The organism is Clostridium sp. CS001, assembly GCF_020443565.1.
Classification (GTDB): domain Bacteria; phylum Bacillota; class Clostridia; order Clostridiales; family Clostridiaceae; genus Clostridium_AD.
On the sequence record NZ_JAIZZN010000002.1, the window covers coordinates 173,014 to 230,684 of the forward strand.

The following is a 57,671-nucleotide window of genomic DNA, read 5'->3' on the forward strand; positions in this document are numbered from 1 at the left end:
GAGATGTTTATGATATAGTTCCAATGCTCACTGAGCAATTGGATAATGTGGACGAATTAATAAAAAGGATAAATGCATAAATATAAGGAGCATTGACTGCCAGTTGTATAAGACTCGAAATTTTTTATTTCCAATAAACTGTTTAATAGTAAGAGGAGGAAAATAAAAATGAAATTGATTATGTTTAGTGCAAGGGAAGAAGAAGTTACTGCCGCTAATATTTGGGGTAAACAGCGTGAAGTTGAAATTGCAAATGTTTCAGAACCTTTATCTCTAGAAAACATTCATTTGGTAAAAGGGTTTGATGGGGTTTGCCTCTGTCAAACAAAAAAAATGGAGAATGAAATTTATAAAGAATTAAAAAATAAAGGAATAAAACAGATTGCATCACGTACAGCTGGTGTTGATATGTTTGATATGGAAGAAGCAAGAAAACATGGATTGTCAATTACAAATGTACCGATATATTCACCTAATGCAATTGCCGAATATGCTGTAACTGCAGCGCTCAATATTGTACGAAATGTAAATCATATTAAGGTGGCAATGAAGGAGCAAGATTATCGTTGGAGAAAAGAGATAATATCAAAAGAAATAAGGTCTATGACTGTTGCAATTATTGGAACGGGTAGAATTGGACGCATAACTGCACAGATTTTCAAAGGGTTTGGTGCAAAGGTTATTGGATATGATTTATACCCTTGTGAAGAGGCTAAAGAGTATATGGAATACAAGGAAACTATGGAAGAGGCAATTAGTCAAGCAGATTTAATTTCATTGCATATACCAGCTACGAAAGACAACTTCCATTTATTTAACAAAGAAATTTTTGAAAAGATGAAACAGGGCGTATTTTTCGTTAATACAGCTAGGGGAACAATTGTTGACACCAAAGCGTTAATAGAAGCATTAGATAGCGGTAAAATTACTGCGGCAGCTTTAGATACCTATGAAAATGAATTTAATTACTTTACAAAAGATTTCACAGGAAAAGAAGTTGATGATGAAATGTTAAAAGAATTAACTCACCGTAACGATGTATTGCTAACACCGCATATAGCATTTTATACTGAAACAGCTGTTAAAAACTTAGTTGAAGGCGGATTAGAAGGAGCTTATGACATTCTTAAGAATGGTACTAGTGATTATATAGTGAACTAAGTTTTATTATTTAAATATTGGAAACTACCGAAATTTATATTGTTGTATAATTCTGAATTTGAATATATAATATAAATATTCTACAAAATATAAATGTGAGTGTTTATTGTGTTATTTATTTTTGAATAACATAATAAACACTTTTTATAACTAAGGGGGATTAAAACTATAAATTTACTTACACGTTCGGATTTTGATGGTTTAGCTTGTGGGGTACTTTTAAAAAAATTAGGAATTATAGATTCCTTCACGTTTGTTCATCCAAAAGATTTACAAGATGGATTAATTAAAGTTACAGAAAATGATGTTTTAGCTAATGTACCTTTTGTTCAAGGTTGTGGTTTATGGTTTGATCATCATTCCAGTGAACACGAGAGATTAGAATTAGGAACACAATACAAAGGTAAGAGTTGGTTAGCTCCAAGCGCTGCTAGAGTAATATATGAATACTACGGTGGATTTTGCTAGGATTTATTATGGATCCAAGAACAGGTCTTGGAAGATTTAGAGATTTTAGAATTAGCAATTATCAACTTATGGAAAATTTAATTGGCTTTTGTGGATCTATGGAAATAGATGAGGTTCTTAATTTGCCAGATGTAAAAGAAAGGAGTTCATTTTTCTTTGAGCAAAATGAACTTTTTAAAACTATGATAAATACTTATACTAAAACGGATGAAAATCTTATTATTACTGATTTAAGAGGTGTTGATAAGATTTATACTGGGAATAGATTCTTAATATACAGTATATATCCTCAGCAAAATATATCTATTTGGATTGTTGACGGAAAAAATAAACAAAATTGTTCTTTTGCTGTTGGTCACAGTATTATAAATAGAACTTCAAAAACAAATGTTGGTTCACTGATGCTGAGATATAATGGTGGTGGACATGCTAAAGTTGGTACTTGCCAAGTAGCTTATGAAGAAGCTGACAAAACTTTGTCTGAAATAATTGAAATTATAAAAAGTGATGAAAAATAGAGCCTACAGGTAGAGTAAATATAGATTTATCTATAATTTACATAAAACTAAAAAATGGATTATTAACAGAATATGATGCATTGCCGGAAAATCTTTGATGGCATATGCAGGGGTTATAGATAGTTTCTAAAAAACTATAACCAAAGAGGGAGTTATGGATTGTGATAGTAAAAGGTGGCATATATATTCTGCCGCCTTTTACTATCTTTATCTTTATTCTTATAAAACTTTCCTAAGCTGTCCTGCCTCATATTCTTTTATTAATCTATTCTTCGCAAGATCAATTACAATCAATTTAACCTTATTAGTATCAATTTTAAATACTTTTCGCTTTTGCTTTGTATCAAGAATATTTACTTATGTATATTCTATTTATTGTAAATATCTTCCTATTATTAATTTTATTTTTATTCTTTATTTGCAATGAATAGATTACAAAAGGTATATAAATTTAAAAACTAAAAGGAATTTTAAAATTAAGCGTAACAAAAATTATATGAATTTATTAAGACTTAATGGGTTATTATAACTGTAACTAAAGAAACTGGAGGTATTTAAATGTCAAAGCTATTTTCTAATTATAAACTTAAGAACATTGAACTTAAAAATAGAGTGGTAATGGCTCCAATGTGTATGGATAGTGCAGATGAACTAGGTAATGTAAACTCTTGGCACTATCTTCATTATGCCAGCAGGGCAGTTGGTGGAGTGGGACTTATTATAATAGAAGCTACTGCGGTGGAAAGTAAGGGACGAATAACAGCAATGGATCTTGGAATATGGAGTGATTCACATATTGATGGCTTTAAAAATATTGTGGAAGAATGCAAAAAACATGGAGCCAAGATGGGAATACAGCTTTCTCATGCAGGTAGAAAATGTGAGGTAACTACAGAGGAGATTATTGCTCCAAGTGATATAGCTTTTAATGAAAAGTATAAAACACCAAGAGAAATGAGCAAAAAGGACATAAAAGAAGTAATTAATGCTTTCAAAGAAGGAGCTAGAAGAGCTAAACAATCGGGTTTTGATGTTATAGAAATACATGGTGCTCATGGTTATTTAATCAACCAGTTTATGTCTCCCTTAACTAATAAAAGAGAAGATGAATATGGTGGAAGTGCAGAAAATAGGGCAAGATTTTTAAAGGAAGTTGTAAAGACAGTTAGGGAAGTATGGACAGAAGAACTTCCATTAATACTTAGGGTTTCCGCTGAAGAATATGCTGAAGGTGGAAATAATCCAGTAGACACAGCAGAAATCATAAATATAGCAAAAGATGCTGGAATTGATATGATTGATGTAAGTTCTGGAGGAGTTGTTCAAGCGCACATAGATACTTATCCAGGATATCAAATTAGCTTTGCCGAAACAATAAGAGCTATTACAAAATTGCCTGTTATAGGTGGAGGGCTAGTCACTAATTCACAATTAGCTGAAGAAATCGTGCATAATCATAGGAGTGATTTAGTGTTTTTCGGTCGTGAGCTTCTAAGAAATCCATTTTGGTCACTAAATGCAGCAAAAGAACTTCAAGAGGATATAGAATGGCCAGTTCAATATTTGAGGAGTAAGGAAGTAAGAAAGGGTGGATTCTAATTTGATATAGTGTCAAAGATACCTGTGGCTTATAATAATTTTAAAATTAAAAGGAATTTCAAAATCTTTGTAGAAAATATATTTAGGGTATCTAATTAATTTTCTAACCTTTTTTAGAATTTTAATTGGTCTAAACATATGAAGTTGCGGGGTGGATAAGAGTGGAATTTCTTAATAAATACATAAAAAAATATTGGAAGCCTTTTTTACTTGCAGTTTTTTGTTTAACTGTAGAGGCTGTATGTGACCTTTTGCAACCAACTATTATGGCTAAAATAGTTGACGTAGGTGTAAAAAATAAAGATTTAAGTTTTGTATTAAAAATGAGTTATGTAATGCTTGGGGTTACAGCACTGGGAGCCTTAGGGGCAGTTAGCCGTAACATCTTAGCAAGTATTGTATCACAAAAGTTTGGCAGCGAACTTAGATCTGATCTTTTTACCAAAGTTCAAGGCTTTTCATTTGAAAGTATAGATAAATACGACGGAGCATCTTTGCTAACAAGGCTTACTAATGATGTAACTATGGTACAAAACTTTACAAATGGTCTTATGAGGATATTTGTAAAGGCGCCTCTTTTATGCATAGGAAGTTTTATAATGGCTGTGAGGCTTAATGCTAAGATGGCAATGATTTTTGTAGTAGTAATTCCAATAGTAGTATTGCTTATAGTTATGAATATGAAGATTGGGTATCCTTTCTTTAGAAAAATTCAAAAGGCTTTAGATAATGTAAATAGTGTAATGAGAGAATACTTATCAGGAGTTAGGGTAGTTAAAGCTTTTAATAGATTTAGTTATGAAACAAATCGTTTTAAGAAGTCAAATAAAAATTTATCAGACATATCTACCAATGCAATGCGTATAATGGCTATATTTCCCCCAGGAATTACCCTTATAGTGAATTTAGGAATCGTTGCAACTATTTGGATAGGTGGAGTTAAGGTAAATAGCGGTAATATGCAAGTGGGAGAGATTATTGCCTTTATAAATTATATGACACAAATACTATTTTCCTTAATGATGATTTCTAATGTATTTACTATGTTCGTACGGGCAAAGGCATCTGCTGAGAGAATAGGTGAAGTTTTTAATGAAGAGAAAACTTTAAAAAACTTACCAGAACTTTCAGGGGCTAGTGTTACAAACTTTTTAAAAGATAATGGTAAAGATTCAGAAGTCAAAGGTAGAATAGATTTTGAAAATGTAAGTTTTTCTTATCCAGGAACTACGGGTGAACCTGTTCTTAAAAATCTTACTTTTTCCTGTTCTCAAGGAGAGACTATTGGAATTATTGGCTCTACAGGTTCTGGTAAAACCTCTATGGTGAGTTTAATTACAAGGTTTTATGATGTTAACAAGGGAAAAATAAAAATAAATAACATTGATATTAGAGATATGGATGTCAAAAATCTTAGAGAGAAAATAGCCATAGTGCCTCAGAAAATAGTGCTTTTCTCAGGAAGTATTATGGACAATATACGATGGGGAAAGGAAGCTGCAACTGTAGATGAAATAAAAGTAGCAGCAGAAGCTGCGCAGGCACATGAATTTATAAGTTTACTTCCAGAAGGTTATAACACAGTTCTTGGACAAGGTGGAGTAAACATATCTGGTGGACAAAAGCAACGAATATCTATTGCTAGGGCCTTAATTAAACAGTCAGAAATACTTATTTTAGACGATTGTACCAGTGCAGTTGATGTGACTACAGAAGCTAAAATAAGAGATGCAATAAAAACATACTCTGGGAAACTCACTTGCCTTATAATTGCCCAACGTATTACATCAGTTATCAATGCAGATAAGATATTAGTTCTTGAGAATGGAGAATTGGTTGGGAAGGGAAACCATGGAGAACTCATGGAAACTTGTGAGGTCTACAAGGATATATTTAGGTCTCAAATAGGCAAGGAGGTGGTGCAAAGTGGAAAAGAGGAATAAGAATACTGAAACTCCCATGGCAACCAACCTCGGTAGTGTAAGAGGTTTTGGCGGAAGGGGACCTATGGGAATAGTAGTAAAGCCCAAGGATTTTAAAGGCACCATTTTAAGGCTTTGGAAGTATTTTGGCGGAGAACGAAAATTGTTATTTATCATACTTATTTTTATTGTACTAAGTTCAGCTATTGGACTTGCAGTGCCATATTTAATTGGACGTGCAATAGATGCTATGACAATAAGCGGTAAGTCAGTAGACTTTGGTGTACTAAAGATAGTAGTTGTAATTTTGATCACTAGCTACGTTATTGATGGAGTAATACACTTTTTTCAAGAATGGCTTATGGCAGGGGTGGCACAGAGAATAGTTAGGAAGCTAAGGGATACTATTTTTGAAAAGCTTCAAAAACTGCCTATAGCATTTTTCGATCTTCGCACCCACGGGGAGATTATGAGTAGATTATCTAATGATATTGAAAATGTGAACACTACAATTTCACAGTCTACAATTCAATTAATGTCAGGGATAATTGTCATAATAGGATCTTTGGCAATGATGCTTTATTTAAGTCCACTGCTTACTTTAGCTAGTGTTGTAACTATACCCTTAGTATTTTTACTTACAAGAACTGTGGCTAAAAGAACTAAAGTTTTATTTAAAACACAGCAAGTAGAACTTGGTAAACTAAATGGCCATATGGAAGAAGCTATATCGGGAATTTTAGTAGTTAAAGCCTTTAATCATGAGAAGAAAGCCGTTAAAGAATTTAATGAAATAAACACGAGGCTTTGTAATGTGGGGATAAAGGCTCAAATTCTATCTGGGTATATTATGCCTTTGATGAATGTAATTAACAATATTGGATTCACGGTAGTTGCAGGTGTAGGTGGTGCACTAGCAGTTAAAGGCACCATTACCATAGGAATTATAGCTAGTTTTTTGAGTTATTCTAGGCAATTTTCAAGACCTTTAAATGATTTGGCAAATATATTTAACACTCTTCAATCTGCAATAGCTGGAGCTGAAAGAGTTTTTGAGGTTTTAGATGAAATAGAGGAACCAGGGGATACATTAGGAGCAGTAGAACTTATAAAACCGGAAGGTCATGTAGTCTTTGAAAATGTTTCCTTTGGCTACCGTGCAGATGTGCCTATACTAAAGAATGTTAGTTTTAATGCGAAGAAGGGAAGTAATATCGCACTAGTTGGGCCAACAGGAGCTGGGAAAACCACAATTGTAAATTTGCTGGCAAGATTTTATGATGTTACTGGTGGGGAAATACTAATTGATGGTGTTGATATAAGGCAGTATACAAGAGACAGCCTAAGGAAATGCTTTGGAATAGTACTTCAAGATACTTACCTTTTTGCTGGCACTATCAGAGATAATATAAGGTATGGAAGGATTGGAGCCATTGATAAGGAAGTAGAAGAAGCTGCAGTCATGGCAAATGCAGATATTTTCATTAGAAGGTTACCAAAAGGCTACGAAACAATTCTTTCTGAAAGTGGAAGTAACTTAAGCCAGGGTCAAAAACAACTTCTAGCTATTGCAAGGGCGATTTTATCTAATCCATCTATACTGATACTAGATGAGGCTACTAGCAGCGTAGATACCCGTACAGAGCTAAATATACAAGAAGCAATGTTAAAGCTGATGAGTGGAAGAACAAGTTTTATTATTGCCCATAGACTAAGCACCATTCGTGATGCGGATACTATAATGGTAATCGATAATGGAGAAATAGTAGAAAGTGGCACTCATGAGGAGCTCTTACAATGCGAGGGATTTTATTATAATATGTACATTAGGCAATTTTCAAAATCAGAAGAAGAATAAAATATTAACAGTATTTTATATCTCCAGGAAACCGAAAATAAGTATGTATGTAGTAAATAGAAAGAAGAGAATTTCCAAGTTAACCTAATTTGGAAATCCTCTTCTTTTATGTCACTATGCCTTGACTGCAAAGCGTAATTTAGCAGAACGTGCACGACTATTTACATTACATTCTTCTGATGATGGGCGAATAGGCTCTGTTGATATTTCAGAATATATCCCTTCACGTAAAAACCGTTGAAAAGATTTTTTAACACGACGGTCCTCCCCAGAATGGAATGTAAGTATAGCAACACGTCCACCCTTAGCCAGTACTCCTGGAAGTTTTTCTAAAAACTCATCTAGCACTTCAAACTCATGATTTACATTAATTCTAAGTGCTTGGAAAGTTCGCTGACAGGATTTTTTTATATCTTCATCTTTGACTTTTGGAACATATTTTAAAGCATCTCTTATGATATTACGAAGTCCAGTTGTTGTAATTATATCGATTCCGTTTTTAATGCTAGAGAGAATTGCGCGAGCTATTACTGCAGCATGAGGCTCGTCAGAATTTTCTATAAGCATATCTTCTATTTCATACAGTGTCATGTCCTTTAAAAGTTCTGCTGCAGAAATACCCGTGTTTGGGTTAAGTCTTAAGTCTAGTGGTCCTTCGGCCTTAAAGGTAAAGCCTCTTTCAGGATTGTCTATTTGCATTGAAGAAACACCTAAATCTGCCAATATAAAATTCAAAGATTCAGGTTCTTCTGTAACTTCATCTATTTTTGAAAAGTTCATTTGCTTTAGTTCTAAAATTTCACTGCCATAACCTAAACGTTCTAAACGCTCTTTGGTACGCGGAAGTTCAATAGGGTCTACATCAAGTGCATATAAACGTCCCTTTGAATCTAAACATTTAAGCATCTCTAAAGTATGACCACCATAACCTAGAGTTGCATCAAGTCCTGTTTGTCCTGGTGTAATTTGTAGTATTTCTAATATTTCTTTAACACAAATTGAAATATGCATACCGGCTGGAGTATTACCCTTTTGGATGATCTTTGCAATATCATCGGCATATTGATCTGGATTTAGTTCCTTGTATTTTTCCTTAAAATTCTTAGGGTGAGTACCTTTATATCTAGGTCGCCTTTTATGACCAGTTTCGTTCTCATTTAATATGTTATCTTCACTCATTTTATTACCTCATTTTAATAATATTTTTTTGTATTTTGTTACAAGTTATATGATATCAGATACAATTTGTTAAAGCAATATTTTGCATTGTAAGTCAAAACCCAAAATACAAAATTTTTATGTTACAATTAGATAAATACTTTAAAAAAAGAACTTAATGGAGAATATAATTTATGAAATGACAGTAACTACAGCATATAGTATAATATTTGTTATGCTATAAAAGCAGTTTAGTGGAGGAAGATAAAATATGACAAAAGAATTAGAAAAATACTACAATAAGTTTTGTGAAGATAAAAGATTGATGAGGAAGTACGGGCAAGTAGAATATATTACTTCAATGAAGTATATCCATGAGTATTTAGAGAACAACAAAAGTAAAAAAGTACTAGATGTTGGTGCGGGGACAGGTAGATATTCTGTACAACTATCAAATGAGGGATATGATGTTACTGCCATTGAACTTGTAAAGCACAATCTAGGTATTTTAAAGTCTAAGGGTAGTGCTGTAAAAGCAATGCAGGGAACAGCATTAGATTTATCAAGATTTTCTGAAAATACTTTTGATATGACTTTGGTATTTGGACCAATGTATCATCTATATAAATTTGAGGATAAAGTAAAAGTGCTGCAAGAGGCTAAAAGAGTAACAAAACCTGATGGTATTATCTTGGTTGCATATTGCATGAATGAATTTAGTGTAATAACCTATGGCTTTAAAGAAAATAATGTTCGTGCGTGTATTGATAATGGAAAGCTTACTGCTGATTTTCATGTTGTATCGGAGCCAGAGGATTTATATGATTATGTAAGAACTGAAGATATTAACAAGTTGAATATGGAGGCGAAACTAAAAAGGGTAAAATTAATTGCAGCAGATGGCCCAGCAAATTATATGCGATCTGTTATAAATGATATGGATGAAGATACATTCGGGCTTTTTCTTGATTATCATTTTTCTACCTGTGAAAGACCAGATTTGCTAGGAGCAAGTGGGCATACAGTAGATATACTAAGAAAGGAAAAAGAGGACTAAAAGATTATCTAGGTTATTTAGTAATTGGTAGAAAATATAAGATTCCCGTTACAATTAAGACTTTAAGAGTTTTAATTTGTAACGGGAAGTTATTTATCACTACTTTTTTAATATTAGTAGTTGCTGTGCTCCTCGGCTTCTGCAATAGCTTTAGTTGCATGTACTGTACCAAAAGGATGGTTAGGTGGTGCATAGATTGAATATAACTTAATAGGTTTATTACCAGTGTTAATTAAGTTATGCCATTTACCAGCAGGTATCAGAATCACAAAGTCATCATGAACATTTCTTTGGAAATCTAAGTTATTTTCACTATCTCCCATCTTAACAATACCTTCACCTTCTTCAATTCTTATAAATTGGTCAACAGTAGGATGAACCTCTAAACCTATGTCGCTGCCAACCTCTATGCTCATCAAAGTAAGTTGCAAGTGATTACCAGTCCATAAGGCTGTGCGGTAAGTATTATTTTGCTTAGTAGCATCTTCAATATTAATTACAAAGGGTTCTGGCCCATAATCCTTTAATGTAATTAAAGGATCATTATCTACTTCATTATTTAAAGGAATATACCGACTAGGATACTGGCTTAAAAGGTCAGAGTTATTGTACATCGGTATGTTAGTGTTGTACGGACATTGATGTATTTCACAGGAACTACATATGCTAGCTCTGCTATACATTTGTGTGTTATCGTAATAAGGGTATGGATACATTTCATTCACATGGATCATTCCTTTCATGGATTATAAAATTATCATATGTTCCATGTATGGAGAATGTGCATGGGTTTGCGCTTGATATTCTCCGAAAGCATCTTGTTCATAAAATGATCTTAATTGAATACCAAGTTTTTGCTTTATTGGCTATGCTGTAGATAATTTGGTGGAAGGCATCATCTAATTCTAGAAATGGACTATTCATGATTATTGAATAATAAATCATAATTATTCAATAATAAGCTTATAGCTAATTGTTAAAATATTTGATATGATGTATTATTATAGGGAAATATAGGGGAGGAGTGAACAAAAATGAACAATCTAAAGATAAAATCAAAGCTGATACTTTTTTCGATAGTAGCATTATTACTTATCAGTATGATGAGTGGAGTAGGCTATTATCATACAGCAAAGGCAAATAAGGGTATGGGGGTTATGTATACAGACAATTTATTAACAGTTCAATGGTTAAATGACAACAGAAATCAAGCAAGGGGTATACAAGGGAATTTGTATTATATACTATTAGCTATAGGATATAAGGATATACAAGATGAAAAATTAAAGGATATTGAAAATAGAGAAAAAATATTTTTAGAAAACTGGGATAATTATAAAAAAACTAATCTGGATAAATATGAAGAAGAAAGAATTTCTATTGTGGAAAGCAGTCATGCAAAACTTAAGAAAGGAAGAGATGTGGCTATTAAACTGGCCATGGACGGAAAACATAAGGAAGCCATGGAAGCAGGAACCGCTATTGAAAAGGAGCAAGAAGAATTTCAAAATGTATTAAAAGAACTGTCAGTATATAACACAGAACAAGCCAATAATTTAAACCTTCAAAATAATAAAGACTTTAATTCTGCAACAAGTCAAATACTTACAATATTTTTATTGGCCATAGCTGTTTGTATAGGGTTCACCTTAATCATCTCAAAGTCTATTTCAAATCCATTAATTTTAGCTGTAAAGCATTTGGGGCTTGTAGCTACCGGTGATTTTACTATGGATGCTTCTAAAGAGTTTAAAAAGAGAAAGGATGAAATAGGGGATATTACAAATACTATAGTTAAAATGCAAGATTCATTAAAACTTTTGATTAACAATGTAAGTGAGGAGTCTATTAGTATTAAATCAGTCGTAGATATTATTTCAGAAAATATGAGTATTTTGAATAACAATATAGAAGATGTATCTGCAACCACAGAGGAATTATCCGCAGGGATGGAAGAAACAGCAGCTTCATCGGAAGAAATGAATGCAACCGCAGATGAGATAGAAAAAGCAGTTCAGTCTATGGCAAGAAAGGCTGAAGAAGGCGCTATAGAGGCCCAAGAAATAAATAAAAGAGCAATGATTACTAAAGATAATGTTACAAAATCACAAGAAAAGGCATTGGAAATATTCTCAAAAACCAAGGATAAATTACAAATTGCTATGGAAAACTCAAAGGTAGTAGAACAAATCAATGTGCTATCTCAAGGAATTATGCAGATATCCGCGCAAACCAATCTTTTGGCATTAAATGCAGCTATTGAGGCGGCTAGAGCTGGTGAGGCTGGAAAAGGTTTTGCAGTGGTAGCTAATGAAATAAAAAATCTTGCAGAAGACTCTAAGAATACAGTGATTGAGATACAAAGAGTAACTGAAAAAGTTACTAATTCAGTTAGTGATTTATCTGCCAGTTCAAAGGAATTATTGGATTTTGTATCAGAAGATGTACAAAATGATTATAATATAATGCTAAATGTGGCAGGTAAATATAGTCAAGATGCAGAGTTTGTAAATGACCTGGTTCTGAATTTTAGTTCAACCTCGGAGGAGCTTTTGGCTTCACTTCATGAGGTAATAAAGACAATAGAACAGGTAGCTATGGCGTCTAACCAAGGTGCACAAGGTACAATAGATATTGCAGAAAAGGTATCGGATATAACCCATATATCTAATGAAATAATTGGAAAAGTAAAAAAATCCAAGACTAGTGCGGAACAATTAAATGAAGAAGTAGGTAAGTTCAAAATTTAATTGGCTATATATGAACAAGAAAAATGAATGCGTATAATGAAAGCTTTAAAAATAAGTTACTTCCCTAAATAAATTGTTCACAATTTATTCATGCTCCCCGGGAGGTTTTATGCGCGAAGCAATTTTGGTACTCCAGATATCAAGAAATCATATCTAGGTAGCTAATTTTGTTTGTAAGTAAGCGGTTAATAACTTGTCACATTGACAGCTATTAGCCGCTATTTTTAACAATATTTTAATATTGCAGCATCAAAGATGATGATTTAACCCTGCCATTTTCTAAAGTAACCACAGTGTCTCCAGAAATAATAGAAGATAAACGGTGAGATATAGACAATATTGTATGACCGTGGCTTGCTTTTTGAAGTACTGATATAAATTTTTCTTCTGTTATGGAATCGAGATTTGCAGTAACTTCGTCAAGTAGTAAAATAGGGGGATTAGTCACAATTGCTCTTGCAATAGCAAGGAGCTGTTTCTGGCCTTGTGAAAAAAGAGCATCACTGCTTACAGTTGTATTAATACCATTTTCCAAGGATAATATATAATCAGTTAGTCCCACAAAATCAAGAACGTTTTCAATTTGCTCCTTTGTAATGTTCTCATCTTTTAGACTAATTTGCTCAGCAACTGTGCCATTTGTCATATGAAAACTTTGCTCAACGTACCCAAATATTTTGCGTTTTTCGGAGTTTGGTATGGTATAAACATCAATTCCGTTTATAGTAATGCTCCCACTTGTGGGCTTTAAAAATCCCATTACCAGCTTAAATAATGTGGATTTTCCAACTCCTGTCCTACCTACAAAGCTAATTTTATCCAGTGGATTTAAATGAAGGCTAATATTTTGCAAAACATTGCTTCCTTGTTCATATTGAAATGTTACATCATTAAAAGATAGTCTTATATCTGCGCGGCTTGGAATAATCTCTCCTATATTAAGCTCATTATCTTTACAGTGGTCCTCTGGCTCACTATAAAAGTCATTCACCCTATGGATACCGGATACCGCCTGTTGTATATTTTGAAGCTCCATGCCCAGGTTTTCAATGGGTGAAAATAAGTTGGAGATTAATTCAATAGAGGCAGCAACCATACCTAGTGATATACCCAAATAATTTAGTTGTTTTGAGGATAGTATTACAATAAAGGCAATTACCAAAGCGCGAGTAAGCTGAATAATGGGAGAAAATATAGAATCATAGAAATTTACTTTCTCAATGGTTTTGTAGTTATCAAGTAAATAGGAACTATAGTTTTTTTCCATGTAACTTTCTTTGCTATAGGTTTTTATCATCTGTATATTTTTTAAGCTTTCTGAAATATGATTATTTACCTTAGAAACTAAAATTCGATTTGCAATTTGAGCAGTAAGCATTTTCTTTTGAAAAAGCCTAGTAATTGCATAAATAATAGGTAATAGCAGTAAGGTAACACTTCCAAGTTTTGAACTAAATATCCAGATAGAAGCAACGATTCCTATAATTTTAAAGAAATCAACCATCATTCCAACGATACCACTTGTGAAAAGGGAGCTTAATGCATCCACGTCATTGGTAAATCTTGAAACAACAGTGCCTGTAGCATTTGAGGAAAAGAACATAACATTTATTTTTTTTAGTTTTTGCATCATTTCAAGGCGAACTTCTCTCGTGATTTTTTGACCTAAAATTGTAAGAATAGCCTCTTTCATAAAATCGAAGACACCAATTAAAAGTAGAAACACCATGTAAGCAAGCCCCAAGAGAAGTAGTCTATCACTGCTTTTTGGAACAAGGTTATGATCCACAATATATTTGAGTATTTGAGGAGGAATTAAGCTTGCTATAACAACACCAAAAACTGCAATGACAAGAAGTATATCAAATTTTTTATTTTTTTTAACTACAGCAATAATTGATTTTTTTACTAAGTTAGTCCTCATAGTCATCACCTCCATTACATTGCAAATTAAATAGTAAGCTATAATCTGCGCAGCTTTCCATTAGTTCATTATGCGTACCATAATCTACTGTTTTGTCTTTGTGCAGAAAAATGATCTTGTCGATTGCTCTGAAAATCCTTAAGCGGTGTGATATAAGTATAATTAAAGTATCTTTATAATTATTTTTAAGATTTTTAATGATATCTTCCTCTGTCTTCATATCAACTGCAGAAAAGGGGTCATCTAAAATTATAATTTTGCTTTTATTTAAAAGAGTTCTTGCTAGGGATATTCTTGCTTGTTGACCACCACTTAGGCGAGTTCCGCTATTGCCTACTAAAGTGTTTTCACCTTGAGGCATTTCCGAAAGTTCAGTATCAAAACAGACATCTTTCAAAACGGAAGTGATGTCCTGATGGTTTCCAAGAGTAATATTATTATAAATGCTGCCAGAAAGTAGTTGAGGATTATGACCTAGGTATGAAATCATCAGACTCCGCTCATATTCAGAGTAGCTTCGAAGCTCCTTACCATCTATCTTTACACTGCCTATGTATGGATATAATCCAAGTAGTGATAGGCCAAGTGTAGATTTCCCAGAGGCAATAGAGCCAGTGATGCCTATTATGTCGCCTTGATTTCCTTCAAAACTAATATTTTCGATTATGTTTTCATTGTTTGAAGAATAACAAAAGCTGAGGTTATCTAGCAAAAGCCTTGTACTATCCTTAGTAACACAGGAAATGTTAGCCTTACTTTGGTACTCTGTAAGATAAGGTTTAATGCGTTTCCAGGATACCTGTGATTTTTGCACAGAATTAAAAAGCTTGGCAGCTTTACTTGCCTTAATTCCCATTGCGGTAAACATAATGAGATATGTAGAAAAGGTACCTACAGTCCAGCCACCATTAATTACCTTTGAAGCTCCAAGGTAAATTACCGGGACTATTCCAAGCATTGCAATAACGTTATAAATTGGTTGCATGGAATTTTCTAAGATGCTAGCTTTAATTGCTTTGTTTTGTAAATCTGTAAGTTCACTACTATACTTTGCTATGTTTTGTTCTTCCATGCCGTTTGCCCGATAGATCATAACATTTTCAATGGCATCATAAGTAATGCTTGAAAGGTTACTACTTTTAATGCGAAAGGCAACGGTGTACTTATAAATGACAGTTTTTAATTTCTCGGCAAGAGCCATGGCTACGGGAATGAAAATACTAGAAAAAATAGTTATCTTCACATCATAAACAAGCATTGCTATGAAATAAGAGGCCATGAGTACTCCGGTATCAAATATCTCTGTGGTGAATTTTCGCATACCCTCAACACAAAGGTCCACATCAGAAATAGCCCTAGTCATTAGATTACCGGTATTTTCATTATCTAACTCTTCAGTGCTTTTATGCATTATGTTATTGTATATCATAAGTCTCATGGTAGCGCTTGTACTGTTTGCAAACCGTCTTATGTAAAAACGTTTAAAGTAGCGCATTAATTGAATCATTGCAATAAATGAAACAAAAGTAATGGCTAGTATCACAACAGAGGATAGGCTATTGCCGCTTACAATGGAATCAATAAGTTTGCCTTGATAAATCGGACCAAGAATTGTTGCACTATTAAAAGTTAATCCAAATATCACAATGCATATTACAACAAACTTTTCTTTTTTCCAATAGTTAATAATTTTATCTGGTTCATTTATGGGTTTAACCGTAAGCTTTGCCATGCTAATCCAACTCTCTTTTCTTTATATTTATAAACCGTTCCACACGTTCCTTTTTGCTTTTTGTATACAGTTCACTTAGCACCTTTAGGAATATTTCTTTTTCATCTTGATTAATATCTTCAAGAAGCCATTCATAGAAAAATGACTCTACAGATGAAGTCATATTTTTAATATCAACTGCCTTTTCTGTTGTAAAAAGCCTTTTGGCACGCTTATCATTTTCATCCTGCAGGCGATATAGATATCCCTTTTTTTCAAGGTTTGCAACCATACGGGCAACAGCAGCTTTGTCAACATTTAAAAAACTGCGTAGCTTTTCTTGACTCATACCATTATTTTTACGTATGTAATGAAGACATTCATACTCGGAGGTTCCAATATTAGTACCTTTTAAGCGTAAACCTGCGTATCTCTGTGCTGCGCGACAGATTTTTGTAATATACCTTTTCGTTACATCCATAACTTTACCTCACTATTCTAGTTGATGTATCAACTAATTTAAGAATAACACAATATTGTTGATGCATCAACTAAATTATTTTCCTTAATTCATAAGCATTGTTCCAATTTATTATGGTTATTTAAAGTGTATAACAGGACTGTTAATTGATAAGGTCTTAAACACATATCCTAATTCTTTTAAGTTTTTAATTATTATAGGCAAAGCCTCCACGGTAGTTGTCTTTGGAGTTGAATCGTGAAATAAAATCACAATAGATTCCATACCTTTGGCTCCTTTTAGAACATTTTCTAAAATAACATCCTTACTTTCTGTTATTTTATCTGAATCGCCCGATGTAATATTCCAATCAATATATTGATAGCCATTTGTTATTTGTTCTTTGGTTAATTTGTTCATTAAATCGTTGCCACCATAATTATTGCTTATTGTATTGTTTGACCCACCAGGAAATCGCATAAGTGTTGGCCTTGGAATCCCAATACCTTCTAAAAAAGAGTTCAATTTTTCTACATCTTCATTATAGGCAGAAACAGATGAATATATGGTTTTATAATCATGTGAATAAGTGTGATTACCTATAATGCTTCCTTGATTTATAATGCTTTTGTATACGTCATCATAACCAGAATGCCCATTAACGAAAAATGTTGCTGAAATATCATTATCCTTTAAAATTTTGAGAATCTTGGAGGTGTTCTCTGAAGGACCATCATCGAAGGTAAGATAGGCTTCCTTTTCACCTGGCTTTATTTGATTACTAGCTATAGGCTTGCTTTCTTTGGTTTTATCTACTAATATATCAATAGTTTTATTTAAATCAGCTATTTTTATTTCTAACTCAACAATTGATAATTTAAGATTGCTAGAGGTAGTATGTAATTCTTCATTTGTAATAATTTCATTATTAAGCGTGGTTTTAAGATTTTTTATTTCTACTTTTGAATTATATAAATTTAAACTTAATATGATTAAATAAACAAAAGGAATTAATATAATAACGACTTTTTTTATAATAACCGCCCCCATAAGTAAGAAAATAATATATACTATTGGATTTTAAAGCTTGATAAAGTTATTATATTCATAAATCCTTATTTATGTTCATAAAAGTTCTAGGATAAAAAGAGTATCTAGGCAATTTAATAAATGAAGATATTCTTGATGTAGCATACGCATACATTGGTATAAAATTAAATATTCACACATATGCTATAAAATGCAGGTTAATTCAGCACAATCCTGGTGCAATGTAGGAAATGAAAATAACCTTCTAATGTAAAGCAATTATAAATGGGAGAGACCTATGGATACTGAAATCACTCAAGCCATTATAGAGTTAAATCAGGCAGAGCAAAATTTCAATTATGCAGCTCCTGAATTTATTGACATTGCAATAATATATTTATTAGCTGCTAGAAAGAAAGTTGATATGTTGTTTAATTCAAGAAAGCAAACTGGACCAATTATGGAAGATTCTGAAACAGCCAGCCCTAGATAAATCCTATCTTAGGCTGGCTGTTTCAGGTACCCTCTAGGGCAAGTCTTATTCTTCATAACAAATAATTGGAGTTCCATCTTCTATATTATCAAAAATTGTTTTAGCTAAATGTACTGGGGCATTTATGCATCCATGGCTTCCTCTTCTCTTATATATATCTCCTCCAAAAGAATATCGCCAGCTTGCATCATGTAATCCTATATTTCCGAAAAAAGGCATCCAATAAGTTACTGGAACTTCATAACCAGGCCCAGTTAATGTTGCCCCCCTTTGTTTATAATTAAGCATGTAAGTTCCAAGGACAGTAGAATACCCTTTGCTAGGATTCCCTGTTACTACAGCACCTTGTGTTATAAGCTTTCCATTTTTATAAAACCATAAATACTGTCTTGTTATATTAACTTCTACATAGGTATTGCCTATTTCATTTTCTGACCTATATAGAGCCTTCTGAGTGTATATAGGTTCCTTTTCTAATACATTGCCAAGCTTTATATTTTCTAATAGTGCTTCTGTTTCAAGCTCACGATTAATTTTCCAACCATAAAGCCCACCGCTAACTTCTACTATTTTACCCAGTGAGGTCTTGAAGTTTCTTGCTATTCCAACGGTATCATATTTCTTACCTAATTGTTTAACATATTTCATAACGGCTATTTCGCTTATCACCACTTCTAAATTTTCATCAACACTAAGCCACTCACTTATTGTATTTCCATCTAAAATTTCATTTTCACTTCCAAATTTATAAGTGATTTTTGCTCTTACATATTTATTTAGTAAATTATTGGTTTCAAGGGTTTTATAGGAACTTAAAGTGTAACTTGGATTTAAATAACAAGGGATGTTATTTAAATCTAGGTTTCTTACTCCATTTAATATGCTCATTTCTATATTTTCATATAATTTATCTTTAATTATCTTATTTCCATATACTTCTTTAATGGCTTTATAGGAACCATTTGTATATATAAAACTTACATTTTGAGGCTCTACAATATATGTATTTAAACAATTTAGTCCATTTATCTTACTTTCTAAATTATCTTTATTATAAATAAATAAATCCTCAACATAATATTTTTGATCCTTTAGTAATGCAATTATCCATTTAAAGAGATTTTGATTTAAATAAATTTTATGAATACTATTTTTTTCATTGTATTTCATTCCTATGTCTCGCCCTAGTATTTCTTCCGATTCGCCGTTTCTTTCTACTAACTGTAGCTTATAATCCTTAACATAATTTCTAATTATAGCCTCTGTATCCTCCTGTGATTTTAAAGACACATCTACACCATTTATCACTGTATTGAAAAAGGAATGATTAGAAAAGTATAAGGAAATAAATAAATAGACTAATAAGATTGAAGCTATGAAAATAATAACATTTCCAGTACTATTACTTTTAAAAAGCTTTTTTATATAAGCATTCTTCATATCAATTTATACCTTTCGTCAAAAATTTAAACATTATAACTAGTTTATAATATGTTTGCATTTTCGATTTTAAAACTTAATATGTAGATAAGTTGTTTGTACTTTCAATATCAATAGTTACATAGCCTTCTTTAATAATTTCTCAGTGAATAATAGTCCTATAATGGACTATAGAAAGTCTAAAATTTCAATTGCATCCTTTATTGTCTTCTCCATAGCCTCTTTTCCATAGTCATCAACTAACTTTCTATCTTTAGCATCGTGAGTTAAGCAGGCGGCACCGCCTATACAACCATCGTTGCAGGCCATACCTTCAATAAAGTTTTCTTTTAAAACACCTTTGCTGACTTTTAACAAGGCAATTCTACATTCTTCAATACCGCTACAGGCAGTAGGGAAGACTTTAAAAGTTGTTACCTCTTGTTCTTTTAAGGCTTCGGCCACGGCATCGGACAGGCCACCACTTCTTGCAAAAATCCTTCCAAAGTAAGAGGCGTTATCTAGCACATCATCGGGTAAATCTGAAAGTGTAATGTCTCTACTATCAAATAGTGCTTGAAGCTCTTCAAAGGTTAACACCACATCTACATATTGTTTAACGGTTTCTTTTTTAGCTTCAGCTTTCTTTGCGGTACACGGACCAATAAATATCACTTTACTGTCTGGGTGAATCCTCTTAATGTATGTTGCTAGTTCAACCATTGGCGATAGATTATGAGAGATATGCTCCTTTAAGGTTGGAAAGTTTTTTTCAATGTAGGATACAAAAGCAGGGCAACAAGAACTAGTTAAGAATCCTTTTTCTACAAGCTCTTTAGCTTCTTTGTGAGCTACCATATCCGCACCGAGGGCAGCCTCTACGACATTGTAAAAACCTAGCTGTTTAAGTCCAGAAACTACTTGACCTATCTTAGCACTTTTAAATTGACCGGTAATAGATGGAGCAATAATTGCATAAACTTTTGTATCGCATTTTTTATCACGAAGAAGTTTTATAGCATCTAATATATAGGATTTATCCATAACAGCACCAAATGGACATTGATAAACACAAGCACCACAGGCAATACATTTGGACTCATCGATATGAGCTTTTTTATGTTCATCCATAGAAATAGCATTAGCTTTACAGGCATTTTCACATGGACGAACGTTTTTTATAATAGCACTATATTGGCAAGCATTTAAACACTTTCCACAATTAACACATTTCTTGTGATCTATAACTGCTTTATGAAGAACAAATGAGATAGCACCTCTTGGGCAAGCATTTTCGCATCTATGGGCGATACAGCCTCTGCAAGAAGGGCCAACAGAAAATTGAGTAACAGGGCACTCATCACAAGCAATATCTAAAACCTCAATTACATTGGGGTTATTTTTATTTCCACCCATGGCAAGCTTTACACGCTCATTCAAAATCGCACGTTCTTTATAAATGCAACAACGCATAGTAGCATCAGGGCCAGGTACGATTTTCTCAGGTATACTTAGTATCCCAGTTTGTAAATTATCCTCAAAAGCAAGTTTTGCAACTTCTTTTAATACCTCATATTTAAGCTCTTGAACATTAGTATCAAATAATCTCATGGTTGTACCTCCTAACATAAGCTTACCTTAATTTTTTTATCCATTTTCACTAAAAGGTTCTTAATTTCTCTTATATAACTCATTTTAATTGATGAGTTGATATTCATACCATCTAGTTCATGACCAGGATTTATTGCTTTACCAATAAAGAAATTTATATCAGTAGCTTCCTCAAATAGCAATTTTGCAAGGAGTGAAGCACCATCGGTTTTATTCTCTAAAGTCAGGGAAATTTTACTATCTTCTAAGTAGCTTCTACCTAGCTGCACTACTTTGCCAAGTGTAATAACGCCCTCAGTAACTAAATCCACGCCCTCTATATATGAAGTGGCAGGTATTTCTTCATCCTCAGAACTTCCAGTTGATTTTAGAGATTTGTTTAAATAGTTACTAACCATTTTTGAAGTGCTACCACCACATACAACTTTTTTGCCAGCCTTAGAAAAGAAGAGTTTTAGTATTATATTATCTTCTTCCTTTTTCTCAGGTGGCCCTATAATAAGGTTTACTACCTGCCTCTTTCTTATCTTAAACACTGCAACTGTTGAATCATCTGCAGGGGTACCAAGAGATAAATCCATGCTTGCCTCAGAAATTATAGAGGCCATTCGCTGAGGTGACATATTAGGGGTATACCATAGTTCTATAAATTTAATAATTTCATCACGGGACCAACCATTTATAGTGACTCGTCCAAGACCAGCACTGGTGATTCCATCTGTAAGCAAAATAATCATGTCCCCAGCTTGAAGGGTTATATTGCTTTCATAGATTTCTTTTTCACCAATAATTTTACAGGTGGAAGGGTAGGGATAATTTCTACCTTCCCTAATTAAAATGGCATTAGGGTTATCAAATTGAGCTAAATAAGCATTATTACCATAGTGAACCAATTGAAAAATTGTAAAAGTTGAATATGCAAGATTTCTAACCTTACATAAAGGCAAGGTCTTTGCTACTGTATAAACACTGTCTTCAATGGACATATTTTCAGCCATCATAGTGCTTAAAATTTTTGATGTTAAAGTAGCTAAAATGTTTGCTTTAATCCCACTGCCAAGACCATCAGATAGTACAACAGTGGTGGTATTCTCTTTTTTTACCATAGTATAATAATCTCCGCAAATTTTTTCGCCATGTTTACTTAGGCTTACAAATCCGCACTCCATAAATATGTTTTTCACTAATATTCATCCTCCTCAAACATGGTGTTTTTAAGCTCATTTAGTGCTATTTGAGTTTCCGCTGTAGTTTCGCCAAGCAGGGAAGCGATTTCGTGAACAATGCCTATTTGTTTTTCTAGTATTTTATCAGCAATATTTTTTGCATTATTTCTTGAAGCTAGAATTTTTTCTCTCTTTAAATGATTCTTGGTTATATCTTTCATTATGCAAATTACTACATGGCTAGTTTTATCATATAATAGTAACAGTTCTATATATTTTTCATACTCTGCCAAGTAAACCTTTTTAATTATTTTACCTTCCTCCTTAGAAATTACATTAACGAAGTCAAACTCGTCCATAATTCTTGAAACAGGTACACCTATAACATCTTCACTTTTGGAAATTCTAAAAATATTGCAGGCAGCTCTATTAATTTGTTGAATTCGGAGATCCATATCTACTGCTAAAATTGCATTTGGAGTTGCATTTATGATTTTATCTGAGAAGGATTCTGCTTTGCTCCTCATATAGGGAAGGCACATGGTTATTTCAGCTTTGCCAAAGTACACAGCAATGGCTTTTTCTCTACAGGTGTTATAGCCACAGGTACCACAATTAAGCTCATCACTTAGAGTATTTCTACCCATTTTTTTTAGTATTGCTGCAACATCACTTTTGCTAGGAGGCAAACAAATAATCTCTTCACTTTTAATTTCTTTGTATAGATCCATTTCTGTATTTAAATCATAATCACAGGGGATTTCTTTATTGAAAGCAAGCTCTTCAACCTTTATTTGTGCGTTTATAAGCTTAAATTTATTTTTACCCCTTGTAGGACCATTAATACAGCTACCTTTACAAGCACTCATTTCGATGAAGCAATTTTCAAAATCCCCGTTGTCTATTTCAGAAAGAGCCTGAATGCAGTTGTCAATGCCATCTATAGCAATATATTTATAGTCTGTATTTATGTTCATGGTTTTAATTATTCCACCAGCTACAGGAAAGAATCTAGATAAATATTTTGAGGAAGTTATGTCCTCCACATTAGTCAGATTAATTTGTTCTTCCTCAAGCCACTGATTTAGTTCATCAAAGGTTAACACCATGTCTACTGACCCTTGGCAACTTTCGATTTCACCTTTTTTAGAGATGCAAGGACCGATAAATACCACCTGTGAGTTTGGAAATTTATCCTTAAGCAGCTTTCCATGAGCTTCCATAGGGGATAGAACAGGAGCTAAATTTTCAAGTACACTTGGATGATACTTTTGAATTAATTTAACCACCGTGGGGCAACAGGAAGAAATTATTGTTTTTCCTGTATTTTTAGCTATGAGCTTTTCATATTCACTCTTTACTAAAAAAGCACCTTCGGCTGTCTCATAAGCCTCTGAAAAACCTAGTTTTTTAAGCAGGTCTTTAAAGGATTTAAAGGTTGAAACATCATAATTTGCAATAAAAGAAGGGGCAACACTAGCGATGACATCTTTTCCACTCCTAATTAAGTTTTTAACAATAGCCAAGTCGTTTCTAACTTCTTTAGCATCTTGAGGACAGATTAAAATACAATTTCCACAAAGTATGCAGTCTCTTTCAATAATTTGTGCTTGATGATCCTTTACTTCAATGGATTTTACAGGGCAATTTCGTACACATTTATAGCAGTTTTTACAATTTGCTTTCTTTAATTTTAGAATGCTCATAGGTTAATCAACCTTCTTTAAAATATATTTATCAAAAACTTCTGTTAAATTCTCTTTTGTTACTCCTGTTATAAGATGTTCATCCACTTTTATGGTTACTCCATCCCTGCAATAGCCAAGACAAAAAGCAGCTTTAACTTGAATGTGACAATCTAACTTTTTTTCTATTATCATTGCCTTTAACTCACTCATTATTTTGTAAGATCCTCTAATGTGGCAACTGCTGCCTATGCATACTAAAATATCCACTTTATAGCCTCCTTCATGAATGTTTATTTATAATTAGTAATAATAAATAATAAAGCATTTATAATTGATAAAATATTAACAATAGTTTCATTGTAGCATTGAACTTTAGGAGGGGGTAATGTATAATTTATATATCACATATGCTTAACAATGAATGGATGATGATTATGAATCTATTACACTTAAAATATATTGTTGAAGTTGAGAAAACCAAATCAATTACAAAAGCTGCACAAAACCTATTTATGGGGCAACCTAATTTAAGTAGAGCTATTAAGGAGTTAGAAAAGGATATTGGAATTACTATTTTTAGGCGTACTGCTAGGGGCGCGCTACCAACTAGGAAAGGTACTGAATTTTTAGCATATACAAAGACAATTCTATCTCAAGTTAATGAGTTGGAGTATTTGTACAAACCCTGTAAAGTTGATGAGATAAAATTTAATATATCTGTTCCTCGAGCAACCTATGTTTCTGTGGCATTTTCTGAGTTTGTTAACTCTCTTAATGAAGAAAGAGAAATAAACATATTTTTCAAAGAAACAAATTCCATGGAAGCAATAAATGATGTACATAACGGAGATTCTAGTTTAGGAATTATTCGTTATCAGCAGATATATGAAAATCATTTTTTAGATTTTTTAAAGGATTTGGATTTGGAATATGAACCGCTTTGGGAATTTGACTTATGTTTGCTTATGTCAAAGGAGCATCCCCTTGCGCATTTGGAGGATATTCCGTATTCAGACTTGTGTAGCTATACAGAAATTGTCCATGGGGATTTCCAGGTACCATCTAGTTGTCCTAGTGAGATTAAAAAAGAGGCTAGAAACCAGCTACAGTCAAAGCAAATTAATGTATATGAGAGGGGAAGTCAATTTGACTTAATACAAAGGGTGGAGGGGTCCTTTATGTGGGTATCGAAAGTTCCACAGGAGGTTTTAGACCAAAGGAATATGGTGATTCGAAAATCTTCCGCTGGTTCATTGGTTAATAAAGATATTATAATTTATAAGCAGGACCACACCTTCACCGCCCATGAAAAGCAGTTTATTGATATGGTTAAGAAGGCTACAAAGTATTAAGATGCCAAAGAAAACAAAAATAGTTAACCCGTTAAATAAAGTTATTTAACGGGTTAACTATTTTTGTTCAACATGCTCATTTATAAACTTTGATGGGAGTCTTTGTAAGTAAATTAAAGTAACTTTTAGTAAAGGTAAAAAAATTATAGCATACTTACAATTTTCAAGTTGATTTCCTTAGATAAATCATTCAGTATTTCCTTAACCTCTAATATAATTATACTATAATACTTATTTATATAAAATTCTACTAGAAGTTACAAAATTTTTAATGAAATATATAAATAAAATAGAATATCTAAAGGGATTTTGTGTGTTTTGTAGAATATATAAGTATTACTTTAGTGTAGTAGCGAGATAAAGGATAATTATAAATAGATATATGAGAGGTGAATTTATGTTTAGCATAAAAGGTAGAAGCTTTGTTATAGTATTTATTGCAATATTAATTATCTCATTAGGAAATAGTTACATAAATACAGCCTTTGCTGATAATAAAGTGAGTGAGAGTTCTAATAAAGATCCTTCTTATAAAGAAAAATACATGGATCAAAAGCCTCTGGGCAGAACAATAATAATAGGAGACGATAAGGATTATCCACCTTATAGTTTTATAGATGAAAAGGGTAATCCAGCTGGTTTTAATGTGGAACTTGCTAAGGCAGCAGCAAAAGCTATGGGGATTAATGTAATTATTAAACTAGGGGAATGGAGTGAAATTAAAGAAGAACTTGAAAACGGAACAATAGATGCCATATCAGGTATGTTCTACTCTGAAGAGAGAGAGAAAATTTATTCATTTACAACAAAACATACAATAACTAGTGGTGATGTATTTACAAGAAAAGATACAATAATAAAGGATATAAGAGAGTTAAAAGGAAAAACTGTAGTGGTCCAAACAGGTGATATAGTAGGAGAATTTCTAAAAAAACAGAATCTTAATATTAATTTTATTGAAGTTCCTACAGTTGATGAGGCACTTTCACTTGTATCCATAAAAAAATATGATTATGCAGCAGTTTTAAAGATTACAGGTCATTATTTAATAAAAAAAGAAAAATATTCAAATATTAAAAGTAACGAATTTGGTATTAATCCTAATGGTTACTGCTTTGCCGTAAAAGAAGGAAATAATGATTTGTTATTTACTCTTAATGGAGGATTACAAATACTTAAGGCCACAGGAGAATTTGATAAAATATATAATAAATGGCTAGGGGTTTATGAATCAAGAACATTATTTCAGGTACTAATAGATTACATCTGGTTAATAGCCATTGTTATAGTGACTATACTGCTATTAATATTATGGACTTCGACTCTGAAAATTAAGGTTGATTCACGTACTAGGGAATTATTGAAACTAAATGATGCATTAAAGGAAAGTCAAGAGGAATTGATAGCATCAAATGAAGAAATTGAGGCTTCGTTTAATGAACTATCAGCTGCAGAGGAAGAACTTAGAACTCAATTCCAACAATTAATAGAAAGTGAAGATAATTTAAAGAAAAGTGAAGAACGAAACAAGGCAATAGTAGCTGCTATTCCTGATGTTATCTTCATAGTGGATGGAAATGGTGTTTTCAAAGACTGCCAAACAAATGATGATTCTATACTAATAATGCCAAAGCATGAGTTCATAGGAAAAACCCTTTGGGAGGTGCTACCTCCCAAAATAGCTGAAACTGGATTTGAAAAAATCAAATTAGCTCTTAAAAATAATTCTTTGGAAAGCTTTGAATATGACATTGATACACCAGTGGGTACTAAATACTTTGAACTTCGAATAGTTAGATGCAGAAAAAATGAAATTATTGCAATAAGCAGGGATGTAACGCTAAAATATATTTCAGAAAGAGAACTGGAATTTCTAAGCTACCATGACCAGCTTACAGGACTATATAACAGAAGATTTTTTGAAGAAGAGCTTAAAAGATTAGACAATAAAGAAAATCTTCCACTTACCATATTTATGGCTGATGTTAATGGACTAAAACTAGTAAATGACTCTTTTGGACATGCCACTGGTGATGAATTATTAAAAAGGATTGCAATGGTAATACTTAAGGGATGCGGCGATAATGGAACTGTATCTCGTATAGGAGGAGATGAATTTGTAATACTATTACCTAAGGTAGATACCATTAAAGCAGAGGAAATTTTCAAGTGTATTTCAGCCTTAGCCTCTGAGGAAGAGGTATCTTCAATAAAGCTTTCAGTTTCAATCGGATACGAGACTAAATACAATGATGGAGAAGATATATTTGGAGTACTGAAAAAAGCAGAAGATTTTATGTATAAAAAGAAACTTTTTGAAAGTCCAAGCATGAGGGGTAAAACAATAGGGGCGATTATAAATACACTATATGAAAAGAATAAAAGGGAAGAACAACACTCTCATAGAGTATCTGAATATTGCAGCTATTTAGGAAAGGCTATGAAGTTACCAGATGGGGAAGTACAAGAATTGAAAACAGCAGGGCTTCTGCATGACATAGGGAAAATTGCAATAGATGATAATATTTTAAATAAACCAGGGAAACTTTCAGAAGCTGAGTGGGAAGAGCTTAGACGTCATCCGGAAATATCCTATCGTATTTTAAGTTCTGTTAATGATATGTCAGAAATAGCGGACTATGTTCTATCACATCATGAAAGATGGGATGGAAATGGGTATCCAAAGGGACTTAAAGGAACGGAAATTCCTATAAAATCAAGAATAATAGGGGTAGTGGATGCTTATGATGCTATAACCAGTGAACGGTCTTATAGAGGTGCTTTGTCAAAAGAATTCGCCATAGAAGAGCTTATTAAGAATTCAGGCACTCAATTTGATGCTGAAATTGTAAAAATATTTATTGAAAAAGTTATAAAAGGTAACGAGAAAAAGCATAAGCAATAAAAATGAAAAAAATAAGAATATCAAAAGATATTCTTATTTTTTTCATTTTATTAGATAATAATTAATCTGTACTAGGTGTTTTCATAGGAAATTCCAACAACAGCTAAATTATTTTTTTATAAGTTCACACCCAACTAAATATTTCATTACCTCAAAATCACTCATTTCAGGGTAGGTTTCCTTTAAGCCCCTTCTAATTACTTCAAGATAACTATCATTAGGGTTGTGATAAGGTCTAGTATTTTTATTAGTAATGGTAACAATCTCAATACCATTATAATCGCCTAAAGAAAGAGTCTCATTATATAAGTTTTCATCACGTCCCTCTTGACGGGAGATATCTTCAAACTGTTCTCCTGTAATAAGGTACATCCTACCTAAAGTTTTTCCTATGCTTTGAGTATCTAAGAAGGCAATTCCACCAGGACCCCAAGGGGAACTGTCGTTACCATAATACATTTTATAAGGGATAGCTACCGGCCTTGTATCATTTGGTATTGCTTTATTCCTACAACCTTCATAATTTTCACCATTAAGTTTAGATTTTCCACCTTTAATATAAAGTAATAATCTTTCATAAATAAGGTTAGAACCATAGCTTGCATACCAAATGTAATCCTTTCTTTTTATATCCATCTTAGGTTGGGTATCACAACTAACTTTAATATTATTTGAAGAATCTTTATTGTACACATAGATATAAGCTTCTTGAACGTCATCATTATCAATCTCATTAACTACCTTAATTGATTTCCTTGTAAACAAGTTTGCTTTTGCCTCAGATATATCTAAATTACATAATAGATTTTCATCCACAATATACATCTCGCCACGAACTTTATCAATTGTATTTTGAGCTATTAGAGGATAACTACCAAAGTCATATATTTGAAATCCGTCAGCAACAAAATAACCTGCAAATCTAGCATCAGATAAGAAATTCTCATGATTGCTATGTCCTTTCATAAGCGCGCCATATACAAAAAGCCTTATTTTTTCATTGTTTTCTAATTTAACATTTTCTTCTGGTGTATGCAATTTATCTACCATAATAGTATCCCTCCATAAGTTATTATTTTATAATGTACTAATCAAATTATAACACGTTAATGGAGTAAATTGTTAGAAAATTTGAAAAAAGTGAAATTGCGGTACTAGGTACTATATAAGCATGTTGATGATTGCTATGACATCTGCTATCTAGATAACCAATTTTTCAACATATAAATCTTTTTCTTTTTTAAGGTCAAGAAATCCATTGTCATCTAGTAAAGTGGGTTTTGTTAAATCATTTATATGTACTTGGATGATTTTACATACACGCTGGTCGTTTAGTATGACATTTTCACCCATATAATAATTTACAATGTGATTCAAAAACATATTGCAATATGTAGAATCAAGTTTTGTAATACTTTCGTCTTGAATTAATTTTAGAACCCCTAAAGGGCCTTTAACTGTTTCCGAATGTCTGTTTGAATTAGCTTTATCAAATAAATCTGCAATAGCTATTATTCTGGCAAACTTTGATATTTTATCGCCCTTTGCTTGTAATGGATACCCAGAACCGTCCAGTCTTTCATGGTGCATCAGTACTGCAAGACCAACAGACGCATCAACATATGGAATTTCTTTAACAAAATGATAGCCAATTACAGGATGAGTTCTGAAAGTTTCAAGTTCTTTAGGGGTTAAATTCGGTTCTTTACCTATTATATCCATGCTTATTTTCATTTTACCAAAGTCATGTAAAATTGCTGAATAAGTCAATAAATTTAGATCTTTTTCATTAAGTCCTACCCATTTGCCCAGTATAAAACTAATAGCGGCTACATTTACGCTGTGCCTATAAATTGAATTGCTTCCACTACCATAGGTGACTATATTTCTAATTACCATTCCTGTTGCACTGAATTCTTCTTGAATTCTATGTGAGAAGGCTTGTATCTCTGTGATTTCAGGATTTTTCAAAGTAGATATATTTTCAAATATATTCTCTAAATTAGAGGAGAATTCATTAAAGGTGCCTTCAAGTTCTTCTGCTGTTTTCACCTTAAGGGGTGAAGCCTCACTAGAATTATCGTCTAAATAAACCTCCACCTTATCAATAATGTAGTTTTGTTTTAGCTTGCTTATCATTTGCTGCGTAATAGCAACACCTTTAGCGAGTAATACTGTGCCATCAACGCTTATATCCATAGATGATATCATTCCTGCTTGTAGTGTATTAATTGGTAATACTTTTTTTGATAGCATATCATTTCACCTCATATATCATTAATTTTATTTTTAAGAATGAGTAAAGTACCTAATAGCACTATTACGTACATTATATTTATCGTATTAAATTTATATTTCTAAATGGGTATTTGTAAAACAAGAAATCTTTTTCAATATATTTTTTGATTTAATTTAAATTACAGTTCAAAAAATATTTGGAGCTGTAAATTTAATGCGGCGGTGTGTGAAATCACTAAATTTAGAAAACTTTTAACAACACAGTTAGTAAAGATGTTATATAATAGGTATAGGTTTTACTAATGGGAATAATACTACAAAAAGGAGTGTTTATTATGAAATTTTGTTGGACTACAATAATGGTTAAAAATATGGAGGAATCTTTAAAATTTTATCAAGAAATAATTGAATTAAATATTGATAGAAGATTTAAAGCAGGTCCAGGGATGGAAATAGCTTTTCTAGGTGAGGGAGAAACAAAACTTGAGTTAATACATGATAGTAATCTTGAACAGGTAAACTTAGGTAAAGATATATCAGTAGGATTTCAAGTTAATTCAGTTGATGAGATGATGACCTTCGTTAAAGAAAAGGGTTTAGAAATTCATAGTGGTCCATTTGAGCCAAATCCAAATATAAAGTATTTTTATATTTTAGATCCAAATGGATTGAAGATTCAGCTTTTAGAAACTAAATAGTTACATTTAAGTTTAGTGAGTTTATTTGCATCTGTTACATACATCAACTCAAGAAGCATAATTTGAGCGTTTTTCAAGTTATGCTTTGTATTTTGAATTATCGATTTTAACATCATGTAAAGCTACAATTGATACTATATAACAACGTTAGTTATACTTTATTTTAAAAATAAAACGTATAAATATAAAAAAAATTCTAAAATAGTACATCAAAAAAAATGGAATGAAATACAACAAAGTTATTCATTACTATATAGTAAAAAAGCATACTCTGATTTAGAAATTTTTTAAAAATCTGAGTATGCTTTTATATTAAACTTAATCTGTGATAATTTTTAAATTTTAATTATAAACCTATATAAATCCTAAAGTTATTTTGTTTTTATATTGTTTTACTTTTAAAGTAAATTGAGTATAACACCAGAGAAGATAAAAGAAATATAATAAATTTATTATAATTAATCTGCAAAGAAAGTGTGAATAAGGAATGTGAAATTCTTATCACATTCAAATATCTTAACAATGGAATATAAAAGATGAAATCTTTAGCAAAACAGAAGAGAAACCGAGGGATTCTATGAAAAACATCGGTTTTTTTGCAGTAGATATGATTGTTTGGTGTTTTATATCAAAAATTGAAGTTTGTACACTTTCTATGGTTCTGATACTATTGTTGAGGATTTATATTAAGAAAAGTTCTGACAAAGGATTTGCACTTATAAAAATTTAATAATATGAATTGTTTAGAATAGTTATTTCTATGTTTCTAAAAGTATATATAAGCTTATTATTTTTATTGAAAGACATATGGAAAGTTGTTTATCTCTATCTAATACAATATCAAGTGGAGGAAAGTAAATGGAAGCACAAAACTTATTAGAATTATTTGCTTTAGTAATTGTTTCAGGAGTTTTGTTTACTAAACTTAGTAAAATGATAAAATTACCTGATGTTGTGATGTTTATAATTGCAGGTATTTTGCTTGGACCTAGTGTTCTAAATCTTGTTAATATAGACAGGTACCCAGTTGGTAATGATTTAATATTAACCTTTGGTGCTGCTTATATTTTATATGATGGCGGGAGAGAAATTGAGTTAAAAATACTTAATAAAGTAAAGGTATCATTAGTTCTTATATCTACTGTAGGGGTTTTAATATCCACCGTTGTAATTGGTTTTTTTGCATCAATTATCTTTAAGATGGATTTTATGTATGCGTTATTACTGGGTTCAGTTATTGCGTCTACAGATCCGTCAGTACTTGTTCCTCTTTTCAAAAAAATGAAAATAAGTGACAAACTAAAGCAATTTATAATATCTGAATCAGCGTTTAATGATGCAGCGGGTGCAATTATCACATTTGCAATACTGGGAGTTATACAGGGAAGTAAATTTTCAATTCAAACGAGTTTGTTTGAACTAGGTAAAACTTCCTTTGGAGGAATAGCTGTGGGTTTAGTTATTGGAACGCTGGCTACAATGCTTATTACTCATGATAAGTATGGTTACTTTAAAGAAAATCCATCAGAAATCCGGATTGCAACTGTTGCAGGTACTTACGTAGTTGCTACTCGTTTGGGCGTTAGTGGTTTTATGGCGGTGTTTATTATTGGTATTATTTGTGGAAATAAGCATCTTTTCAGCCTTCGTGTGCAAGAAGAACACTATATCACACAAACAAGGTTCAAAGAAGTTTTAACGCTTTTACTACGAATGATGATTTTTATCCTTTTAGGAACGCATATTGATTTTGCTTCTGTCTCACAATATTGGAAACAAGCATTATTAATAGTAGGATTGCTTATATTTGTTGCAAGACCTTTATCTGTTTTGCTATGCGTAACATTAGACAGAAAAGCAAAGTGGAATTTAAAAGAGATTATTTATATAATGTGGATTAGAGAAACAGGTGTAATTCCTGCGGCCCTTGCTGGTATGTTAGTTTCAATGCAGGTACAGCATGCTAATATTATTTCATCTGTGACTTTCGTTACAATATTAGTAACTCTATCTGTTCAGGCAAGTACTGCTCAATGGTTAGCAAAGAAGCTAAAACTAGAAGTTTAACAGCATCGCAGATGATGATTTAATTATCCAGCAGCTATTGTAGTAATTTAGGACAATAGCTGCTGAATTTATGAAAAAGTGTTTACTAAGAAGAGAGTAAATAAAACAATGTAATAAACCTTTTTTATTTATAATATAATAGTAGTAAGTGAGGTCACTAAATTCTACAAAAATTAATATTGTAGCAAAGTAGCCTACCACCAAAGAAACTTCATAGTCCGCGCAACTACTACTTATGGAAGATTTCAAACTTGAAGCTTAAAAATTTGTTGCAATAAAGTTGAAAATATAGTTTGAAAATTAAAAGAATTGTGATATAATGAATCTAATGCTGGAAACGTTTCCAAAGACGATTCCAAAAATTATTCATTTGAATAAATAATAAACAAAATGAATTTGTTACTTGAAGTCAGTAAAATACAGTTTAAAATAGGGGAAGAAAGTCTCAGTGGTAATAGCTACTAAACTTAATTCTCCATAACTTATGTAAGTTATGGTAACGTTTCCGATAACGATACCTGGAATTCTTTTGAAAAGAGGTTTCTTATGAAAAATTTAAATATAAAAGACATTGCTAAAATTGCAGGAGTTGGAGTAGCCACTGTATCAAGAGTTTTAAACAATCACACAGATGTAAAAGAAGAAACAAGGCATAAGGTTTTAGAAATAATGGAGAAATACAATTATATTCCTAATAATAGTGCTAGAAACTTAAAAAGAAACACCTCAAATAACATTGGTGTGTTAGTTAAAGGTATTCATAATCCTTTCTTTTCAAAAATGATAAAGTCTATTGAAACAGAAATTGATAAAGAAGGGTACTCAATGATTCTTCATTATAATGAAAGTAATGATAATGACATCGATGCTGCAGTGGAACTAATTAAAGAGAAAAAACTAAAAGGATTAATTTGCCTTGGTGGAGACTTTGAAGATTTAGATAAACAGGAACTTGTAAATTTAAAGACACCCATAGTCTTAGCCTCTACTTATATTATTGAAAAAGCCAATAGAGCTTTGTTTTCTAGTGTAATTATAGAAAATGAAAAAGCGGCTTATAAGGCAGTGGATTATATAGCAAGTCTTGGGCATAGAAAAATTGGAATCATAACCACTGGTGAAGAAGATAGAACCATTGGTAAGCTAAGATTTGAGGGTTACAAAAAAGCTTTGAAAGAAAATAAAATAGAGTTTAATGAGAAGTTTGTGGAAATAGGAGAATATACCTTTGAATCCGGATTTGATGCCATGAATAAACTTTTAGAAAAAGAGCTAGGTATTACGGCGGTATTTGCCACCACAGATATTATGGCCATAGGAGCTTCAAAGGCAATTTTAAGTAATGGACTTAAAATTCCAGAGGATATCTCAGTAGTAGGTTTTGATGGTATAGATTACTCTATGTATTTTCATCCATCCATTACTACAGTGGTGCAGCCTGTAGAAGAAATGGGTAAGAAAAGTATAGACTTGCTTTTTGATTTATTAAAGAATCAGAATCATCATCAACATATAGTACTTGAAACAGAGTTACAAGAGAGAGAGTCATGTAGAAAAATATAACTTTATAAAACTTACTTGAGTATAAGTATCTTATTCCTAAATTGAAAATTAGGAACAGAGTTACCTTATATAAATTAACTTTTAAGGAGTTAAACTTCTTAAGAAGTTGTAAAAAATCAACTTGTTAATATTTGAAAGAGGGGGAATTGTAATGAAAAATGTTAAAAAAGTTTTAGCTCTAGCACTTTCATCCGTGATGGTTGCTTCAGCACTAGTTGGCTGTGCTTCAAAAACAGAAAAACCAGCAGAAGACACAAAAGCACCTGTAGTGGAAAAGAAGGATGTAACATTAAACATATTCCAGTTCAAAGTTGAAATTGCTAAGGAACTCCAAGAAGCGACAAAGGCATATACTGCTGAAAACCCAAATGTTAAGATTAACGTTGAAACAGTTGGTGGAGGAGATGACTATGGCGCTGCACTTAGAGCAAAAATCCAGGGTGGAACAGAACCTACAATATTCAATATAGGTGGACCACAAGATGTTAAGGATTGGGAATCTAGATTAGTTGACTTAACAAATGAGCCATGGACAAAACAAGCTCTTGACGGAGTTTTATCAGGAGTTACAGTAAATGAAAAAGTTTTCGCAATGCCTTTCGCAGTAGAGGGGTATGGTTTTATCTATAATAAAGGTATCTTCGAAGCTGCTGGTGTGTCAGTAGCTGATGTTAAAGATTTTGCATCATTAGAAAAAGCAGTTAAGGCTTTAGATGCAAAAATTAAAGCAGGAGAATTAAAGACTAAATATCCAAATTTAGAATCAGTATTTGAACTTCCAGCTAAGGAAACTTGGGTAACTGGACTTCATACTTCTAATGCAGCTATTTCTCAAGAATTTAAAAGTTCTTTAGATGCATTTGCAGCTAAAACTCTAGAATTTAAAAATGCAGAAGGCTTAAAATCATTAATAGATTTACAAGCTAATTATTCACCAAATGCAAAAACAAAAGGTAACCTAAATGCCACAGACTATGCAACTCAAGTAGATCAAGGTCTTGCTATTGAACGTGTAGCTATGGTTCAACAAGGTAACTGGATTTATGGTGGAGTTAAAGCAATAGATGCAAAAGTTGCAGATCAATTAGACATGCTTCCAATGCCAATAGTTGGTGCTAAAGAAGATTCAATACCAATGGGCGTTCCAATGTACTGGGCAGTTAACAACAAAGGTTCAGTAGATGAGCAAGCAGCAGCAAAAAGTTTCTTAAATTGGTTATATACTTCTGAAAAAGGTAAAGATTTTGTTGTTAATAAATTCTTCTTTATACCTCCTTTCAAAGGATACGAAAGTTTACAACCAAAAGATCCACTAGGCGCAGCAGTTAAGAAATATGCTGAGGCTGGAAAAACTTCACCATGGGTATTCATGGGATATCCAACAGGATGGGGAATGGATGTTTTAGGACAAGAAATTCAAAAATATTTAGCTGGAAAACAAGACTGGAACGCAGTAATTACAAACTCTAAAGCTAAATGGGCAGAAAGTAGAAAATAATTAAATAACAAATCAGGGGGAGGGATTATTACCCTCCCTAAATTATAAATATAAAAGCTCGTTTTTTTTATTAAGAACTTGTAAAGAGTGAAATTTGAGGCTAGGTGTAAAAAGGAGGTTATTATGAAAAATTCAAAGTTATGGTTTAGTTTGTTTGTTGGCCCTATACTTTTAGCATTTGTAATGGTGGTTATTATTCCAACATTTTTAGGGATATATTTTTCTTTCACAAGTTGGGATGGTATAGATAATAATGCGTCTTGGGTTGGACTTACAAACTATATACAAGTGTTTAATAAAGAAAGTGGTTTTTTACCAGCATTTATGTTTACGGCTAAGTTTGCAATAGTTTCAGTAATTACTATTAACTTATTTGGTTTTTCTCTTGCATTACTTGTTACAAAAGGTATGAAAATAAGCAATTTATTAAGAAGTATTTTCTTCATGCCTAATATGGTAGGGGGATTAATTCTAGGATTTATCTGGCAGTTTATTTTTACAAAGGCTTTTAGCTTTGTGGGAACAAAGCTTGGTATAGAATTTCTAAAAGGGTGGCTTGCTAGCACTTCAACAGGGTTTTTGGGGTTAGTTATACTAATGTCCTGGCAAATGTCTGGATATATGATGATTATATATATAGCTGCACTCCAAGGAATTCCTGAATCCTTAAATGAGGCAGCAAAAATTGATGGTGCAAATGGTTTTCAAAGGTTGAAAAATATAACACTTCCCCTAGTGGCACCAGCTTTTACCGTAGGGCTATTTTTAACATTATCAAATGCTTTTAAGCTATTTGATCAAAACCTATCCCTTACTAATGGCGGGCCATACAAATCCACAGAGATGTTAGCGCTAAACATATATAGTTCAGCATTTACTTATAATAAATTTGGGCTGGCTCAGGCAAAGGCGGTAATATTTTTAGTTACCATAGCATTAATTTCACTTACTCAACTATATTTCAGTAAGAAAAGGGAGGTAGAAATGTAATGAAGGTCAATACGAAAAAGAAAATAGGTTGGAACCTACTAGGAATTTCTGTTGCTTTAATATTTCTAGCACCTTTATATATTGTTTTTACTAACTCCTTTAAGACTTCAAAAGGGATTTTCACAAATGTTTTAGGTCTTCCAGGGAAGGCTACTTTTACGCTAAACAACTATGCTCAAGCCTTTAAGGATTTGAATTTTATGCATTCCTTAATGAACTCTTTATTAATCACAATAATTAGTACAGTACTAATAATAATTTTTGCATCAATGGCTGCCTGGATGCTGGTGAGAAGTAAATCAAAGTGGAGTACCTTCTTGTTTTTCTTATTTGCAGCAGCTATGCTTATACCATTTCAGTCCGTTATGCTACCTTTAATTAATATACTAGGAAAGCTTAATTTGCTAAATCCAGTAGGGCTAATTCTCGCATATCTAGGTTTTGGCTCGAGTTTATCAATTGTTCTTTATCATGGATTTATTAAGGGAATACCACTAGAACTTGAAGAAGCAGCGGTAATAGATGGTTGTAACAAGTTTCAAGTGTTTTGGTTTATTGTGTTTCCACTACTAAAGCCTATTACAGTTACTGTATCCATACTAAATGTTATGTGGGTTTGGAATGACTTCTTATTACCACAGCTTATAATAAATAAACCAGAGTGGCATACAATACCACTTAAGATGTTTTATTTCTTTGGACAATACTCTAAGAGATGGGACTTAGCACTTGCAGGTCTAGTAATTGGCATGATTCCAATAATCCTATTCTACTTCTTTGCACAAAAGCACATTGTAAAAGGAATTACTCAAGGCTCAATTAAGTAGTCTTAATTAGTGCCACCCACGTGGCAAGTGGCAAGTGACAAGTGGCAAATTTACAGATTAACAGTTAGATTAGTAGAAAATAAACCGTGAGGGTGATTATATGAAAGTTTATAAAATAACGCAAAATGTAATTAAATATTCTTTTGGAAAGCCTATTGATACTGAAGCAGTAGTAATAGAGGGGCATGAGTTTTCAAAGGAAAAGCTAGACTACTTTAAGCTGGATGAAATAAGTGGCTTAAAGTTTACTTATAAAATGTCTAGTGATTCAATTGTTTTTGGCCTTGGTGAAAATCAGAGAGGTATAAACAAAAGAGGTGGGATTTATGAGGCCTTTTGCTCTGATGACCCAAAGCATACCCCAGATAAAAAATCTCTTTATGGTGCTCATAACTTTTTAGTGGTAGATGGAGAAGAGAAATTTGGAGTATTTGTTGATTATCCAGGCAAGGTGATTTTTGATGTTGGTTTCACTCATAAGGATTATCTAGAAATATCCTTAGAGGAGCCGGATGCAGATATTTACATAATAAAGGGTGAGAAACCCTTAGATATTGTACGAGAGTTTTTAAATATTATAGGTGAAAGTTATGTGCCTCCTAAATGGGCTTTTGGATACCAACAATCAAGGTGGAGTTATCCCAATGCAGAAATTGTTCGTGAAGTTGCAAATAAGTTTATAGAAAATAATATTCCTTGTGATGCAATTTACCTTGATATTGATTATATGGAAAGATTTAAGGATTTCACCGTAGATAATGATGCCTTCCCAGATTTTAAAGATTTTACAAGGGAAATGAAAGGTAAAGGCTTTAGGCTTATTCCAATTATTGATGCAGGGGTAAAAATTGAAAAGGGTTATGATGTATATGAAGAAGGCATACAAAATGAATATTTTTGTAGTGATGAATCTGGCAAACCTTTTGTAGCAGCAGTTTGGCCAGGGCGCTGTCATTTTCCTGATTTTCTTAACCAAAAGGCAAGAGAATGGTTTGGACTTAAATACAAAATGCTTACAGATGTAGGTATTGAAGGCTTTTGGAATGATATGAATGAACCAGCGATCTTTTACACTGATAGGGGACTAGATGAAGCTATTAGGGCGGCAAAGAAGGCTGAAAATGAGAATTTGGACATTTATTCTTACTTTGCATTAACAGATAAGTTTAACAGTATGTCTAATAATTTACAGGATTATAAAAGCTTTTATCACAATATCAATGGGGAAAGAATAAACCATTATAAGGTGCATAATTTATATGGCTACAACATGACAAGAGCTGCAGGAGAAGGACTTAAAGAAATAGAGTCAAATAAAAGATTTTTACTATTTTCAAGGGCTTCTTATATTGGAATGCATAGATATTCTGGCATATGGACTGGAGATAATCATTCCTGGTGGGAACATATGCTGTTGAATATAAAAATGATGCCTTCTTTAAATATGTGTGGGTTCTTATATATTGGAGCAGATACCTGTGGTTTCAGTGGAGATGCTAATAATCAGTTAGCAATAAGATGGACTCAATTTAGCTTGTTTACACCACTTTTTAGAAATCATGCAGCTATGGGAACAAGGGACCAAGAACCTTTTTCCTTTGACAATGAAACTGTAGATATATTAAGAAGTGCCATAGAATTGCGATATGCACTTGTACATTATATCTACTGTGAATACATGAAAGCTGTAATAAATAAAAATATGTATTTTAAACCACTTTCTTTTGGATATGAGGATGAAATGAGTAAAAAGGTTGAAAATCAATTATTACTGGGAGATTCCTTAATGATTGCACCAATATATGAGGAGAATTCAGTAGGAAGGTATGTTTATCTCCCTGAAGATATGCTATTATGGAAAGCGGAAAACTACAGAGGTAGAACTTATGAAATAATAAAGGCAGGGCATCACTACATAAATGTAGAACTTAAGCAAGTTCCTATATTTATTAGGAAAAACAAAATTTTGGTTTTAGGTGAATCTGCTATGAATGTGGAAAAGCTAAATGATGAAAATCTTAGCGTCATAGCCTTTGTAGAAGACAAAGCACATTATGTTTACTATGATGATGATGGGGCTACCATGGAGTATAAGAAGGGCAAGTATAATCTGATTTCAATCTACATTGAAAAACAGGGTGAAGATTATATAATTAATGTAGATAACAATGGAAACACCAGTTTAAAGATATTAAACTTTGAGATTATAGATGTTAATGGAAGGGTATATAAGAAAGTCAAAGTGTTATAAAGGAGAAGGGTAATGATTAAGAGAAGTAGCGGCATTTTAATGCATATAACCTCGCTTCCTAGCCAGTATGGGATAGGGACCTTTGGCAGGGAGGCCTATGAGTTTGTGGATTTCTTAGTAAAAGCAGGTCAAAAGTATTGGCAGATACTACCCTTAGGCTCTACAGGTTTTGGAGATTCGCCCTACCAATCTTTTTCAGCTTTTGCAGGAAATCCATATTTTATAGATTTAGATTTTCTTAATAAGGAAGGACTTTTGAAAAAAGAAGATTACAATACTTTAGATTTTGGAGATAATCCGGAAAAGGTTGAGTACGAAAAAATATTTAATAATAGAATGCATGTGCTTAGAATTGCTTTTAATAAAAGTAAGGGTAGATACAAATTTAAAATAGAAAAATTCAAAGAAGAACATAGTCATTGGTTAGAGGACTATGCACTTTATATGGCTATAAAATATAAGTTTGGATTAATATCTTGGCAGCATTGGGACAATGATATTAAGTTAAGAGAAAAAAAGGCTTTAAAAAGATATAAAGAGCAGCTAAGGGAAGAAATAGACTTCTGGGTATTTTTGCAGTATCTGTTCTTTAAGCAGTACAAAGATCTTAAACAATATGCCAATTCTAATGGAATTAAAATCATAGGGGACATCCCTATATATGTGGCAGAGGATAGTGCAGATACTTGGGCAAATAGCGAAATTTTCTTGTTAGATGAAGCTAAAAAACCCACTGTAGTATCAGGTTGCCCACCAGATGCATTTTCGGAAACGGGACAGCTCTGGGGGAATCCAATATACAATTGGGAAGTATTAGAGGGACAAGGCTATAAGTGGTGGATAGAGAGAATTAGAGCTAATAGCAAGTTATATGATGTAACAAGAATAGATCACTTTAGAGGCTTCGAATCTTATTGGGAAATCCCATATGGTGATGAAAATGCAGTGAAAGGAACCTGGGTCAAAGGACCAGGCATAAAGCTTTTTGATGCTATAAAGGGAGCTTTAGGTAAAATAAACATTATAGCTGAAGATTTAGGTTTCTTAACAGAGAAGGTCATAGACTTCAGAATTAAGTCAGGTTATCCTGGAATGAAAGTACTTCAGTTTGCCTTTGACTCTAAAGAAGAAAGTGATTATTTACCACATAATTATGATAAAAACTGTGTAGTATACACTGGTACCCATGACAATGATACTGTAAATGGGTGGCTTAAAAATACTAATGTGCAAGATGTAGCTTTTGCATCAGAATACTTAAGGCTAAACGAAGAAGAGGGCGAAAACTGGGGGTTTATTAGCGGGGCATTAAGCTCTGTAGGAGTACTAGCAGTAGCTCAAATGCAGGATTATTTGGGTCTTGGAGAAGAGGCCAGGATGAATATACCTTCAACTCTTGGCGGAAACTGGCAATGGAGAGTTAAAAAAGAAGCTTTAAGTGACGATCTTTCTGAGAAAATATGTAAAGTAACAAAGATTTACGGTAGATAAAAATTAAAGTATAAAATGAATGAAAGGTAGATGAATATGTTCGATACGATGAAACTTAGAGAAACAATTGAAACAATTATTAAATTAGATTATGGTAAAACTTTAGCGAAGGCAAATATCCCTGAAAAGTATAATGCTCTTTCTAAAGCTATAATGGGAACAATTATAGAAGGCATGGAGGAAACAAAAAAAGCTTATGCTAAAGATAAGCGAGCTTACTATTTTTCAGCTGAATTTTTAATGGGAAGGGCATTAGGTAACAACCTAATGAACTTAGGAATTTATAAAGAGGTTTCCGAAATTTTAGAAGAAATGAATATAGATATAAATGAAGTGGAAGAAATTGAAGAAGATGCTGGACTTGGTAACGGAGGTCTCGGAAGACTTGCAGCTTGTTTTATGGATTCCTGTGGAACACTAAACCTACCAGTTACAGGTTATGGTATTAGATACAGCCACGGTTTATTTAAGCAAAGATTTGAAGATGGATTCCAAAGAGAAGAAGGCGATAACTGGCTTAAATATGGAGACCCTTGGTCAATAAGACGATCTGATGAAACGGTAATTGTAGAATTTGCAGATGGAAAGGTTAAGGCTGTACCCTATGATACTCCTATTATTGGATATGATACAAGGAATATAAATACACTTAGATTATGGAAGGCAGAAAGCTTCAAGGATTTTGACTTTCAAATGTTTAATGATCAAAAGTATGAAGAGGCAGTTAGTGAGAAGAATAAAGCGAATAATATTTCAAGAGTACTATACCCTAATGATTCTACAGAAGATGGGAAAATACTAAGATTAAAACAGCAATATTTCTTTGTAGCCGCGTCTCTAAAGGATATAATAGGAAAGTATAAAGAAAATAATGGTGAGGATTTTGCAAAATTTTCTGAGTTTCATGCAATTCAGCTTAACGACACTCACCCAGTAGTTGCAATACCAGAACTTATGAGACTACTTATAGATGAAGAAAATATATCCTGGGAAATAGCATGGAATATAACTGTTAAAACTTTTTCTTATACAAATCACACTATTTTAGAAGAGGCTTTAGAGCAATGGCCTAGTAGTCTTTATAAAAAAATACTTCCGAGGATTTATGAAATAATTAAAGATATAGATAAAAAGTTCATTCTAGAACTTGCAGAAAAGGGCTATGATTCAGACAGGATAAACTCTATGTGCATAACTTATGATGATAAGATTCGTATGGCTTTCCTTGCAATCCATGGAACTCATACTACAAATGGAGTTGCACAGCTTCATACAGATATATTGAAGTTTCAAGAACTAAAGCAGTGGCATGAACTTTATCCAAATAGATTTCAAAACAAAACCAACGGAATCACACAAAGAAGATGGCTTGCCCTTTGTAATAAGGAACTATCACAAATGATTACGGAGCTTTTGGGTACAAATAATTGGATAAAAGATTTATCAGAGTTAAAGAATCTTGAAAAGTTTTTAGATGATGATGAAGTATTAAATAAATTTCTAAGTATAAAGCAAGATAAAAAGGCGCAATTAGCTAACTATATAAAGGTTCATGAGGGAACTTTCATAAACCCAAATTCTATATTTGATATTCAGATAAAAAGACTCCATGAGTATAAAAGACAGCTACTAAATGCCTTTGGTATTTTAGATTTATATTATAGACTAAAGGAAAATCCAGGAATGGACATAGTACCTAGAACTTTTATATTTGGAGCTAAAGCGGCTCCTGGATATATTAGAGCAAAAGGCATCATTAAGTTTATAAATGAAATAGCAAAGTTAGTAAACAATGATCATCAGGTTAATGAAAAGCTTAAGGTTGTATTTGTACAAAATTATAGAGTATCCTATGCTGAAAAGTTATTTCCTGCAGCAGATATCTCCGAGCAAATATCTACAGCAGGAAAAGAAGCTTCAGGTACCGGAAATATGAAGTTTATGCTAAATGGTACTCCAACTATTGGAACATTAGATGGGGCGAACGTGGAAATTGTAGAGGAAGCAGGAGAAGAAAATAACTTTATCTTTGGGGCAAGAGTAGAGGAAATAAAGGGAATTAAGGATACGTATAAACCCAAAGATTATTATGAAAGAAGTCCAAGGCTTAAGAGAGTTGTAGATACATTAATAGATGGAACCCTCTCTGATGGAGGCACAGGTATGTTTAAGGAATTATATAATTCTCTTCTTGAAGGTACATCTTGGCACAAGCCAGATCATTACTTTATATTTAGAGACTTTGAGGATTATATGGAAGCTCAAAATAAAGTAGACAAAGCATACAGAGATAGATTAGGCTTTTCAAGAAAGTGTTTTAAAAATATGAGTAATGCTGGAAAGTTTAGCAGTGATAGGACTATAGAAGAATATGCAAGAGATATTTGGCATATACAGGCTAAGAAAATTTAAAGAAGCTCCCTTAATAAGAAGGCATTATCATCTTACATAATTTACTCATAACAAATATCATTGTAACAATGACGATTTTATGTAAGGGGTATGATTATAGTGAAAACTATAAGAACTAAATTAGCTTCTAAATAGAAGAATCATACAGTCAATCTTGCATATAACTAGAAAAACAACATTCTTATTATTAGAATGTTGTTTTTCTAGTTTAGGATAGATATGTTTAGGCTGCATCTACTTCTATTTGCTCAAGTACAGTATATTGTTTTGGTTTTATTGAAATGTTAGAAATTACAAAAGCTAACAAAGTAGGTATAAACCATGAGAAGCCAACACCTGCTAAAGGAATAAATTTAATGAATCCAATGACATTTGGGTATATACCATTTATAGTATCTAAAATACTTATAATTAGCGCTGTATATGTAGTTATAGCAACAACCTTATTACTTTTAACTTTATCACCAAGCAATGTAATAGCTATAAGAACGATTACAATTGGATATAAAATTTGTAGCACAGGACCTGCTAATGAAATTATAGAATCAACATTTTTTGTAGCTATTAATCCACTTACGGAGGCCATAATAACAGCAGCAGTTTTGTATGATATTTTATTGTTTGAAACATTAGCAAAGAATTCAGCTCCACTGGCAAGTAGACCTATAGCAGTTGTTAGGCATGCAAGAGCAACACACAAACCAAGAATAACTGCACCAATGCTTCCTAAATCTAACTTAACGATATCTGTAACTAGCTTAGTTCTTGCTACATCTGTTGGAAATAGAGTACTTGTCTGTGTTCCAAGATACATAAGTCCACCATATACAAAGGCCAAACCCGCTACAGCAACTAATGCTGATTTTATAGTCATTTTCATTATATCTTTTGCATTTTCATAACCTTTTGATCTAACAGAGGAAATAATTATTCCAGCAAATATAACAGAAGCCATGGCATCCATTGTTTGATAACCTTCTATTAGAGCCTTTGATAATCCGCCTTTGTAGGATGTATTTATAATTGGCCCAATTGGATCTATTATTCCTTTAAATATAATTATAGCCAGCATTAATAAAAGTGCGGGGGTAAGTATTTTGCCTATATTATCAATTATTGAAGAGGGTTTAAGAACAAATGCAAGAGTTATTGCAAAGTATAATACAACTGCTATGTTTTGTGGTATAGATGGAAATATAGGATGTATACCAAGTTCAAAAGTTGTTGCAGCGGTTCTTGGAATCGCAAATAACGGTCCTATAACAAGAATTAAAGCAATACCAGTTATTACAGCAAAATTTTTACCTACTCTATTTGCCATTTTGTCGTAAGTACCATTAATTTTAGCACAGGCAATTACTCCAGCTAATGGAAGACCAACTCCTGTAATGAGAAAGCCTATTATAGATGCAAAAAATGCACTTCCTGCAGCTTTTCCAAGAGTTGGTGGGAAGATAAGGTTTCCTGCACCGAAAAACATTGCAAATAGTGCAAAACCTATAACAATTGAATGTTTTGTTGAATTTTTCATTAAACATACCTCCATATAAATAAATTTTTATAATACTTAGATGTAATTAACTCATTTGCTTATATACAGCAAGCGTTGTGCCAAAATCTTCTGATTTTCATATTTTTCTGAAATTGGGTCGAAATTGACCTAAAAGCTTGCACTTGTGCATATTAAAAGAGTCTATTTTAAGAAAGTAGCTGTAAGTGTTTATGTTTGATTTATATCTTCATAATAAAAGCGGGCAATTTTTTTCCCACTACAATGGAAAAAAATTGCCCACTTTTATTTTTGTATATCATATTCATTGACTTTATTTTGTAGCTGCCTTCGAGTAATGCCCAGCACTGTTGCTGTTTTTGTCATGCTAAAATTATTTTTAACCAGTACTGTTTCTATATATTTTTTTTCTATTGCAGACCTAAATACTTTTAATGTTTGATCTCCTTCGTAGTCAGTAGCTGGCATTTCATGAACTAGCAAGTCATCTTTTGATATAATACCGTTTTCGCTAAATACCATTAGCCTTTCAATTATGTTTTTTAACTCTCGTATATTGCCTGGATAGTCATACTGGTTTAGATATTCCCAAACTTCAGGCTCTATGGTGTGAATTTCTTTCTTCATTTGCTTAGAGGCTATGGAGATGAAGCTACTGGCCAAGCTACATATGTCTTCTTTATGTTCCCTTAGTGGAGGTATTTCAATGATGATAGTATTAATTCTATAGTAAAAGTCTTCTCTAAATAGTCCTTCAGATATTAGTTTTACTATAGATTTGTTGGTGGCGGTTATAAGCCTAAAGTCAACGGAAGTACTTATGTTACTACCTATTTTTTCTATTGCTCTGTTTTCAATAACTCTTAGTAGCTTTACTTGAGTAGATAAAGGCATATCAGCTATTTCATCTAGAAATAAAGTTCCCATGCTAGCAGATTCAAATCTACCAACTCGTTCTTCAGTGGCACCAGTGAAGGCTCCCTTGCTATGTCCAAACAATTCAGATTCTAATACACTTTCAGATAGAGCATGACAGTTAACAGCTATAAAGGGCTTATTTTCCCGCTGGCTCTGAGTGTGAATGTAGTTTGCAAATACCTCTTTTCCTACTCCCGATTCGCCAAGGAGTAGCACATTGACTGAAGTTTTAGCTACCTTTCCAGCCATATCTATAACTTTTTTAAATTCTTTATTTTCTGATTGTAGAATTGATTTTTCTCTTTTATCATTTGTTTTAGAAGAAAGTTCTGATTTTTTGTATTCAATATATACTTTTTCTATTTCGTCTATTAGTTCAATAGGGTCATTTCCTTTTACAAAATAAGATACCGCTCCTTTTTTCATTGCCTCAACTGCAGTAGGTATAGTTGCATATGCAGTCATTAATATAACTTTAATATCTTGTTTTAAGGTTATGATTCTTTCTAAAAGCTCTATACCGTTAATTCCATCCATCATTAAATCGGTTACTACCATTTGATATTTTTTATGTTTAATTTTAGCTATAGCAGCTTCTGCTGATAATACAGTTTCTATAAGATACCCTTCAATTTCTAGTATTTTGGTTAGTCCTTTTGAATAAGCTGCTTCGTCATCCACTATTAATATATGATAATTCTTAGTATTCATTTATTGTCTCCTATTTCAATATTAGTATGGGGTCATGCATCTTTGTTGGAAGTGTAACAATAAACTTTGATCCCTTGGAAAGTTTACTTTCAACTGTAATGGTTCCTTCCATTTTTTGTACTTCGTTATAAACAATAAACAGTCCAAGTCCTGTACCTTTGCCTACTTGTTTAGTAGTATAAAATGGATCAAATAAGTGCATTTGTGTATTTAGGTCCATGCCAGCACCTGTGTCAGATACTTCTATGATTATATTTTCATTAGATCTAAAGGCTTGCACCGCAAGTATACCGCCTTTCTTCATAGCATCAGTAGCATTTGAAAAAAGATTTAGTAGGATATGCTTCAAAGATTCACTATATAACTCTACTTCTAAGTCCACTTCCACAGATAACTTAAATTGTATATGTTTTTGCATAAAAGCCTTTTGATTTAGTTCATAAAGGTTTGATATGAAATCTTTAACTTGTATGGTATGTACTTTATTATCAGAAAGCCTTGAAAAGTTTAAAAGATTATCTATAATTTTATTAGCTCTAGTCACTGAATTGTCTATTGCAATAATTGCCTCTTTTTTATCATCATCTTCTTCAGTACGCTTAAGTAGATATGTATAGTTCCTAATGATTCCAAGGGGTGTTCTGATTTCATGTGCAATACCTGCGGCAAGTTGGCCTACAGCAGCCATTTTGCTTGATTGTAACATCCTTTGCTTTGAAAGATTTAGATCAGTTATATCTTCCATCATAACAAGTACACGCTCTTTAGTGTTTGATACCTTATCCAGCATGTAAGTTCTTACTTTAAAGGTTCGATTTTGATATTCTACTTCTTTTTCTATTGAAGTTCTATTTTCAAATATATTTTTAATGAGGCAAATATCACAATTAATTCCTAGTATTCCGTTGATATTTTTGCAGTGCATGTTTTTCACTGCATCTGCGGGGTAACCTATATGGTCACAAAATGCTGTATTGGCTTCGCTGACGTAGCAGTCCTCGTTTACAACCACCATTAAATGAGTGGTAAGCCCGTTGAAAGTAGTTTCTAATTCGTTTTTAGACATATTAAGTGCATTTGTTTGTTTTTTAACTTCTTTCTTTAGTTCTCTGTTCCAATAATAGAAAAATAGTGCCACTAGCATGGCTAGGAGTATAGCATATTTAACTAAAAGCATATATTTCTCAGCGTTGTTATTTTTCATTATTAGTGGTGATATGCCAAACCATTTTTCATGTATTCTTTCCATAGTGTTATCTTTTTGCAGCTGATATATTGCTTTGTTAAGTATTTTCACTAATGTTTCATTACCCTTTTTCACACCTATTACTGCTTCTCTTTCGTACAAGTATTCATTTAGTATTGAATATTCACGGCTAAGTCCTTCTTGGGTTATATAATAGTTTATTACTGATTCATCCCCAAGTACAGCATCTACTTCACCTTTTTCTAGTTTGCTAATAGCGTCTCTTAAGTTTTCAGTTTCAACTCCATTTACCTCAGTATAATTTTCAGATAAATAATCGAATATGTAGTCTTCTTTTATTGCCGCTATAGTTTTATGTTTTATATCTTCTGGTTTTTTAATGTTAGTATTATTTTTCTTTATTAATATAGCTCCTCTTTGGTAGTATATAGGGTCAGTAAATATAAAGCTACGAGACCGCTCCTTGGAAGCATGCATATCACAAAAATCTATAGTTCCTTTTTGAAGGGCCTCAAGGGCTTCATGCCAAATCATAGGCTTCATCTTTACGTTGACTCCGAGTTCAATAGAAAGAGCATTGAGATAATCGATTACAAGTCCCTCATATTGTCCATTATCTGGATTTAGATATCTTAGCGGTGGAGTATTTTGATCAGCGCCGTATATCAAGTCTCCATGTTCTTTCAAATACGTTATTTCAGAGGAGTTTAGCCAATTGTCTTTTCCAAAATATTCGACTACGCTCATATTGTGTTCTATTTTAAAATAACTATTTGCAAATATAAGTGCTGTTAATATAATTAAAAATCCTAATATATATTTTTTCTTCATTACTTTTTCACCCTACACTAGTATAACAGTAAATCTTAAAATTTGCCTTAGAAAAGGAATGAAAACTAGTGCTTTTTCTATTTGTAATAGAATAATATAATTGTAAAGAGGTAGACAAAAAGTAGATGAAAACAGATTTAAACTGATTTTTATAAATTTCCTATAGAATTCCCAAAAATAAAGTGTATAATATAATTGCATTGTTTATAGTGAGTGTACCTCATTTTATAAATAACTATTAAAGGAAGTGATTAACATATGGAATTTATTGAAATAGTAAAAGCGATTATTCTTGGTATTGTTGAGGGGCTCACCGAGTGGTTACCTATAAGTAGTACAGGACATATGATTTTAGTTGATGAGTTTTTGAAACTAAATGTGAGTGCAGCTTTTAAAGAAATGTTTTTTGTAGTTATTCAGCTTGGAGCAATAATGGCAGTTGTGATTTTATACTTTAAAAAGTTAAATCCTTTTGTAATGAAAAAGAGGTTAACTATAAAAGCGGATACTTTCTTATTGTGGTTAAAAATAATTATTGCCTGTGTTCCGGCGGCAATTATTGGTATGTTATTTGATGATAAACTGGATGCAACGTTTTATAACTATCAGACGGTTGCAATTGCACTAATTCTGTATGGTATTCTTTTTATAATTATTGAAGCCAGAAACAAAAATATAATTCCCAAAATTAATGAACTATCACAAATTACTTATAAAACTGCAATCATTATAGGAATATTTCAAGTTTTAGCATTAATTCCTGGTACATCCAGATCGGGTGCAACAATACTAGGTGCAATACTAATAGGAACATCCAGAACGGTAGCAGCAGAGTTCACATTTTTTCTAGCTATTCCTGTTATGTTCGGAGCAAGTCTATTAAAAATCCTTAAATTTGGTTTTGTTCTAACAAATGCTGAATTTATCATTCTATCCACGGGCATGATAGTTTCATTTTTAGTTTCCATATTAGCCATTAAATTCTTAATGGGTTATATAAAGAAACATGATTTCACGGTGTTTGGTTGGTATAGAATTGTACTTGGAATTACAGTAGTTTTATATTTTTTATTTTTAGGATAACATTGATAATTAATAAAACTCTGATTAATTATTAATAGCTTAGTGGTAGGTGTAAAACCCCACTAAGCTATTTTTTTTATCTTTGCGTTTGTAATTTATTCATTAGTGCTACTAGTTTTGCCCTGTAACTCATCAAATCTTTTCATGACTTCAGCCATGGTATCTTTAGAAATTTGAGGCAAGTCACTCTTTGTTGCTTTACTAAAATCTATTCCAGCTTGTGAAAATCCTTTTTCTACGGCCTCTCTCATTTGCTGTAGTTTGGCTGGATCATCTCCAGCTATATACTTCGCCATAGTCATAATACGATCTGCCACCGCAGTTACAGAATATGCTCCACCCTCAGCTATTGCCTTTGCTGCACCTTCTTGTGTTGTTGCAAGTGGAGGGTATGCCTTTTCTACAGAGCCAAATATTTTAGTAAGTAAATCTGAAGTATCCTTTGATTCGTCATCAGAACCAACATCAGTTAATTTTCCAAGTATTTTGTTTTGATTATTTATTGTATCACTTATGAACTTCTTAATAAAATCTATTTTTAAATTTTCTTGTTCTTCGTTTAAAGCCTTAACTTCTTCGGCAGAAAGTTTCTTTTTTTCAGGTTTATAGGTTGAATTTGCTATGTCTTCTTCTGTAGATTTAATAAAGACATCATTTCCTAAATCTTGTTTTACACCTTGAACTTTTGAAGTATCATTATTTTCATTACTTTTAATATTTATTTTTTTTGTATCATTTGCAATGGTGTAATTTGGGGTATCAATTCCTTTGATTCCAGCAGTATACATACATAACACTCCTTTCCGTTTCATTATTAAGTTCTCTTATTACATTATCGTTTAATTATTAATATACTTAAGGAGTATAGGGACAATTTCTAGCCCGCCATTCAAAGTTTAAATTTGGACATTGATTTCAATAGTATAATTGTTTTTTCTGCGTATTTATTTATTGGTTTTTAATTTCTTTGGGACTTAGTTGGATTTCAAAAAAACCTGTAGAGAAAATTGTTAGTTAAAATGAAGAAGATAAATAGTGTATAATATATTATAGAATAATAATATTAAGCATAGGATTATTTTTATGAAAACAATAATCGGAAATAGAAGGGATGCTAACAATGAAGACAATAGTTAAGATTAAAGATGTTAAAATTGGTGAAGGCCTTCCTAAAATTTGTATTCCAATGGTGGGGGAAACTATTGCACAACTTGTAGTGGAAGCACAATTTTTAAAAGAACTTGATTTTGATGTTGTAGAATGGCGTGTAGATTTTTTCGAAGAGGTTACTAATATAGAAAAGGTTAAAGAAGCGTTACAAGAAATTAGGGTGGTGTTAGCTCATAAGCCTATTATTTTCACATTTAGAAGTGCTAAAGAGGGCGGGCAAAGGGAAGTTGCTGCAGAATTTTACGTTGAATTAATTAAATCAATTGTTGAAACAAAACTTATTGAAGTTATAGATGTAGAATTGTTTAATGAAGAAAATTACGTGAAAAAATTAGTTGAAGTAGCGCATGCAAATGGCGTAGCGGTAATTATATCTAATCATGATTTTTTTAACACACCAGAAAAAGAAGAAATAATAACAAGGCTAAAAAGAGCTCAAGAGTTAGGGGGAGATCTTCCTAAAATTGCAGTAATGCCTACTTGTGTGAAGGATGTTATTACACTTTTAGATGCAACTCGTATTATGAATGAACAATATGCTAATACTCCTATTATTACAATGGCCATGGGAGAAAAAGGTCTTATAACCAGACTGTCAGGGGAGCTATTTGGTTCGGCATTAACATTTGCTGCAGCTAAGGAGGTTTCTGCGCCAGGACAAATTTCTGTAGATGAACTACGCAAAGTTATGGAATTGCTTCATAAGAACACGTAAATAAGATATATCACTGTAGAATTAAAAATGCACCCTTAGGTGCATTTTTGTTGAATGTAAGATTTTTAGCTATTCTGTGTAAGCTTCTCGTAATATTCTAATTTCCTCAGCATGACCAGGTAATTCGTTGGGAGTTTCTAAAAAGAAGGGCAAGTGACGTAATTTAGGGTGATTAATAATTTTAAAAATCGCTTCTTTCCCAATAAAGCCCTCACCAATGGTTTCATGACGATCTTTATGACTCTCAAAGGGGTTCTTGCTATCATTTAAGTGAATTGCATATAGCTTATCAAGGCCAATAATCTTATCGAATTCATCTATTACACCATCAAGATTATTAACAATATCATAGCCAGCATCGTAAACGTGGCATGTATCTAGGCATACCCCTAGTTTATTGGAAAGGTGAACACCATCAAGGATTTCTTTTAACTCATAAAAATTGCGACCAACTTCAGTTCCCTTACCAGACATTGTCTCAAGAAGCACCGTAGTAGTTTGATCTGGCTTTAATACTGTGTTAAGCATATGAATAATATATTCAATACCTATCTTTGTACCTTGTTTTACATGGTTACCTGGGTGAAAGTTATAAAAATTATTTGGGAAGTATTCCATCCTATCTAAATCATCTGAAATGACTTCTATAGTGAATTCTCTTGTGTGCTCATCAGCAGAACAAGCATTTAAAGTGTAGGGTGCATGGGCAAGTATTTTAGCAAAGTTATTTTCTTTTGTTAATTTTAATAAAGCTTCTGCATCGATAGGGTCAATGTCTTTTGCCTTACTGCCTCTTGGGTTACGAGTGAAAAACTGAAATGTATTTGCTCCTATTGATAGAGCATCCTCTCCCATAGATTTATAACCCTTAGATACTGATAAATGACAACCTATATTTAACATCACTTTTTCTCCAATCAGTTTATTTTGAAATAAACAAGATATTTTTATAGAAAAGAGCTTTGATAAAATTGTTAGTTTATCGAAGCTCTTTTATTTATTTTTTAATCATTTTTTGATAGATGGATCATTCTAGAATAATAATCTTTGAAACCCATTTTTTCATATAGCTTAATAGCTCCCAAATTGTTTCGCTCTACATGAAGTGAAATATTTCCTTCAGATAACTCTACTGCCTCATTTAGTATCATAGTTGCAATTCCGCTACCTTCTATTTTATCACTAGTAGCGATATAGGCCAAATGATATTTTGTAGCAAAGTATTTAAATCCTAAATCTACAACAATTCCTATACCGCATATCTCATTATTATTAAATGCTGCAATAACAAAACCTTTTTCTACCGCATTTGCATAAGCTTCTTCAATTTCACAAATAGGATCTGTAAACTCATTAAGCCATTTATTCACAGAGGTTATAATCTCATTGTCATCTATGCCATCTTCTTTTGTAACTTGCCTTACGTCTATATCAATTCTTCCATCATTTAGCACTATAACATGATTGCCGTTAGAAAGTTTTTTTTCTTCGGCTGTTTTCATGAATCCTGCAATTGCATATCCGTTTTTGTCAGTGAGCTTAATATTTTCAATTTTTTCAAATTCAGAAACATAATAATTTACTTCTTCATCTGTTAGTTCTATAAGGTCTCCTACAGTATCATTGATCGAAGTTTTTATGTCATTAGTGTAGCTATTTAACAGTGGAATTTTCTTTAATTTGCCATCAATCCATAGTTTCCTAAACCCTAGGTCAAGACCACTTAAAGAATAGCCATACCTAGATTCTAAAAATACTGTATCAATCTCACCTTTTATTTTTGAATGTAATTCCTCTGCCACTTTTGAATAGGCTATGTTACTGATCATTGAATTATTCATTCCGGGGTTTGCGTTGTACCAACCATTTTTTTTACATAACATTATAACCTGATCAGTACGCTCTCCTATTGTTTCACCAAATTCAATAAACTTAATATTGGGTTTATCAAATAGATCATTACCCATATAGTCATATTTATTAGATACTACAAAAACACAGTTTATATCATAAAATTGAGATAAAAACGCAAGTGATTTTGCAAAATTAACACCAATACTCAAACAAATTGTTTTTTTATTAACCCTTAAGGCATCTTTTATCAATATATAAGTTAATCTATCAATACGATATCCTGAAGGATTATTACCTTCTAATTTTAAATAAATATTTTTAATATCTAACTTTTTTTCTAAGTTTTTAGCTCTTATTAATGGTGTTTTCCCTACTCTTTTTTCGATTAAAACACTATTCATAAAGCACCTCCTATTTTGTATAACCTTATACCTTTACCAATTATTTGTCAAGTTTGGTATACAGGATATTACAATTAGAACTTATGAGATTCCTAATATAATTTATTATAAATACAATTTAGTTTCAATTCTTCTATCATATTCTGACCAATTTCCAGACTCGGTTTTATCCTTTACTTGAGAGATCTTATTCATTGTAGCATCAATAGAATCAGCAAAATTAACTATAAAGGATTCCTCCATTTTCATTCCTCTTGGAGAACCAAATTCAGGTTTTCCATGATGCTGAACAATGCACCCTTTTATCCTAGTAACGAAATCCTCTGAATAAAGTGTTGGATTTTCTCGAACTGCCTTATCAAGTAGTTCTACTCCAATAACAATATGACCTTCCATTTCTCCTCTGAGAGTATACTTAAAAGGACCATCATAATATAATTCATAGATTTTTCCAATATCATGAAGTTTTGCTGCAAGTATTGCTATTTCTGTTCTTCTGCATTCATATCTTTCACAAAGCATGGCTGTTAGATGCATAACATTTAGGGTGTGTTCTGCAAGACCACCTATATAATTATGATGCATAGATACTCCACCAATTCCTCTTTTAAACTTATCAAGGACTAGTTCATCCTTAAAGAAAAAGTCATTTAAAGCCTTACCCTCATCTGAAAGAACATATCTATCAGTAAGAGAGTCAATTTCACCCATGATATCTTCAATAGGTCTTTTTACGGTTGGAAGATAATCTGAGAGAGTAAAATCAAAAATAAGTTTATATTTCTTAACATCTAGATTTCTATCTTTAATACCTTCAATCTCTAGAACGCTACCTTCTTTAATATCACCAGTTTTACTAGGTATGTTAGCTTTTATTTCACCGCTTTTATCAACTAAGATACAGACAACCTTAGATGAATCTTTAACTAGTATCTTCATTACCATTAAAGATATTTTAATGGTATTTTCTTCTTTTATATCACATAAAAAAAACTCTTTTGTACTCATAATTTCCTCCGAATCAAATTTATTTTTCAAATATAGTATATGTATATAGACCACTTATTACTATACCATATTTATTTTTATAAGAGTAATGCTTGGTGAAACTATATCTGTAGGTTTCTTTTGGTTTGCCCTAAATGAAGCAGTAATGTTATAATAAAAAATATGTGGTATTTATATAAACTAGATTTTTGATTTTATAAGACATGGATTTTGGCAAAATGAAAAGAATCATATTAACTCCGTTGTTGGGGCTTAGAAAGGAAGGAAGAGTTCATGACCATTAAGAATATTTTATTTGATTTAGATGGAACTTTACTAGATACTAATGAATTGATTATACAATCTTTTAAGCATACTTATAAAACACACTTGAATAAGGATGTAGATAAAGATGAAATTATTAAAAGCTTTGGAGAAATTTTAAAAATTACGCTGGATAGGGAGTTTGGTGAGCATAGTGATGAAGCTATTAAGACTTATAGAAATTTCCAAGTTGAAAACTTCGAAAAGCTTATTGCCATCCATCAGGGCGTAAAGGAAGGTATAATAGAGCTTTATAGTCAGGGCTATAAGCTTGGAGTTGTGACCTCTCGTTTAAATGATTCTGCTATAAGGGGATTAAAGCATTTTGGATTAATGGAATATTTTCAAAGCATTATAGGAGCAGATGATACAGACAAGCATAAACCGGACCCTACTCCAGCATTTATGGCGTTAAAGGAAATGGGTGGCAAGCCAGAAGAAACTATGATAGTAGGAGATAGTCCCTTTGATATTCTATGTGGAAAAAACGCAGGGATAAAATCAGTGGCTGTGGGGTGGAGTGCACTACCTATGGATACTATTCTTAAGTATGAACCAGATTATGTTGTAGATAGCATGGAGGAATTGATTACCTTGATTGAAAGTTTAAAGGAGTAGCATCTATATATAGAATTTAATATTAATAAAGAAAAGTACGGATATCATTTTAAAATGAAAAACTGTACTTTTTTTTATTTTAGTTATTAATAGCCTGATATTGTGTTGAATCATTTTATGTTTAATTTAAAGAAAAAGTTTATCATGGTAATTATTTTGATTGTGGTGGTAAAAAGTTAGGTAAATTTTGCATTTAAGGGTCAAGTAATTGAACAAGAAAAAAATATTTGTTGTAAAAAAAGGTATTTTGTAATTTGATGTAGAATTACAATATAAATAAACGGTATAATGGAAACAAGATTGTACCTAGTTAGAAAACTAATCAGAAAATTATAAAGGATATAAATAGAAGAGGTGTAAAATATGTTAAAGGTATTACATGTTGATGAGAATCTGTTTTACAAAGAAGTATTAAAGGGAATTTCAATTGAAATGGATTTTAAGTATTTCTTTTCATCAAAGCCATTGAAGGCATTTGAAATAATAAGTAGTAATAAAATTGATCTTATTATTACTAGTTTGCAATTTCAAGGCAACGAAACAGGGGAAGAATTTATTCAACAATTAAAAGAAAGCGAATATAAAAGTATACCAATAATTGTTTTAACATCAGCTGATAACCAGCAATTGAAAGAGCGTTTAATAAATATTGGAATATTAGATTTTTTGAAGAAAGACGATTTTTATGAAAAATTAATATTGCATATTTCCAAGCTTAGAACAGGCGATTTTTTATCCTATCAGCTACAGAATATGAAGATAGCTGTTTTGGATGACGATAAGCTACAATTATTAATGATAAATGATGTTTTTAAGAATAATAATATAACGAACGTAGATTATTATACTAATTCGAAGGATTTATTAAGTAGCAATCAAGAATATTGTATTTACATTATAGATTATATGCTTCCATATATATCTGGAGATAAGGTTATAGAAAAAATTCGAATTAAAGATGAGTATTCTGTAATTATGGTAATTTCAAGCGTTGAGGATCAAAATGTTATTTCAACAATTTTTTCTATTGGTGCAGATGACTATATTACAAAACCTTA

The 57,671-nt window shown here is 32.2% G+C and carries 44 protein-coding genes and 1 pseudogene (2 of these 45 only partly in view); 25 read left to right on the forward strand and 20 right to left on the reverse strand.

Annotated features, from left to right (window positions below; translation table 11 throughout):
- The 6 genes and pseudogenes from LGK97_RS02560 to LGK97_RS02585 form a co-directional block, all read left to right on the forward strand.
- Positions 1-80, forward strand: the 3' end of a protein-coding gene (locus tag LGK97_RS02560; protein WP_413228410.1) for an electron transfer flavoprotein subunit alpha/FixB family protein. It extends 946 nt beyond the left edge of the window; the window shows 80 of its 1,026 coding nt (coding positions 947-1,026); the start codon falls outside the window, past its left edge; the stop codon is at positions 78-80.
- Positions 81-168: 88 nt separating this feature from the next.
- A complete protein-coding gene (locus LGK97_RS02565; protein WP_226258168.1) occupies positions 169-1,161 on the forward strand; it encodes a D-2-hydroxyacid dehydrogenase in 993 nt (330 codons plus the stop codon).
- A 168-nt stretch (positions 1,162-1,329) separates the two neighbouring features.
- Positions 1,330-2,147 (forward strand): annotated as a pseudogene (locus LGK97_RS02570) (exopolyphosphatase).
- A 558-nt stretch (positions 2,148-2,705) separates the two neighbouring features.
- Positions 2,706-3,746: an NADPH dehydrogenase NamA gene (namA, locus tag LGK97_RS02575; protein WP_226258169.1), complete on the forward strand. Its 1,041-nt coding sequence runs from the start codon at positions 2,706-2,708 to the stop codon at positions 3,744-3,746.
- Positions 3,747-3,907: 161 nt separating this feature from the next.
- On the forward strand, positions 3,908-5,689 hold the full coding sequence (locus LGK97_RS02580; protein WP_226258170.1) for an ABC transporter ATP-binding protein: 1,782 nt from the start codon (positions 3,908-3,910) through the stop codon (positions 5,687-5,689).
- 16 nt (positions 5,690-5,705) lie between these two features.
- The gene (locus LGK97_RS02585) at positions 5,706-7,526 is read left to right on the forward strand and encodes an ABC transporter ATP-binding protein (protein ID WP_226258226.1); all 1,821 of its coding nucleotides are present in this window, start codon (positions 5,706-5,708) and stop codon (positions 7,524-7,526) included.
- Positions 7,527-7,640: 114 nt separating this feature from the next.
- Here the strand turns inward: LGK97_RS02585 and rsmH are convergent, their stop codons facing one another.
- Positions 7,641-8,705, reverse strand: a complete 1,065-nt coding sequence (rsmH, locus tag LGK97_RS02590; protein ID WP_226258171.1) for a 16S rRNA (cytosine(1402)-N(4))-methyltransferase RsmH — start codon at positions 8,703-8,705, stop codon at positions 7,641-7,643.
- A 250-nt stretch (positions 8,706-8,955) separates the two neighbouring features.
- On the opposite strand from rsmH, the gene LGK97_RS02595 reads away from it, so the two are divergent.
- The gene (locus tag LGK97_RS02595) at positions 8,956-9,741 is read left to right on the forward strand and encodes a class I SAM-dependent methyltransferase (protein ID WP_226258172.1); all 786 of its coding nucleotides are present in this window, start codon (positions 8,956-8,958) and stop codon (positions 9,739-9,741) included.
- A gap of 113 nt (positions 9,742-9,854) precedes the next feature.
- Here LGK97_RS02595 and LGK97_RS02600 read toward each other — a convergent pair whose 3' ends face one another.
- On the reverse strand, positions 9,855-10,475 hold the full coding sequence (locus LGK97_RS02600) for a cupin domain-containing protein (RefSeq protein ID WP_226258173.1): 621 nt from the start codon (positions 10,473-10,475) through the stop codon (positions 9,855-9,857).
- 300 nt (positions 10,476-10,775) lie between these two features.
- Between LGK97_RS02600 and LGK97_RS02605 the strand changes: the two genes are divergently transcribed.
- Positions 10,776-12,491 carry a methyl-accepting chemotaxis protein gene (locus tag LGK97_RS02605; protein ID WP_226258174.1) on the forward strand — a complete coding sequence of 572 codons (1,716 nt, stop codon included), beginning with the start codon at positions 10,776-10,778 and terminating at the stop codon, positions 12,489-12,491.
- Between the two features lie 235 nt (positions 12,492-12,726).
- Here the strand turns inward: LGK97_RS02605 and LGK97_RS02610 are convergent, their stop codons facing one another.
- The 4 genes from LGK97_RS02610 to LGK97_RS02625 form a co-directional block, all read right to left on the reverse strand.
- Positions 12,727-14,415 carry an ABC transporter ATP-binding protein gene (locus LGK97_RS02610; protein ID WP_226258175.1) on the reverse strand — a complete coding sequence of 563 codons (1,689 nt, stop codon included), beginning with the start codon at positions 14,413-14,415 and terminating at the stop codon, positions 12,727-12,729.
- Entirely contained in the window at positions 14,405-16,147 is a 1,743-nt protein-coding gene (locus tag LGK97_RS02615; RefSeq protein ID WP_226258176.1) for an ABC transporter ATP-binding protein, read from the reverse strand. The genes LGK97_RS02610 and LGK97_RS02615 overlap by 11 nt, the downstream gene beginning before the upstream one ends.
- Before the next feature lies 1 nt (position 16,148).
- Positions 16,149-16,607, reverse strand: a complete 459-nt coding sequence (locus LGK97_RS02620; RefSeq protein WP_226258177.1) for a MarR family winged helix-turn-helix transcriptional regulator — start codon at positions 16,605-16,607, stop codon at positions 16,149-16,151.
- Between the two features lie 117 nt (positions 16,608-16,724).
- Entirely contained in the window at positions 16,725-17,636 is a 912-nt protein-coding gene (locus LGK97_RS02625; RefSeq protein ID WP_226258178.1) for a polysaccharide deacetylase family protein, read from the reverse strand.
- A 277-nt stretch (positions 17,637-17,913) separates the two neighbouring features.
- Here LGK97_RS02625 and LGK97_RS02630 point away from each other — a divergent pair, with 277 nt between their 5' ends.
- The gene (locus tag LGK97_RS02630; RefSeq protein WP_226258179.1) at positions 17,914-18,108 is read left to right on the forward strand and encodes a hypothetical protein; all 195 of its coding nucleotides are present in this window, start codon (positions 17,914-17,916) and stop codon (positions 18,106-18,108) included.
- 45 nt (positions 18,109-18,153) lie between these two features.
- Here the strand turns inward: LGK97_RS02630 and LGK97_RS02635 are convergent, their stop codons facing one another.
- The 5 genes from LGK97_RS02635 to LGK97_RS02655 form a co-directional block, all read right to left on the reverse strand.
- Positions 18,154-19,548 carry a L,D-transpeptidase family protein gene (locus LGK97_RS02635; protein WP_226258180.1) on the reverse strand — a complete coding sequence of 465 codons (1,395 nt, stop codon included), beginning with the start codon at positions 19,546-19,548 and terminating at the stop codon, positions 18,154-18,156.
- A gap of 168 nt (positions 19,549-19,716) precedes the next feature.
- The gene (locus LGK97_RS02640) at positions 19,717-21,138 is read right to left on the reverse strand and encodes a 4Fe-4S dicluster domain-containing protein (RefSeq protein ID WP_226258181.1); all 1,422 of its coding nucleotides are present in this window, start codon (positions 21,136-21,138) and stop codon (positions 19,717-19,719) included.
- 11 nt (positions 21,139-21,149) lie between these two features.
- A complete protein-coding gene (locus tag LGK97_RS02645) occupies positions 21,150-22,322 on the reverse strand; it encodes a SpoIIE family protein phosphatase (protein WP_226258182.1) in 1,173 nt (390 codons plus the stop codon).
- Positions 22,322-24,010, reverse strand: a complete 1,689-nt coding sequence (locus LGK97_RS02650) for a [Fe-Fe] hydrogenase large subunit C-terminal domain-containing protein (protein ID WP_226258183.1) — start codon at positions 24,008-24,010, stop codon at positions 22,322-22,324. Before LGK97_RS02650 ends, LGK97_RS02645 begins: the two co-directional genes overlap by 1 nt.
- Positions 24,011-24,013: 3 nt before the next feature.
- A complete protein-coding gene (locus LGK97_RS02655; RefSeq protein WP_226258184.1) occupies positions 24,014-24,259 on the reverse strand; it encodes a (2Fe-2S) ferredoxin domain-containing protein in 246 nt (81 codons plus the stop codon).
- Positions 24,260-24,426: 167 nt separating this feature from the next.
- Between LGK97_RS02655 and LGK97_RS02660 the strand changes: the two genes are divergently transcribed.
- Positions 24,427-25,344 (forward strand): LysR family transcriptional regulator, encoded by a 918-nt coding sequence (locus LGK97_RS02660; protein ID WP_226258185.1) that lies wholly within the window; start codon positions 24,427-24,429, stop codon positions 25,342-25,344.
- Between the two features lie 397 nt (positions 25,345-25,741).
- Positions 25,742-28,249: an HD domain-containing phosphohydrolase gene (locus LGK97_RS02665; RefSeq protein ID WP_226258186.1), complete on the forward strand. Its 2,508-nt coding sequence runs from the start codon at positions 25,742-25,744 to the stop codon at positions 28,247-28,249.
- A 108-nt stretch (positions 28,250-28,357) separates the two neighbouring features.
- Here LGK97_RS02665 and LGK97_RS02670 read toward each other — a convergent pair whose 3' ends face one another.
- Positions 28,358-29,299, reverse strand: a complete 942-nt coding sequence (locus LGK97_RS02670; RefSeq protein ID WP_226258187.1) for a gamma-glutamylcyclotransferase family protein — start codon at positions 29,297-29,299, stop codon at positions 28,358-28,360.
- Positions 29,300-29,449: 150 nt separating this feature from the next.
- Positions 29,450-30,505, reverse strand: a complete 1,056-nt coding sequence (locus tag LGK97_RS02675; protein WP_226258188.1) for an HD-GYP domain-containing protein — start codon at positions 30,503-30,505, stop codon at positions 29,450-29,452.
- Between the two features lie 317 nt (positions 30,506-30,822).
- Here LGK97_RS02675 and LGK97_RS02680 point away from each other — a divergent pair, with 317 nt between their 5' ends.
- The 10 genes from LGK97_RS02680 (at position 30,823) to LGK97_RS02725 (ending at position 44,284) form a co-directional block, all read left to right on the forward strand.
- Positions 30,823-31,185 (forward strand): VOC family protein, encoded by a 363-nt coding sequence (locus tag LGK97_RS02680; protein WP_226258189.1) that lies wholly within the window; start codon positions 30,823-30,825, stop codon positions 31,183-31,185.
- Between the two features lie 577 nt (positions 31,186-31,762).
- A complete protein-coding gene (locus LGK97_RS02685) occupies positions 31,763-31,915 on the forward strand; it encodes a hypothetical protein (RefSeq protein WP_226258190.1) in 153 nt (50 codons plus the stop codon).
- A 128-nt stretch (positions 31,916-32,043) separates the two neighbouring features.
- Entirely contained in the window at positions 32,044-33,252 is a 1,209-nt protein-coding gene (locus LGK97_RS02690) for a cation:proton antiporter (protein ID WP_226258191.1), read from the forward strand.
- Positions 33,253-33,798: 546 nt separating this feature from the next.
- Positions 33,799-34,815: a LacI family DNA-binding transcriptional regulator gene (locus tag LGK97_RS02695; protein ID WP_226258192.1), complete on the forward strand. Its 1,017-nt coding sequence runs from the start codon at positions 33,799-33,801 to the stop codon at positions 34,813-34,815.
- A 151-nt stretch (positions 34,816-34,966) separates the two neighbouring features.
- Complete coding sequence (locus LGK97_RS02700) at positions 34,967-36,313, forward strand: ABC transporter substrate-binding protein (RefSeq protein ID WP_226258193.1); 1,347 nt, start codon at positions 34,967-34,969, stop codon at positions 36,311-36,313.
- A gap of 123 nt (positions 36,314-36,436) precedes the next feature.
- On the forward strand, positions 36,437-37,303 hold the full coding sequence (locus LGK97_RS02705) for a carbohydrate ABC transporter permease (protein WP_226258194.1): 867 nt from the start codon (positions 36,437-36,439) through the stop codon (positions 37,301-37,303).
- Positions 37,303-38,130, forward strand: coding sequence for a carbohydrate ABC transporter permease (locus LGK97_RS02710; RefSeq protein ID WP_226258195.1), 828 nt, complete (start codon positions 37,303-37,305; stop codon positions 38,128-38,130). The genes LGK97_RS02705 and LGK97_RS02710 overlap by 1 nt, the downstream gene beginning before the upstream one ends.
- Before the next feature lie 100 nt (positions 38,131-38,230).
- Complete coding sequence (locus LGK97_RS02715) at positions 38,231-40,381, forward strand: TIM-barrel domain-containing protein (RefSeq protein WP_226258196.1); 2,151 nt, start codon at positions 38,231-38,233, stop codon at positions 40,379-40,381.
- A gap of 12 nt (positions 40,382-40,393) precedes the next feature.
- Complete coding sequence (malQ, locus tag LGK97_RS02720; protein WP_226258197.1) at positions 40,394-41,872, forward strand: 4-alpha-glucanotransferase; 1,479 nt, start codon at positions 40,394-40,396, stop codon at positions 41,870-41,872.
- A 36-nt stretch (positions 41,873-41,908) separates the two neighbouring features.
- Entirely contained in the window at positions 41,909-44,284 is a 2,376-nt protein-coding gene (locus LGK97_RS02725; protein WP_226258198.1) for a glycogen/starch/alpha-glucan phosphorylase, read from the forward strand.
- Between the two features lie 223 nt (positions 44,285-44,507).
- On the opposite strand, the gene brnQ is transcribed toward LGK97_RS02725, so the two are convergent.
- The 3 genes from brnQ to LGK97_RS02740 all read right to left on the reverse strand — a co-directional run bounded on the left by brnQ (position 44,508) and on the right by LGK97_RS02740 (position 49,461).
- A complete protein-coding gene (brnQ, locus tag LGK97_RS02730) occupies positions 44,508-45,815 on the reverse strand; it encodes a branched-chain amino acid transport system II carrier protein (protein WP_226258199.1) in 1,308 nt (435 codons plus the stop codon).
- A gap of 264 nt (positions 45,816-46,079) precedes the next feature.
- A complete protein-coding gene (locus tag LGK97_RS02735; protein WP_226258200.1) occupies positions 46,080-47,423 on the reverse strand; it encodes a sigma-54-dependent transcriptional regulator in 1,344 nt (447 codons plus the stop codon).
- Between the two features lie 10 nt (positions 47,424-47,433).
- The gene (locus LGK97_RS02740) at positions 47,434-49,461 is read right to left on the reverse strand and encodes a transporter substrate-binding domain-containing protein (protein ID WP_226258201.1); all 2,028 of its coding nucleotides are present in this window, start codon (positions 49,459-49,461) and stop codon (positions 47,434-47,436) included.
- 258 nt (positions 49,462-49,719) lie between these two features.
- On the opposite strand from LGK97_RS02740, the gene LGK97_RS02745 reads away from it, so the two are divergent.
- On the forward strand, positions 49,720-50,544 hold the full coding sequence (locus LGK97_RS02745) for an undecaprenyl-diphosphate phosphatase (protein ID WP_226258202.1): 825 nt from the start codon (positions 49,720-49,722) through the stop codon (positions 50,542-50,544).
- 95 nt (positions 50,545-50,639) lie between these two features.
- On the opposite strand, the gene LGK97_RS02750 is transcribed toward LGK97_RS02745, so the two are convergent.
- Positions 50,640-51,332 (reverse strand): hypothetical protein, encoded by a 693-nt coding sequence (locus tag LGK97_RS02750; RefSeq protein WP_226258203.1) that lies wholly within the window; start codon positions 51,330-51,332, stop codon positions 50,640-50,642.
- A gap of 332 nt (positions 51,333-51,664) precedes the next feature.
- Here LGK97_RS02750 and aroD point away from each other — a divergent pair, with 332 nt between their 5' ends.
- The gene (gene aroD, locus LGK97_RS02755; protein WP_226258204.1) at positions 51,665-52,429 is read left to right on the forward strand and encodes a type I 3-dehydroquinate dehydratase; all 765 of its coding nucleotides are present in this window, start codon (positions 51,665-51,667) and stop codon (positions 52,427-52,429) included.
- Between the two features lie 69 nt (positions 52,430-52,498).
- Here the strand turns inward: aroD and LGK97_RS02760 are convergent, their stop codons facing one another.
- From LGK97_RS02760 to LGK97_RS02770, 3 genes are all read right to left on the reverse strand, one after another.
- A complete protein-coding gene (locus tag LGK97_RS02760; protein WP_226258205.1) occupies positions 52,499-53,332 on the reverse strand; it encodes a deoxyribonuclease IV in 834 nt (277 codons plus the stop codon).
- A gap of 101 nt (positions 53,333-53,433) precedes the next feature.
- Positions 53,434-54,684, reverse strand: coding sequence for a pyridoxal-phosphate dependent enzyme (locus tag LGK97_RS02765; protein ID WP_226258206.1), 1,251 nt, complete (start codon positions 54,682-54,684; stop codon positions 53,434-53,436).
- Positions 54,685-54,789: 105 nt separating this feature from the next.
- Positions 54,790-55,692 carry a 3'-5' exoribonuclease YhaM family protein gene (locus LGK97_RS02770; protein WP_226258207.1) on the reverse strand — a complete coding sequence of 301 codons (903 nt, stop codon included), beginning with the start codon at positions 55,690-55,692 and terminating at the stop codon, positions 54,790-54,792.
- Between the two features lie 273 nt (positions 55,693-55,965).
- Here LGK97_RS02770 and ppaX point away from each other — a divergent pair, with 273 nt between their 5' ends.
- Positions 55,966-56,613, forward strand: a complete 648-nt coding sequence (ppaX, locus tag LGK97_RS02775; RefSeq protein WP_226258208.1) for a pyrophosphatase PpaX — start codon at positions 55,966-55,968, stop codon at positions 56,611-56,613.
- A 363-nt stretch (positions 56,614-56,976) separates the two neighbouring features.
- On the forward strand, positions 56,977-57,671 hold the 5' portion of the coding sequence (locus LGK97_RS02780; protein WP_226258209.1) for a response regulator. 571 nt of this gene lie beyond the right edge of the window; only the first 695 of its 1,266 coding nucleotides appear in the window; the start codon lies at positions 56,977-56,979; its stop codon lies off the right edge, out of view.

Bases quoted from the DNA above. Each gene is read 5' to 3' on its own strand.
- LGK97_RS02685 (WP_226258190.1), top strand. From the start codon at position 31,763: ATGAAAAACATCGGTTTTTTTGCAGTAGATATGATTGTTTGGTGTTTT.
- LGK97_RS02700 (WP_226258193.1), top strand. From the start codon at position 34,967: ATGAAAAATGTTAAAAAAGTTTTAGCTCTAGCACTTTCATCCGTGATG.
- LGK97_RS02705 (WP_226258194.1), top strand. From the start codon at position 36,437: ATGAAAAATTCAAAGTTATGGTTTAGTTTGTTTGTTGGCCCTATACTT.
- LGK97_RS02610 (WP_226258175.1), bottom strand. From the start codon at position 14,415: ATGAGGACTAACTTAGTAAAAAAATCAATTATTGCTGTAGTTAAAAAA.
- LGK97_RS02600 (WP_226258173.1), bottom strand. From the start codon at position 10,475: ATGATCCATGTGAATGAAATGTATCCATACCCTTATTACGATAACACA.
- LGK97_RS02690 (WP_226258191.1), top strand. From the start codon at position 32,044: ATGGAAGCACAAAACTTATTAGAATTATTTGCTTTAGTAATTGTTTCA.
- brnQ (WP_226258199.1), bottom strand. From the start codon at position 45,815: ATGAAAAATTCAACAAAACATTCAATTGTTATAGGTTTTGCACTATTT.
- LGK97_RS02660 (WP_226258185.1), top strand. From the start codon at position 24,427: ATGAATCTATTACACTTAAAATATATTGTTGAAGTTGAGAAAACCAAA.
- LGK97_RS02585 (WP_226258226.1), top strand. From the start codon at position 5,706: ATGGCAACCAACCTCGGTAGTGTAAGAGGTTTTGGCGGAAGGGGACCT.
- LGK97_RS02665 (WP_226258186.1), top strand. From the start codon at position 25,742: ATGTTTAGCATAAAAGGTAGAAGCTTTGTTATAGTATTTATTGCAATA.
- LGK97_RS02640 (WP_226258181.1), bottom strand. From the start codon at position 21,138: ATGAGATTATTTGATACTAATGTTCAAGAGCTTAAATATGAGGTATTA.
- LGK97_RS02740 (WP_226258201.1), bottom strand. From the start codon at position 49,461: ATGAAGAAAAAATATATATTAGGATTTTTAATTATATTAACAGCACTT.
- LGK97_RS02615 (WP_226258176.1), bottom strand. From the start codon at position 16,147: ATGGCAAAGCTTACGGTTAAACCCATAAATGAACCAGATAAAATTATT.
- LGK97_RS02565 (WP_226258168.1), top strand. From the start codon at position 169: ATGAAATTGATTATGTTTAGTGCAAGGGAAGAAGAAGTTACTGCCGCT.
- LGK97_RS02710 (WP_226258195.1), top strand. From the start codon at position 37,303: ATGAAGGTCAATACGAAAAAGAAAATAGGTTGGAACCTACTAGGAATT.
- LGK97_RS02770 (WP_226258207.1), bottom strand. From the start codon at position 55,692: ATGAGTACAAAAGAGTTTTTTTTATGTGATATAAAAGAAGAAAATACC.
- LGK97_RS02675 (WP_226258188.1), bottom strand. From the start codon at position 30,505: ATGCTATCAAAAAAAGTATTACCAATTAATACACTACAAGCAGGAATG.
- LGK97_RS02605 (WP_226258174.1), top strand. From the start codon at position 10,776: ATGAACAATCTAAAGATAAAATCAAAGCTGATACTTTTTTCGATAGTA.
- LGK97_RS02735 (WP_226258200.1), bottom strand. From the start codon at position 47,423: ATGAATACTAAGAATTATCATATATTAATAGTGGATGACGAAGCAGCT.
- LGK97_RS02630 (WP_226258179.1), top strand. From the start codon at position 17,914: ATGGATACTGAAATCACTCAAGCCATTATAGAGTTAAATCAGGCAGAG.
- LGK97_RS02670 (WP_226258187.1), bottom strand. From the start codon at position 29,299: ATGGTAGATAAATTGCATACACCAGAAGAAAATGTTAAATTAGAAAAC.
- LGK97_RS02760 (WP_226258205.1), bottom strand. From the start codon at position 53,332: ATGTTAAATATAGGTTGTCATTTATCAGTATCTAAGGGTTATAAATCT.
- LGK97_RS02725 (WP_226258198.1), top strand. From the start codon at position 41,909: ATGTTCGATACGATGAAACTTAGAGAAACAATTGAAACAATTATTAAA.
- LGK97_RS02750 (WP_226258203.1), bottom strand. From the start codon at position 51,332: ATGTATACTGCTGGAATCAAAGGAATTGATACCCCAAATTACACCATT.
- LGK97_RS02620 (WP_226258177.1), bottom strand. From the start codon at position 16,607: ATGGATGTAACGAAAAGGTATATTACAAAAATCTGTCGCGCAGCACAG.
- malQ (WP_226258197.1), top strand. From the start codon at position 40,394: ATGATTAAGAGAAGTAGCGGCATTTTAATGCATATAACCTCGCTTCCT.
- LGK97_RS02650 (WP_226258183.1), bottom strand. From the start codon at position 24,010: ATGAGCATTCTAAAATTAAAGAAAGCAAATTGTAAAAACTGCTATAAA.
- LGK97_RS02635 (WP_226258180.1), bottom strand. From the start codon at position 19,548: ATGAAGAATGCTTATATAAAAAAGCTTTTTAAAAGTAATAGTACTGGA.
- LGK97_RS02695 (WP_226258192.1), top strand. From the start codon at position 33,799: ATGAAAAATTTAAATATAAAAGACATTGCTAAAATTGCAGGAGTTGGA.
- LGK97_RS02680 (WP_226258189.1), top strand. From the start codon at position 30,823: ATGAAATTTTGTTGGACTACAATAATGGTTAAAAATATGGAGGAATCT.
- LGK97_RS02765 (WP_226258206.1), bottom strand. From the start codon at position 54,684: ATGAATAGTGTTTTAATCGAAAAAAGAGTAGGGAAAACACCATTAATA.
- LGK97_RS02595 (WP_226258172.1), top strand. From the start codon at position 8,956: ATGACAAAAGAATTAGAAAAATACTACAATAAGTTTTGTGAAGATAAA.
- ppaX (WP_226258208.1), top strand. From the start codon at position 55,966: ATGACCATTAAGAATATTTTATTTGATTTAGATGGAACTTTACTAGAT.
- LGK97_RS02715 (WP_226258196.1), top strand. From the start codon at position 38,231: ATGAAAGTTTATAAAATAACGCAAAATGTAATTAAATATTCTTTTGGA.
- LGK97_RS02745 (WP_226258202.1), top strand. From the start codon at position 49,720: ATGGAATTTATTGAAATAGTAAAAGCGATTATTCTTGGTATTGTTGAG.
- namA (WP_226258169.1), top strand. From the start codon at position 2,706: ATGTCAAAGCTATTTTCTAATTATAAACTTAAGAACATTGAACTTAAA.
- aroD (WP_226258204.1), top strand. From the start codon at position 51,665: ATGAAGACAATAGTTAAGATTAAAGATGTTAAAATTGGTGAAGGCCTT.
- LGK97_RS02625 (WP_226258178.1), bottom strand. From the start codon at position 17,636: ATGGGGGCGGTTATTATAAAAAAAGTCGTTATTATATTAATTCCTTTT.
- rsmH (WP_226258171.1), bottom strand. From the start codon at position 8,705: ATGAGTGAAGATAACATATTAAATGAGAACGAAACTGGTCATAAAAGG.